This window comes from Micromonospora sp. I033, assembly GCF_053890995.1.
The window spans coordinates 1-49132 of record NZ_JBSSLX010000019.1 but is presented as its reverse complement, the minus strand read 5'-3'; the positions used below and the strand labels follow the sequence as shown (position 1 = coordinate 49132).

The window sequence follows — 49132 nt, the reverse complement described above, 5'->3', positions numbered from 1 at the left end:
CCGCCCCAGCCGGCTCACCTGTGGAAAACCCGCCGGCCTGTGGACAAGCATGATGAGCGCCGAATCAACCCGGAAATGCGAAAAGTGGCCATCCGCGCGGGATGACCACTTTCCGGGAGCCTGTCAGGAGGAGCTGCTGGCGGCCGGCGCCTTGCTGGCCGACGAACCGGCGGACGAGCCGGACGACGCGGCGGACGAGCCGTTGCTCGAACCGGTCGAGGAGCCGCCGGACGAGCTGGTGGTCGACGACTCGGACTTCGCCGGCTTGCTCGTCGTGCTCGTGGTGCTGTCGGAACCGGACGAACGGGAGTCCGTGCGGTAGAAGCCGGAGCCCTTGAACACGATGCCGACCGAGTTGAAGACCTTGCGCAGCCGCCCCTCACACGCCGGGCACTCGGTCAGCGGGGCGTCAGAGAAGGACTGCACCGCCTCGAGCTGGTGGCCGCACGCGGTGCAGGCGTACTGGTACGTGGGCACGTTCTCCTCCGGATCTTGCACGGCCGGTTGGCACTCGACGGATTCGAGTGCCAATGGTGCGTCATGGAACCCGGGTTCGTCCAGCGGAAGCGCCCCGGGCCACATCCGGCACCGCCACCAGCCCGCCACCCGGCGTGACCACGAAGCGTACCGGCCGGTCGTGGGGCTGGGCCGGAACCGCCTCGACCAGCTCCCCGTCGTGCAGCAGCGCCACCGTGGGCACCACGGCGGGCACCCGGGCCAGCGCCCGGTCGTACGAGCCGCCGCCCCGGCCCAGCCGGTAGCCCCGGCGGTCCACCGCCAGCGCCGGCACCACCACCAGCTCGGCCCCGGCCACCGCCGCGCTCCCCAGCGGCGGGCCGGTCGGCTCGCGCAGGCCCCGGCCGGCGGCCCGCAGCGACTCCGGGCCGGTGTAGGCGGCCCAGTCCAGGTCGAGGTCGTCCAGGAGCACCGGCAGCAGCAGCTCGGCCTCCGGCGGCAGCGCCGCCCGCAGCACCGCCGGCAGGTCGCCGCCACCCGGCTCCGAGCCGACTGGCACGTACGCGGTCATCCGGGCCGGCTGCAGCCGGCGTACCAGAGCGACCAGCTCGGCCTGGACGGACGCCGCCGCCTCGGCCCGGCGCGGCGCCGGCAGCGACCGGCGATGGGCGAGCAGGGCGACCCGGAGGTCCCGCTTGGTCACATCCGCTCCATCAGAAAATTCCGGCACGCAACACTCCTGACGCAACGCTTGCCTCCCGGTCGCTCTGTGTCAGCATCGCAGGGAGGGGCGCAGAACTTCCGGGGGGAAGCTTGACGCTACGCGGGCGGTTGACGGCGGCGTTCCTCACGGTGGTGCTCGGCCCCGTCCTGCTCGGCGCGGTCTTCGTCGGCTCCACCCTGAGCGCCGTCGACCGCGGTCGAGCCGCCGAGCGGCTCGGCGTGGCCGCGGCCGGGGTGCGCACCTCCGTCGACGCCCTCTGTCAACAGCTCCGTGCGGCGGCCGACGCGGTCGCGCTGGTCGCCGACCCGGCCGCCCGGCCCCGCGCGGCCGACCAGGTGGTCGGCCGGGGCGTGGCCGCCGGCGTGCGGATCGCCGACGCCGCCGGCCGCACCAGCTACGCCACCCTCGGGGTCCCGGCCGGCCCCTGGCAGGACTGCGCCGCCGACGCGACGACCGGCCCGGTCCGCGCGCTCGCCGCCCGGGTCCGGCTCCGCGACCCGGCCGGCGCCGATCTCGGCACGGTCGCCGCCGCGCAGCCCGTCGACCCGGCCTTCGTGGCACGGCTCGCCGCGGTGACCGGGGTCGGGGTCACCCTCCTCGACGACCCGGGCCGGATCACCCACACGACCGAGGACCGGGAGGTACGCGCGGCGGTGCTGGCCGCCGCCCGCGAGGCGGATGGGGAGCGGGTGACCGGGACCGCCGACGGCCGGTACGTGCGCCGGGTCGGTCCGTCCCCCGGGCAGCCGCTGCCGCTGGTGCTCTCGGCGCCGGGGGAGCGTCCGCCCGGCCTCTACGCCGCCCTGGTCGGCGCCGTGGTGCTGGCCGCCCTGCTGGCCGTGCTGGCCGCCTGGCGGCTGGCCCGGGTCACCACCCGGCCCCTGGTCCAGCTGGCCGGCGCGGTGGACCGGGTGGCGCGCGGTGACCTGACCGCCCGCGTGCCGGTCGGCAGCAGGGACGAGATCGGGCGGCTGGCCAGCGCGTTCAACCGGATGACCCGGGAGACCGGCAGCTACGTGGCCGCGCTGACCAGCAGCCGGGACCAGCTCCGGGGCCACCTGGCCGTGCTCGGCGACACCCTGGCCAGCACCCACGACCTGCAACGCATCCTGCGGGTGATCCTGCACAGCGCGATCGCCGCCACCGGCGCGCGGGCCGGCGCCGTTCTGCTGGTGGACGGCGACGGCGTGCTGGTCGGCCAGTGCGTCGAGGGGCTGGACGGGCGGTGGCCGACCGAGGAGCGGGCCGACCCGGCGACGCTGCGGGTGCCGGTCGGCGCCGGGGTGGTCGGCACGGTGGCCGCCACCGGGGAGCCGCTGCGCGGCCGGTGGGAGCCGGCGGACGCGCCGACCGGGGAGCCGTCCTGCGAGACGTACGTGGCGGTGCCCTTCGCGGCCCCCCGCGGCGCGGAACCGCGCGGCGACCCGGACCGGCCCGGCCACCCGCCGGCCGACGGCGACAGCGCCGGCTCCGACGGCTCGGGCTCGGCCCGTCCGGCGCCGCGCCGCGACCCGGAGCCGTCGTCCGGGGCGCTCGGCGTACTGGCCCTCTACGACCGGCTCGGCGCCGACGAGTTCGACGACGACGACCTGGTCACCCTGCGGACGTTCGCCGGGCACGCGGCGGTGGCGGTGGAGAACGTCCGGGTGCACGAGGAGGCGCAGCGGCTCTCCCTGACCGACCCGCTGACCGGGTTGTGGAACTACCGCTACCTGCGCGAAGCGATCCGGCGCGAGGTGGAGCGGGCCAACCGCTTCGGCCGGATGCTCAGCGTGCTCGCCCTCGACCTGGACCGGTTCAAGGACGTCAACGACACCTGGGGACACGCCGCCGGGGACGCGGTGCTGGTCGAGTTCGCCCGCCGGGTCCGCGGCGAGATCCGCGAGGTCGACCTGGCGTTCCGGCAGGGCGGCGAGGAGTTCGTGGTGCTGCTGCCGGAGACCGACGCGCGGGGCGCCACCATCGTCGCCGAACGGCTCGGCGCGGTGGTCCGGGAGAACCCGGTGCCGGTGGAGGGGCACGCCGGGGAGCCGATCCGGGTGCGGGTGACCGTCTCCATCGGCATCGCCGTCTACCCGGACCACGCGGCCGGCGGCCAGCAGGTGCTCGACGCCGCCGACGACGCGCTCTACGCGGCCAAGGCGGCCGGCCGGGACGGCTACCGGCTGGCCCGGGCCCCCGACCCCGTCCCGACCCAGGAGATCCCCGTGGTGGTCGCCACGGTCAGCCCGCCCGACGGACTGCCCCGGGCCGGCGCCGGGGACACCGCGCCGGTGGCACAGGGCGGCGCGTCTTCCGGTCCTCACCCGCCGCGGCAGAGCCGTGGCCGATAGTCTCGCGACATGTCGGAGCACTCAGCGAACCCCTCAGCGACCGCCGCGACCGGTCGCTCCCGCGCCGTCAAGGCCGTCATCCCGGCCGCCGGCCTGGCCACCCGGTTCCTGCCGGCCACGAAGGCGGTCCCCAAGGAGCTGCTGCCGGTCGTCGACCGGCCGGTCCTCCAGTACATCGTCGAGGAGGCCGCCCAGGCCGGCCTGACCGACGTGCTGCTGATCACCGGGCGCGGCAAGACGTCGATGGTGGACCACTTCGACCGCCGGCCCGACCTGGAGGCACGGCTGGAGAGCAAGCCCGACGTGCTGGAGGCCGTACGCCGCCCCGAGGAGCTGGCCGAGATCTACACCTGCCGCCAGCCCGAGCAGCTCGGCCTCGGTCACGCCGTCGGCTACGCCGAGTCCCACGTGGGCGACGCGCCCTTCGCGGTGCTGCTCGGCGACGAGTTCGTCAAGATGGACGAGCCGCTGCTGCCGGCCATGCTGGACCTCCAGGCCCGCACCGGCGGCATCGTGCTGGCCTTCTTCGAGGTCGACCCGGCGGAGACCTCGCGCTACGGCATCGCCTCCGTCGAGCCGGCCGGTGACGAGTTCAGCGACCTCGCCGAGGTCGTCAAGGTCACCGGCATGGTCGAGAAGCCGAAGCCGGAGGACGCGCCGAGCAACCTCGCCGTCCTGGGCCGCTACGTGCTCCCCGGGAAGATCTTCGACGCGATCCGGCGGACCGAGCCGGGCAGCGGCGGGGAGATCCAGCTGACCGACGCCATGGAGCTGCTGCGTACCGAGGGGGTGCCGGTGCACGCCATCGTCTACCGGGGCACCCGCTACGACACCGGCCAGCCGCTCGGTTACCTCCAGACCGTGGTGCAGATCGCGGTCGAGCGGGACGACCTGGGCGCCGAGTTCCGCAAGTGGCTGACCGAGTTCGTCAACAACGGCGACGAGACCGTCAGCGCGGCGATCCTGAACGGGATGCGCGACGCGTCCGGCGGTGCCGGTACATGACCGCGACGGCCGACGCCGAGGCGGCCGCGAACGAGTTGACGCCGCTCGCCGACTACCTGGGCAGCGTGCTGCGCAGGTTACGCGCGCTGCCTCCGCTCGACCTCGACCTCACCCAGGCGTACGGCAACGTCCTCGCCGAGGACGTGGTCGCGCCGCACTCCTTCCCCGCCTTCGACCAGGCGGCGGTGGACGGGTACGCCGCGCGCTGGGAGGACATCTCCGGAGGGAGCCGGGGGCCGGGCTACGTCCCGGCCCCCTCCGGTATTCCCGGTGGCCGCAGCATCCGGCTGAACGTGGTCGGCGACCTGGGCGCGGCGAGCTGGCGGCCGGTCCGGCTCACCCCCGGCTCCTGCTTCTCGGTGGCCGCGGGCGCGCCGCTGCCCATCGGCGCCGACGTGGTGGTCCCGGTGGAGTGGACCGACCAGGGCATGGCCGCCGTGGAGATCTACCGCGCCCCCAAGCGGGGGTACGGCGTCCGCCGCGCCGGTGAGGAGCTGCCCGCCGGCACGCTGCTCGCCCGCGCCGGCACGTACGTCTCGCCCGCCCTGGTCGCGGTCTTCGCCGCCACCGGCATCGGGCACGTGGTGGTCCGGCCCAGCCCGCGGGTGGTCATCGTGGCCACCGGTGACGAACTGGTCGACGTCGGCCGGGGCAGCCAGCCCGGCCAGGTGGTGGACACCAACTCGCACGCGCTGACCGCCGCCGCGGCCGAGGCGGGCGCGCTGGCGTACCGGGTGGGGATCTGCGACGACGACCCGGAGGCGCTGCGCGGGCTGCTGGAGGATCAGACCCTGCGGGCCGACCTGATCATCACCACCGGCGGCACCGGCACCGGCCCCGGCGACATGGTCCGCCGGATCCTGTCCCGCCGGGAGGGCGGCCGGGCCGGGCCCGTCGCCTTCACCGAGGTCGCCCTCTATCCCGGAACGGCCCTCGGATTCGGTACGGTCGGCGCCGAGGAGGTGCCGGTGGTGTGTCTACCCGGTGAGCCCGGCGCGGCGCTGATCGGCTTCGAGGTGCTGGCGCGCCCGGCCATCCAGCTGCTGGCCGGCGCCGAACCGGTGTTCCGGCCGAGCGTCCGGGCGCACCTGCTGGAGACGGTCTCGTCCCCGGTCGGGCTGCGCGAGTTCCGCCCGGCGCACGTCGCCGAGCGGCGCGGCGGCGGCTACACCGTGCAGCCGCTCGCCGGCGGGCCGTTCACCCTCTCCGGCCTGGCCGAGGCGAACGGGCTGCTCGTTCTCGGCGAGCGGGTCACCACCGCGGCGGCGGGGTCAACTGTGGACGTTCTCCTGCTGGACCGGCGCCGGTGAGCTGGTTCCGACGGCCGCCAGGTTGGCCGGCGGTGCTGGTGGACGGTCCGGTGGTGCTGCGGCCCTACCGGCGCTCCGACGCGACGGCCTGGTCGGAGATCCGGCGGGCCAACCGGGCCTGGCTGGCCCCCTGGGAGTCCCACCTGCCGGGCGGCTGGGACGAGCTGAACTCGCCCGCCGCCTTCCGCTTCGTCCACGCCGACCAGCGGAAGTCCGCCCGGACCGGCGACGGTATGCCGTTCGCGGTCTGCCTGCGCGAGAACGGCGCGGAGCGGCTGGTCGGCCACCTCAACGTGGGCAGCATCGTGCGGCGGGCGTTCTGCTCCGGCTACGTGGGCTACTGGGTGGACTCCCGAGTGGCCGGTCGCGGCGTCATCCCCACCGCGGTGGCCCTGGCCGTGGACCACGCCTTCGGCCCCGGCGGCCTGCACCGGATCGAGGTCAACATCCGGCCGGAGAACCAGCCGTCCCGCCGGGTGGTGGAGAAGCTCGGCTTCCGCGAGGAGGCCTACCACGTGCGCTACATGCACATCGACGGCGCCTGGCGGGACCACATCGGATACGCGATGACCAGTGAGGAAGTGGCCGCCGAGGGTGGACTGCTGGCCCGCTGGCACCGCGTACGTGACAACCGCGGGTGAAGCGTCCCACCCGCCACGCCCGGCGCGGCGCACGGTGAAGTAGGTCGGCGGCCCGTAACCTCAAGTAACTGCAAGCTGTGGCAAGCGCTGCCTGCCCGCACGATCTGCGCCGTAAACGACGGGCGACGGAAGAAGTTGCGGTCTTGTGGCGCTCGCCCCGAACTTTGGTGACGGGAGGGGTGAGGGTGCCGACCTCGGTGCTCCTCGCCGTCCTCGCCGCCGCCGGTCTGCTCGCCCTCGCGCCGGCGCTGGTCCGCCGGTACGACGCCACCGAGCGGCTGGTGGCGGAGCGGGCGCAGTCGACGGCCCGGGTGCTCCAGCGCCGCCGTCGGCGGCGCACCGTGCCCGGACGGCGCCCGGTGCACCCGCCGCGCTCCCTTGTAGTCACTCTCAGTGAAGACGCCGACACGGGTAGTCTCGCCCGGCCGGTGTCGGCACCACCCGTCCGGCGCCGCTCGGGCCGGCTCCGGTCGGTGCCGCCCGCCCCGGCCAAGTCCCGCCGACGGCACCCGCCGCAGCGGCGGCGGCACACCCCGGCGATCTACCGCCGGCGCCGCGTGCTCGCCGCGCTGCTACTGCTCAACTTCGTCGAACTGATCGGCGTGGTGCTGGTCAGCCCCGGGTTCTGGATCAGCGTCTCGGTCACCGGCGCCCTGCTCGTGTCGTACGTCGTACACCTGCGGCAGCGGGCCCTGGCCGAGCGCCGGCGGCGGCGCGCGGAGGCCCGGGAGGCGGCGTGGCTGGCCGCCCGCCAGGCCGAGGTGCGCCGCGAGCAGGCGAGGCGTGCCGCCGCCCGGCGGGAGGCGCAGCGCCGGCTGGCGGCCCAGCGGGAGGCGGTCCGGCGTACCGCGATGGGGCTGGACCGGCCCGCGGACCTGCCGCCCGCGGCGAGCGGCGGCTCGGTCTCCTACCGGCGGGCGGGCGGCCTGCGGGGGCGGCCGTATCAGAGCGGGCGCGGCGCCTGAAATTTTCTGGCCGGTGGTGTCGAATTCGGCGGAGGTCGTCCGACGGGTTGGTGAAGGCCGGTGCGGAGCCGGCCGCGGACAGGGGAGCTTGTGATGGCCAAGATCGTGTCGAACTTCTTCATCTCGCTGGACGGTGTCGTGGAGCGGCCCGACCAGTGGCACTTCCCCTACTTCGACGACGAGATGGGCGCCGCCGTCGGCCGCGGGGTGGCGGCGACCACGGCGTTCCTGATGGGGCGCACGCAGTACCAGGAGTGGTCGGAGTACTGGCCGAACCAGACCGGCGACGACATCGAGTTCGCGTCGTTCATCAACTCGGTGCCGAAGTACGTGCTCTCCACCACCCTCACCGAGACGACCTGGCAGAACTCGCACCTGATCTCGGGAGACTCCGACCAGGTCGCGGCGCGGCTGCGGGAGATCAAGGCGCAGACCGACGGGGAGATCGCCATGTCGGGTGGCGCCACCACGGTCCGGTGGCTGCTTGCCAACGGGCTGCTGGACGAGCTGCGGCTGCTGGTCCACCCGATCGCCGTGGGGCGCGGTCAGCGGCTCTTCGAGGACACGGCGACGTACCCCCTGCGCCTGCTGAACAGCTCGACCTTCAAGAGCGGCGTCCTGGACCTGACGTACGCCCCCGCCTGAGGTCCGCTCGGCGATCTTGGAGGGTTTGGGCCCCCCTGGGGGCCTTTTCCCTCCAAGATCTGCTCGGGCGGCGGGGTGGTTCGCGCCGGAGGTGCGGAACCTGTTAGCCTTGTCGCCGGCCCGCCCGGTGAAAGCCGGGTGGGACCGACGCTGGTACGCCAGCGGAGGGGCTGTGGCGCAGACCGGTAGCGCACCTCGTTCGCATCGAGGGGGTCAGGGGTTCAAATCCCCTCAGCTCCACCCCGTTCAAAGGCCGTTTCCGCTAGTCGGAGACGGCCTTTTTCGATCTTGTACTCCTTGCGGGCCGCTGCGGCGCCTCGCCGGCCGTCCGGCCCGGCGCACCGGGACTTGACGCGCCGAATGTTATCGCTCACAGTCGATGGCTAAGGGGCGGCGGCACCTGTGGCTCACCGGGCGAGCCTGCGTGCGTGGACCTTGGATCAGGCGTGCGCCAAAGGGCATGCGGACGCTTTGTTAACGCTCATATCTCGACGCGTGCGCGCAGCCATGCGTCGCGGTGCGCCCGTCATCGGGCGGATCGTTCGGTCCCTTGGGCATTGGAGGAAGATCATGTCTGCCTTTGGTGGGTCTCCACCGGTCGTGCCGCGGTCGCGGCGGCGCCGGTGGTTGCTGAAGGTCATCTCAGCTGGCGTGACGGCGGTGGTCGGTGCCGCCGCCGTCGCAGTGGTGTCGACGCCCGCCGCCGCGGCGACGGTCGACACGAGCGCGTGGTACGTGTTGATCAACCGAAACAGTGGCAAGGCCCTGGACGTGTACAACCTGGCCACGAATGACGGTGCCCGCATCGTGCAGTGGGCGCGGAACAACGGCAACCAGCAGCAGTGGCAGTTCGTGGACTCGGGCGGTGGCTACTACCGGCTGCGGTCGCGGCTCTCCGGCAAGGTTCTGGACGTCTACAACTGGTCGACCGCCAACGGTGCCAGCATCGTGCAGTGGACCGACGGCAACGGGGCCAACCAGCAGTTCCGGTTGGCCGACTCCGATGGTGGCTACGTCAGGTTGGTCAACCGGAACAGCAACAAGGTGGTGGAGGTGCAGGGCGCCTCGACCGCGGACGGCGGGAACATCGTGCAGTACGACGACTGGAACGGCAGCAACCAGCAGTGGCAACTCGTCCGCGTCGACGGCGGGGGCAGCCCCACCACGCCGCCGCCCGGCACGTGCGCTCTTCCCTCGACCTACCGCTGGACATCGACGGGGCCGCTGGCGACCCCGAGGTCGGGATGGGTCTCGCTCAAGGACTTCACCCACGCCCCCTACAACGGCAGGCATCTCGTCTACGCGACGACGCACGACACGGGAACCACGTGGGGCTCGATGAACTTCGGCGTCTTCACGAACTGGTCCGACATGGCCTCCGCCAGCCAGAACGCGATGCCCTTCGCCGCTGTCGCGCCCTCGCTCTTCTACTTCGCCCCGCGGAACCTCTGGGTGCTCGCCTACCAGTGGGGTGGACCCGCCTTCTCCTACCGGACGTCGACCGACCCCACCAACGTGAACAGCTGGTCGGCGCCCCAGACGCTCTTCTCCGGCAGCATCTCCAACTCCTCCACCGGGCCCATCGACCAGGCGCTCATCGGTGACAGCACGAACATGTATCTGTTCTTCGCCGGGGACAACGGAAGGATCTACCGGGCCAGCATGCCGATCGGAAACTTCCCGGGCAGCTTCGGCTCGACCTCGACGGTGATCATGAGCGACACGACGAACAACCTGTTCGAAGCGGTTCAGGTCTACAAGCTCCAGGGCCAGAACCGGTACCTCATGCTCGTCGAGGCGATCGGCTCGCAGGGTCGCTACTTCCGCTCGTTCACGGCCACCAGTCTGGGCGGTTCCTGGACGCCCCAGGCCGCGAGCGAGAGCAATCCCTTCGCCGGCAAGGCCAACAGCGGCGCCACCTGGACCAACGACATCAGTCACGGGGAGCTGATCCGCAGCAACGCCGATCAGACCATGACCGTCGACCCCTGCAATCTGCAGTTGCTCTACCAGGGGCGTTCCCCCAACTCCGGCGGCGACTACGGCCTCCTGCCCTACCGGCCGGGGGTGCTGACACTGCAGCGCTGACGGCGTGACGCGGAACGGGTGGAACTGGAGTGGCGGGCTCGGCCCACGGCCGAGCCCGCCCGGTTCGCGCTCGGAGCCGCCCGGGACGGATCGACGACCCCGCTGAAGAGGCATTCCTCGGGTGACGCCCCAACCAGTTCAATGCGCACCCACTCGTGCTCGACCTCGTATGCCCCCCACGAGCTTGCAGCCGTGCCTCGGCCGTCTGCCGCGAGGGGCGCCCGGCGCCGACCGGGTCCGCTATCGTGCTTCCGTCCCGCTACCAGTCGGCGGCTCACGGGGGAACCACCATGAAACAGAGCACCGCCCTGCTCGCGCTGGGCCTGGCCGGCGGTCTGCTCCTGGCTGCCGGATGCACCCGGACGACGGAGCCCACGCGTGCCGAGAAACCGGTCCAGGCCGTGACCGCCGTGCCGTCTCCGACGCCCGACGTCCGCGCCGACTTGAACGCGGCGTTGCAGCGGTCGCAGGGGGTCGCCCACCGGTACGCGGTGCGCGGCAGCCTGCCCGAAGGACAGAAGGTCACCGGCACGGGCGCCTTCGATCCGAGGAAGCGCCGCTTCCAGGCCACGATCTCGGTCACCGGCGGAAAGTACCCGTCGGCGGGGAGCCGGATCGTGATCGGCACCGACAGTTACGTCCGACCGTCCGACGAGAAGGGCTGGGTGCACGTCGATCTGAAGCGGGTGAAGCGCGACGATCCCTTCCTGCGCTTCGACTGGGTCGACCCGACCGGCCTGAAGGCGTTCACCTCGTCGATCGTCTCGGTGGACCGCGCCGGGCACACCTACACCGGCCGTTTCGACCCCGACGGCAAGGACGCCACGTCGTTCCTCCCCGTGGGCGCACCGAGCATCGTCTCGATCGGCACGCCCCTGTCGCCGTTCACAATCACCACCGACGACCAGGGCTGGGTCACCTCGATCAGGGTGGAGCTGAGCCCCAGCGACGGCCCGAAACTGACGATGACCACCACCATGAGGGATCACGCGAAGCCCTTGACGATCTCCGCGCCGGCCCATGCTGGTGAGGCCGCCGACTTCTACTACCGCAAGTGAGTTGACCTACCTACCGTGCTGTCGGCCCACCATCTCGGTGATCCAGATCGGCGCGAACGGAGAGGTGCAGCCCGGGGAGGTCGGGTAGTCCTTGAGCACCTCCAGGCGCTCGCCGATGCCGATCGCGCGGGCACGGTGCTCGGGGTGCTCGATCCCGATCTGAGCCAGGCAGTGGTTCATCGCCCACTGCAGGCGGTCCGGGGCGTCCTTCATCTCCGTCTCGATGACGTCGAGCAGGCCCGCGAGGTCGAGGCCCTCGGGCTTCTTCGCCACGCGTTCGGTGGTCAGCGCCCAGCCGGCGCTCGCCACCACCGGATCCGGATCGGCGAACCAGGCCAGCCGCAGCTCTTCGGCGTGCGGGTTCTTCTTCACCACGTAGTTGACGAGCCAGTCGTGCACCTTGGGGGTGCGCGCCGCACGCAGCATGCGGTCCAACTCGTCGCGCTCGAACGCCTTCGGGCGGCAGATCAGGATCGCCAGCAGTCTCGCCGCGGTGTCACCGGTCTCCCAGAGTTGGCACGCGAGTTCCTGCTGCGTCTTCAGCCGCTTCGCGAGCGCGCGCAGCTTGCCGAGGTTCACCCCGTGGTCGTCACCGTGTCGCTCGTTCACCTCGCGCGTCCGCGGGTCCTCGAGCGCGGCCAGCTCGGCCATCACCTCGGCCACCGTCGTCCCGGCCACCTCAGCCTCCTGTCCACCGCGTGCGAGATGCAGCCTACGAGGAATGCCGGCCGCCGCCCGACCGTGCCACCTCGGTGACCATGGCCGGGTAGGGGCCGGCGGGCGTCTCGGCCGTGGCCTGGTCGGCGGGGATCACGTTGTCCATCCGCATGCGCAGGTGCCCGGCATCGGCGGTGTCGAACACGATCCGCCACGCCCAGCCGCCGCCGTACTCGCCCGTCAGCTCGAACGTCCCGTCCGGTGCCGGGCCGCCGGTCAACGACATCGGCGTCGGCTGCTGGTGCCACGAGTCGCCCCACACGGCGACCAGCGTGCCCTCCTGGTGGCCGGCTCCGACGACGAGCAGGCCGTCCTGCGGTCCGTCGTCCGGATGCGTCCAGGAGTAGGCGACCGAGGTCAGGTGACCGCCGGCAGCCGGCGTGACGGTGATCGCGGCCGGCGACTCCGCGAGCGGGTCGGCGGGCATCAACCGGAACCCGTTGGTGCCGGACCAGGAGCCGGCGAAATCGGCGAGGATCATCCGCCCACCATAGGCGCGCCGGCGACCATCCCGACCGACCGCCGGTTCGTACCCCGGCAGGTCGAGATCGGAGCGCCTGGGCCGGCCAATCTCGCACGCGCTGGGCCGGGCCGTCTTCGCCAACCCGGCCGGCAGCAGCGCCTCCGTGACGGTGCGACTGACCGACGGATCGGGCCGGACGACGTCGGTGAGCCTCCACCTCGGGGCGGGCCCTGCCTGGCGCGTCTGCGACGACCTCTTCGGCTGACCGCCGGGGGTTTCGCCTATCCGCGTCCGTGGCACGAGCGCCGTGGTACGACTGCCTAAACCGGTGCGAAGCGGACAGGAACGCGGGCGATAGATGACGATCGGCGGCTGGCGCGGACTGTTGCAGGGCCGGGAGGGGGAACTCCTCCTCGACCTGGTCTACGTCTTCGTGCTGACCCGGTTCTCGCAGCGCCTGATCGAGGACTTCACCACGGACCGCCGGGTGGTCCTGCCCGAGGTCGGCCAGACGGTGCTCCTGCTGCTGGCGCTCTGGATGGTCTGGGTCCACGCGGCCTGGGTCACCAGCAGGGTCGAGCCCCGACAACCGGTGACCCAGCTGTTGATCGTCTGGACGATGTTCGGCAGCATGATCATCGCGGTCACGTTGCCGCACGCGTTCGGCGCACGCGGGCTGCTCTTCGCGATCACGTACGTCGCCATCCAGACCGGCAAGCCCGTCATCCTCCTGATCTCGCCGGGGTACCGCGAGCGGCGCAACGCCGCGCGACACCTGTGCTGGGCCGCCATGTCCGCGGTGCCGTGGATCGCCGGAGCGGCGCTGGTCCCGCAGAGCCCGGCGCGCGGGGCGCTCTGGACGCTGGCGATCGCCCTGGACTACGCGGCGCTCGTGTTCGGCTGGCCCGTGCCAGGGCTCGGTCGGACCGGGCCGGAGGACTGGCGACGGGCGGGCGAGCACCTCGCGGAGCGCTACCAGCAGCTCATCGTCATCACCATCGGCGAGACGATCCTGCTCACCGGAGCGACGTTCGCGGACGAGTTCACCCCCGACCGGGTGGCGCCGGCCGTGCTGTCCTTCACCACCGCGGTGCTGATGTGGCGGATCTACTTCCACCGGGCAGGGGCGGTGTTCGCCGCCGCCGTCGAGATCGCGCCCCGTCCGGAGCGGCTCGGAAAGTCCGGGTACTACACCCAGTTGGCCATCGTGACGGGCATTCTGGCCGCCGGCGTCGGCTACGCGCTGGTCATCCGGGAGCCGCGCGGGCACCAGGACCCGCTCTGGCTCGCGGTCATCCTCGGCGGGCCGGCGCTGTTCCTCGCCGGGCGGACCCGCCTGGAGTACGAGGTGTTCGCCCGGGTCTCCCCGTCCCGGGTGATCGGACTGGTCGCGCTCGCCGCCGTGACGCCGGCGCTTCTGCACCGCGCGCCGTTGCTCGCCGCCGCGGCCGCCACCGTGATCCTGGGCGGGGTGGCGCTGTGGGACGGGATACGCGAGCACCGGCACCCCGGCGAGGCGCCCTCGCCGCCGCCCTAGGCCCGACCCAACTTGTCATTGACAAGATAGGGGTCCGAGGCTACGTTCGACGTGAACTTGACGGCGACTAGATAGGTGTGTGGCCATGCCCCTCCTCGTCCTCCTCATCGCGCTCGTCGGACTGCGCGGGCTCGGCGCCCTCGGCGTACGCCGGTTCGCCCGCCGGCCGGCCGCCGCGGCCCACGCTCTCGCGCTCATGCTGGTCATGACCGCGAGCGCGCACTTCGTCCCGGCCGGCGTCACGGTGATGCCGACCCACGACGACCTGGCCCGGATGGTGCCGCCCGCGGTGCCGTTCCCGTCCGCCATGGTGTACCTCACCGGCGTGCTGGAGCTCCTCGGTGCCGTGGGCCTGGTCCTGCCGGCCACCCGCCGCGCGGCCGGCTACTGCCTGGCGCTGCTCTTCGTCGTGCTGCTGCCGGCGAACATCTACGCCGCCACGGCGGCGGTTCCGTTGGCGGGCGAGCCGGCGTCCCCGCTGTGGCAGCGCGTCCCCGAGCAGATCCTCTACATCGGAGTCGCGCTCTGGGCCACCCGTGGCGCCGAGGCTCTCCCGCTCCCACCGGCCGCTCGGAGCCGTGCGGTCACCGAGGCGCGTGGCTGAAACGACATCGCGGGTCCGGCGTCATCCGTGCCGCCGGGCGATCGCGTGCAGGTCCCGGGCCGGCCCGGTGAGCTGCCGTCCCGCCGGCCACACCGCCCGTAGCCGGCGGTGCAGGCCGAGCCCGTTGACGGGCACCGCGACCAGCGCGCCGGCGGCCAGTTCGGTGCTGACCGCGAGGGAACTGAGCACGGCGGGGCCGCTTCCCGCCGCGACCGCGTGCTTGATCGCCGTCGTCGAGGAGAGTTCGAGTATCGGCGCGGCGAACTCGCCGACGCCCTGCTCGCGCAGCGCGCTCTCCAACGCCCGGCGGGTGCCCGAGCCGGCCTCCCGAGCGACAAGCGGCGCGGTGGCGAGTTCGGTCGGGGTGATGCCGCGTCGCCGGCGCGCCCACCGGTGCGCAGGGGCGACGACCACCGTGAGCCGGTCCGTGGCGACGGTCTCCGCGTGAAGGCCGGCGGGTAGGTCGGGGCCCTCGACGAAGCCGAGGTCGGCCCGTTCGCCGAGGAGGCGGGCCGCCACGTCCGCCGAGTTGACCGCCTGGAGGGTCACGGCGAGGTCCGGATGGCGTACGCGCAGTGCCACGAGCCACGCCGGGAGAAGGTATTCGGCGACGGTCTGGCTGGCCGCGACGACGAGCCGGCTCTCCTTCGTGACGCGGAGCGCCTGCACGGCGGCGGCGAGGGAGTCGGCCGCCTCCACCACGGTGCGGGCCCAGTCGGCGATCAGCGCGCCGGTCGGGGTGAGCGCGGACCCGCGCGGAGTGCGGTGGAGCAGGGTGAGGCCGAGCCGGCGTTCCAGGTGACGCAGGCGGGCGCTGGCCGCCGGTTGGGAGATGCGGTGTTCCGCCGCGGCCTGGCCGATGCTGCCGAGCCGGGCGACGGAGAGCAGCAGGTCGAGGCTGCTCAGGTCGGTCACCTGCGGCGGCAGAGGCATAAGGAAAGGTTATGGCTCGGTCGGGGATCACCGCCTACCGGGTCGGCGCCGGCCGCCCCAGGGTTGACGCATGACCAGCCTGCACCACCCGCCCACCCGGACGCGTCGCCCCGGCACCGTCACCTACCTCGGACCGAACTGGTTCGCCTCGGTGATGGGCACCGGGATCGTGGCCACCGCCGCTGCCGGCCTGCCGGTGCACCTGCCGGGGCTGCGGTTCCTCGCGACTGCCGGCTGGCTCGCGGCGGCGGCACTCCTGGTGGCGCTGGTCGCCGCCTGGGCGGTGCACCTGCGCCGCGACCGGGAGACCGCGCTCGGGTACGCCGCCGACCCGGTCATGGCGCAGTTCTGGGGGGCGCCGCCGATGGCGCTCATGACCGTCGGCGGGGGTGCGCTGCTGCTCGGCCCCGCCCTGATCGGTGAGCGCGCCGCCGTGGCGGTCGACCTCCTGCTGTGGGGCGCCGGGACCGGGCTGGGCCTGCTGACAACGGTGGCGATCCCGTACCTGATGATGACCCGGCACCGGATCGGGCCGGACGCCGCGTTCGGTGGCTGGCTGATGCCGGTGGTGCCGCCGATGGTCTCGGCCGCGAACGGCGCGCTGCTCGTGCCGCACCTGCCGGCCGGGCAGGCCCGGCTCGACCTGGTGATCGCCTGCTACGCGATGTTCGGCGTCAGCCTGGTCGCCACCCTGGTCATCCTGCCGCAGCTCTGGAACCGGCTGGTCGTCCACCGGGTCGGCCCCGCCCGGATGGTCCCCACCCTGTGGATCGTGCTGGGGCCGCTGGGCCAGTCGATCACCGCGGCCCATTTGCTCGGCCGGGCCTCCGACGGGGTGCTGCCCGAACCGTACGCGGCCGGCGCGCAGATGTTCGCCGTCCTCTACGGCGTACCCGTGCTGGGGTTCGCCCTGGTCTGGCTGGCCCTGGCGGCCGCCATCACGCTGCGCACCGCGCGCGCCGGGCTGCCCTTCTCGCTCACCTGGTGGAGCTTCACCTTCCCGGTCGGCACGCTGGTCACCGGCGTCACCGGTCTGGCCGCCCGTGCCGGCTCGGCCATGCTGACGGCGCTCGCCGTGCTGCTGTTCGGGCTGCTGGTGGCCGCCTGGACGACGGTGGCCGGCCGCACCGCCCGGGGCGCCTGGCACGGCCACCTGTTCCTGCCGCCGACGAGGTGAGGGCCGCCGCCGGCCGGGACCGGGACGCCTCAGGCGGTGAAATCGTCCCGTGCGTCCCGGGCGTCCTGCTGGACGTGCTCACCGGGCCGCTTGCCCCGGATCTCGTCCTGGCGCCGCACCTCGTCCGCCTCGGACCGTTCGTCCCGGTTCATGTCGCCCAACCGTGCCCGGGCCGGGCCGGCCAGATCCTCCAGGTCGTCCTTCGCCCGTTCGACGCTCATGCCGCCTCCCCTGTCGTCGTGGCGCCGTCGCGCCCCTGCGCCAGCGGCGTCCCCGGCCCCCGAGGACTGAAACCCGAGGTGCCGCCCGGTGTGTGGTTGGTCGACGGCCGCGGCCAGGTCCGCCGCGTGCCGCAGCGTGGCCGCCGACCCCTCCCGACCTTCCTCGCCCAGCGGCACCGAGCCCGCCCGCGCCAGCAACTCCCGGGCGACCGCCGGCTCGTCCAGCACCACGGCCAGCTCGGCCCGGTAGACCAGCGCCTCGACGTGGACGACCGGGTCGCCGGCGGCGTCCGCCCGGGACAGCGCCGAGTCGAGGATCCGGGCGGCCTGCCGGTGGTCCCCACGCGAGTCGGCCTGCACCACGGCGTTCTCCAGCGCCCGGGCCAGCCGCCCGGTGGCGTGGTCGCCGGCGGTCGAGGGCGCCGCGCGGGCCACGAACCGGATCCAGTTGCCGCCGGGGTCGACGATGCTGAAGCCGGTGTGCCCGTCGTAGTTCTTCCGGACCCGGGGCCGGGTCATCCGCGGCATCCCGGAGACGAGCACCCTGCCGTAGGCCGCCCGCATGCCCGCGGCGAACTCCCGGTGGATCCCGACCAGATCGTCCACCACGACCAGGCAGGAGCCGTACGAGGTTGCCGGATCGAACTCGGCCATCCCGAAAAAGTGCAGGTGAAGGTCCTCGCGGTGCAGTGCGAGATACGGGTTGGGTCGCGTCTGCCGGTAGCTGACCTGGAAGCCGAGGGCCTGGTAGAAGGGCGTCACGTCGTCCAGGGACCGGCACGGCAGCAGCGGGATGGTCGTCTCGTGGGCCATCCGTCCTTCCTATCGGCGCGCCGACGGTGTGCGCACACGGAAATGTCCGAACGGCCGAGCGGGCCGACCGCCCGGACAACGCGAAGGGGGCCGGTCCACTCGGGACCGACCCCCCTGCTGGTGCGCGTGAGCCCTTACGGCTTCCAGGAGCCCGCGGTGCGCAGGTGGTGCTGGTACTCCAGCGTGCCGCTCTTGGTCTTCACGTCGAAGATGAGCTGGCCGGTGCGCTTGCTGCCGGTGGGCAGGTTGTTGCCCGAGCCCATGAGCTTCCCGCAGCCGGAGAAGGCGCCACCCACGCCGCTCTCCTCGGCGCCGTCGGAGCCCACCCACTTGAAGAAGAACGGGTTGATCGAGCCGGTGCCCTTGGTGACCTCGGCGGTCACGTCGGCGATCAGGTACATGCCGTTCTTCGGATCCGGCATGAACTCCCGGCAGGCCTTGTCCTTGGTCCGGAAGTTGCTGACCGTGATCTCGACGGTGCCGTCGTCGTCGTTGACGATCAGCGTGTCGCCGGAGGGCATGTTGAAGGTCTCGCCGTCGGTGCGGCCCGGCTCCGGCGTCGCCGAGGTGCCGCCGGTCGCGGTGTCGTCGACCGGGTTGCTGTAGGTGACCCCCGGGGTGGGCAGGCTGTCGATCGCGTCCTTGGTCTTCTGCGCCCCGCTGTAGATGGCGAAGATGCCGCCGCCGCAGCAGAGCAGCAGCATGACCGCCACGACGATGCCGACGGTGATCCAGACGTTCTTGTTGGACTTCCTCGCCGGCGGCCCGAACTGGCCGGGCGCGGGCGGGTACGGACCGGGCTGCGGGTACGCCGGCGGCGGGTACTGCCCGGCCGGCGGGGGGAACGCCGCCCCCGCAACCGGCGGGTACGGCGGCTGCGCCCCGCCCGGCGGCGGGTACGGCGGCTGCGCCCCGCCCGGCGGCGGGTACGGGGCGCCCGAGGTCGGCGGCTGCGGTACGCCCGAGACCGGCGGCTGTGGCGCGTACGGGCTGCCGGACACCGGCGGCATCGGCGCGGTGGGAAACGCCTGGGTCGGCGGTTCCGGAGGCTGCTGGTTCGGGTCCTGCGGTCCGAACGGAGGCTGAGGGTGGCTCACCGTACTCCTTGGGCACCTTCGAGATCGTCAGTCGGGACGACGGTACAAGCCGGCGGCAACGCGACCGTCAGGCCCTCACCGCAGTACCAGAACGGCGGCGGTGCGCACCAGATCGGCGTCCACCGTGAACCGACCGGATATCGACGACGGGGGATCGGTCACCGGAGCGGCGGCGATCCGGGCCGGCGCGATCCGGGCCGTGAACCTGCCGGCGTCGGGGTCGAGCGTGACCCGGGCGTCGGCGAAGTCGAGCCAGGTCCCGACGAGCGGATGCCAGACCTTGTAGACGGTCTCCTTGACGCTGAACAGCACGGTCGCCCAGGCGACGCCGCCGGGGAACCGGGCCAGGTCCGCCTCCTCCTCGGGCAGGCAGACCTTCCGGCGTACGCCCGTGCTCAGCTCCCGGTGGCGCTCGGCGTCGATGCCCACGGCGCGGACCTCGGTGGCGCGGGCGGCGGCGACCGCGCAGTAGTCCCGGGTGTGGGTGATGGCGCCGACCACGCCGGTCGGCCACACCGGGGCCCGGTCGGGGCCCGTGGGCACCGGTGTGGCCGGCAGCCCGAGCCCGGCCAGCACCCGGCGGGCGCACACCCGGCCGGCGGTGAAGTCCCGCCGGCGGCTGGCCACCGCGCGTTCGCCCAGGCAGGCCCGCTCGGCCGGGAGCAGCGCGCCGGTCCAGTCCGCGGCGCCGGCCACCGCCACGGCGACCTCGGGCGGCAGTAGGTCCCGCATGGCGCGCAACCTACCGCAACCGTGTAACGCCGGAGCGTTCCGGGACGCTGTTCGATCGTTCCGGGGAGGCACCGTCCACAAGAACCCGTCCACTGACGAGAGGATCGGCCGATGACGCCTGGCGCGAAGGCGTCGGAACCACGACCGGGCGAGCATGCCCCCGTGACCCCCGACTGGACCTGCGGATCCTGTGGCGACGACTGGCCCTGCGCCACGAAACGCCGACAACTGTTGGACGAGTACCAGGTGGACCGTGCCTCGTTGAGCGTCTATCTCGGCTCCTGCCTGGCCGCCGCCACGCAGGACCTGCGTGCCGCGCCGGTCTCCTCGCTCCAGGACCGGTTCATCGGCTGGGTGCCGCGCGGCCCGCGGACCTTCTGACCCGCGCTTCCGGTGACCGCCGCGTCGGGTTCGCGGCGGCCACCGGTCGCGGGCTCAGGGGCGGCGGGGCCGACGGGTGAGCGCGAAGCCCACCACGCCCGCCACGGCGGCGAGCACGCCACCCACGCCGGTCCACACCCAGCGCGAGCCGGCTTCCGGGAGCCAGCCGGCGAGGCTGCTCTCCTCCTCGGCGACCGGCTCGGGCGCCGGCTCGGCGGTGAGCACCGTGCCGGCCGTGGTGTTCGGCACCAGCGGCGCCTCCAGTTCCCCGTCGTCGCCGGACCCGCCGCCGGCGGCGTCCGCGCCGACCAGCAGGTCCACCTCGACCGGCAGGCCCAGGTCGGGCTCGGGGAGGTCGGTCACCGAGAGCCGGAGGTAGTAGGTGCCGGGCAGCGGGTCGCCGGACCACGGCTCCGCCCAGGGCCGGACCCGGCGCAGCGTGCAGCCGAGGGCGACGCTGGTCGCGGCCGCGTCCGCGGTCGGGGTCTGCGCGCCGGCCGTGCACGCCTGGCGGCGGCGCAGCCCGTCGAAGACGTCGACGGTCCAGGTGGACGCGCCGGTGCGCGGCTTGGCGAAGGAGACCGTGGCGGTGACCTCGTGGACCTGGCCGGCCTCGGCCCGGAACGACCAGTAGAGGTGGTCACCGGTCGAGGCGCCCACCCGGACCGGCTGGCCGGGGATGACGGGCGTGGCGGTCAGGAACGAGGTGCCGGCCTTGGTGACGGTGGTCGCCCCGGGGGACGGGGTCGGCGCCGCGGCGGCGGTCGCCGGGGTGAGGGTCAGCCCGACGGCGGCCAGCGCCGCCGCGGAGCGGATCGGCGTACGCATCCTCAGTTCTCCCTCCAGGTGGCCACCCACCAGCGGGTGAGCAGCCCGGCGACCAGACCGGTGACCAGTCCGGCCAGGGTGAGCAGGAGCAGCAGCGCCCAGCCGCGGCCGAGGTCCGGCCCGTCCGGGGCGGGGGACGCGGCGACCACGTCCACGGTCAGCTCCACCGGCATGCCGGGGGCGACCTGGGTGCCGGGGCGCGGTGCGAACGAGTTGCTGACCACCAGGCAGACGGTCCGCGCCGGCTGCGCGCCGCCGGGGGTCGGGGCGGGGCCCGCCTCCTCGGCGGCCGACCAGCGCAGCCCGGCCGAGACCACGTCGGTTCGCCCGCTGCCGGCGTCGACACCCCGGACGAGTTCCCGCCCGTCCGGCGCGGTGGCCCGCAGCAGCACGCCGTAGTCCGGGTTCACCGGCCGGTCCAGCGCGACGCTCACCGAGGCGCGCAGCTCCTGCCCGGGGCGGACCGGCACCCGGTACCAGCGGTGCTCGGCGAACGCCTCCCGGTCGCTGTAGACGCCGGGGGCGAGCAGCGGCGCGCCGTCGCACCCGGCCGACCCGCCGACCACGGTCGGGGTGGCCGTGTACGTGTCCCGGGCGCGGTCCACCAGCTGCGTGATCCGCCCGCTCAGCTCGTCGGCGCTCCGCGCCGCGGTGTAGGTGCCGCCGGTCGCCCCGGCGATGCAGAGCAGCTGCCGGCGGACCTTCTCGTCCGGTGCCAGGCCGAGCGTGTCGACGACCAGCCTGGTGCCCTGTGCGGCCAGCTCGCGGGCGACCTCGCACGGGTCCGGCGGGGCGCAGGTGTCCTCGCCGTCGGTGATCAGCACGATCCGGCGGACGGTGCTGCCGGTGCCCAGGTCCTGCGCGGCCGAGCGGAGCGCCAGCCCCACCGGGGTGAAACCGGTCGGGCGCAGCGTGGCGACGGCGGCCTTGGCCTGCGCGCGGTCCACCGGACCGACCGGCACGATCTGCTGGGTGTCCAGGCAGCCCTGTTTCTTGTCCTTGCCCCGGTAGGTGGCGCCGAGCACCCGGATGCCGAGCTGGGTCTCGTCCGGCAGCGCGTCGACCACCTCGTTGAACGCCTGCTGGGCGACGGAGATCCGGCTGCGCCCGTCGATGTCCCGGGCGCGCATCGAGCCGCTGACGTCCAGGACCAGTTCGACCTTGGGTGGCTCGGTGGGTGGTTCGGCGGTCTCGTCGTCGGCCGCGGCGGGCGGCGGACCGATCAGCGCGGTGGCCGCCAGCAGTCCGAGAAGGACGGCCGTCGACCGTCTCTTGTTGATCACCGGACGGAGTGTAGTGAGATCCACTGTGGAAGATCATCCGGGGCAGTCGATCAACGATGATCGATGCAGTGAGCGGCATGATCAGGAGTTGTGCGGCGACCGGCGGGCGGGTCGGCGAATGGTAAGGAATTCGTGATGTTTCCGCTGCGTGACCCACCGTAAGGTGCCCGATGTAAACCTTTTGTGGGGTGGCGCATTCGTCGGAAATCTGACCCGGGTTGACCCGTTGTGCCACTGCCGCACTGTGGTTAAGCTCTGTCTTGCGCGCCCCAATCGCCCGCTTCCCCCGTGGCAGGCGATCGGGGCGCGCTTTTTCGTGCCACGGGCCGCCTAGGCAGGAGCCGGCCCGAGATCGCCACCGGTTTTTCCGCCCCCGCCGGCCGCCGCGCCGGTCAGATCCAGCGACCGTCCAGCCACATCCGGGCGGACCAGTCCGCGTAGGCCAGCAGCCGGCCCACGAAGATCGGGTAGAAGTAGCCGAAGCAGAGGGCGACCAGCAGCACGTACGCGCCCGCGATGATCCCGCCGACCAGGCGGCGGTCGGCGGTGTCCTCGACGCTCGGCGGCGTCGCCGTGCCGGCGGCCGGGGCGGGCGAGACGATCGCGCCCAGCACGTAGACCACCGCCAGCACCAGGAACGGCACCGCCGGCGCGGCGTAGAAGGAGAACATCGTGCGGCCGTCCAGGGCGAACCAGAACCAGGGCAGCAGGCCGGCGGCCACGCTGAGCAGGATCGCCCCGGCGCGCCAGTCCCGCCGGGCCAGCCCGAGCCAGACCGTCGCCGCCAGCGCCGGCAGGAACGACCACCAGAGCAGCGGGGTGCCCAGCAGCAGGATCTCCGAGGCGCAGCTCGGCGCGCCGCAGTTGCCGTCGCCGGACCAGTAGAAGGCGACCGGCCGGCCCAGCAGCAGCCACTGCCACGGCCAGGACTGGTATTTGTGCGGGTCGTCGAGCTGGGTGTGGAAGCCGTACGCGGCCTTGTGGTATTCCCACAGGTTGATCAGCGGCCCGATGACCGGGGTGTCGCTGAGCCCCGGGGTGTTCGGGTAGCGGCTCGCCAGGCGGTAGTAGCCGTCGTCGCCGAGCAGCCAGCCGGACCAGGTGAGCACGTAGGTGAGGACCATCAGCGCGCCGGCCGCCAGCAGCCAGGGCAGCTCGTCCAGCAGCGCGTCCCGCCACGGGCGGCGGACCCCGGCCGAGCGCCGGACCCCGACCTCCCAGAGGAGCACCAGCAGCGCGAAGGCCGGCACGAAGTAGAGCGCGCTCCACTTCACCGCGCAGGCGCAGCCGAGCAGCACGCCGGCGGCCAGCCGCCACCACGGCCAGTCGCGCCAGGTCGACGGCGGCCGGCCGGCCCGTCCCGGCCGCGACGGGTCGAGCCCCGCCGCCAGCGCCCGGGACCAGCGCCGCCGCCGGGCGTCCCGGTCGAGCACCAGCGCGCCGAACGCGGCCAGCACGAACAGCAGCAGGAAGATGTCGAGCAGGGCGGTGCGGGAGAGCACGAAGTGGAAGCCGTCCAGGGCGAGCAGCAGCCCGGCCGCACAGCCCAGCGTGGTGGAGCGGAACATCCGCCGGCCGATCCGCACCAGCAGCAGCACCGAGAGGGTGCCGGCGACCGCCGCCGCGAACCGCCAGCCGAACTCGGGGGCGGTGGTCATCAGGTGCCCCGGCACCGAGATCTTGGTCTCGGCGTCCTGATAGCCGAAGGCCCACTCGCCGAGGCCGATGAGCCACTTGCCCAGCGGCGGGTGCACCACGTACGACGGGCCGTTGTCCTTGTAGTTCCACTCGACGCCGCGGTCGATCAGCCCGTACGCGTCACGCGCGTAGTAGATCTCGTCGAAGATCTTCCCGTTGGGGCCGCTCAGCCCGACGAAGCGCAGGATCGCCGCGATCGCCACCACGACCCCGGTGGCCAGCCAGGCGCGTCCCCGGTCCAGGCGGGCGTCGACGGTGTCGAGTCGTCGCCGGACGATCGCCGGGATCCGCCCGCCGCCGCTGGTCGGCGCGGCGTCGGCGCCCCGGTCGGCGTTGGTCAACTCGTCGGCGGACCCGCCCGCGTTCGCGCTCTGTGCTGTCGACGCACTCGTCACCCGGCGATCGTAGGCTGCGAAGGTGCCCGGTGGCGCCCGTCGTCTCCGAGATTGGTACGGCCGTCGATGAAGGAGCGCACGTCGTGGGTGAAATGTCCGAGGTTGGCCGCCTGGTGCTGCTCGGCGCGCCGCTGGGCAACCCGGCCGACGCGTCCGCCCGGTTCCGCGAGGTGCTCGCCACCGCCGACGTGGTCGCCGCCGAGGACACCCGCCGGCTCACCCGGCTGGCCCGCGACCTGGCGGTCACCGTGCCCGGCCGGATCGTCTCCTACTTCGAGGGCAACGAGGAGCGGCGGACCCCGGAACTGGTCGACGTGCTCGCCGCCGGCTACACCGTCGCAGTGGTCACCGACGGCGGCATGCCCAGCGTCTCCGATCCCGGCTACCGGCTGGTCCGGGCCGCCCTCGACGCCGGTGTGCCGGTCACCGCGGCCCCCGGTCCGAGCGCGGTGACCACCGCCCTGGCGCTGTCCGGGCTGCCCTGCGACCGGTTCTGCTTCGAGGGCTTCCTGCCCCGCACGCCCGGCGCCCGGCGGTCCCGGCTGCGCGCCCTGGCCGCCGAGGAACGCACCCTGGTGCTCTTCGAGGCGCCGCACCGGATCACCGGGGCACTGGCCGACCTGGCCGAGGCGTTCGGCCCGGACCGGCCCGCCGCACTCTGCCGCGAGCTGACCAAGACGTACGAGGAGGTGGTCCGCCGGCCGCTCGGCGAGCTGGCCGAGTGGGCCGCGGCGGGTGAGCCGCGCGGCGAGATCACCCTGGTCGTGGCCGGGGCGCCGCCGGCCGAGGCCGTCCGGCCCGACGACGACACGCTGCGCGCCGCGGTGGCCGCGCGGGAGGCGGCCGGGCTGTCCCGGCGCGACGCCATCACCGAGGTCGCCACCGAGTACGGGCTGCGCCGCCGCGAGGTCTACACGGTCGTGCACGCCTGACCGCGGCTACCAGGCCGAGGCCAGGAACCCGACGGTGATCAGCAGCGGGCCGGCCAGCGCCACGCCCACCGCCCAGCGGCGGTGCCGCGGGTCGGGCAACCGGGTCGCGCCGGTCCAGCGGGCGATCCCGGCGGCGCAGCCGGCCACCACCAGCAGCCCCAGCAGCCAGCGCAGGTGCCGGCCGGCGCCGGCGTCCGCGTAGGCGGTGCCCCCGGCCGGCCCGGTCATCCGGGCGGGCAGCACCGAGCCGGTGGCGCTGCGGTCGGCCGGCACCCCGCTGACCCGGACCCCGTGGGCCCGGAAGCGCTCGCCGTCGGCCAGGAAGATCCCCCGGCAGCGCTGGGTCAGCCCACCGCCGGTGCAGTCGGTGATCACCGCCGTGCCGCTCGTCGCGTGGCCCACGGCCAGCCAGAACGGCCCGGCGCTCACCCAGGCGAAGAACGCGGCCAGCAGGCTCAACGACAGCAGCACGGACAGCCCGGTGACCGGGTCCGGGGGACGGGCCGGTCGGGCCCGGTCGGGCCGGGACGCCGACCGGCGGCCCGGCCACCGGGCGGCCCGGCGGTGCGGCTCCTCCCGCAGCGGGGTCCCGTCCCAGTGCACCTCCTCGATCGGCGCCCAGCCGGTGCCGCCGTCCGCCGGAGCGGAACGCCGGTGCCAGCGTGGCTGCCGGACCGGCACCCGACGCGGCACGGCGTCCACCGGCGCCCCGGTGGTCGGTTCCACCTCCACCGGCGGGTCCGCCGGGTCCAGCCGGGGCTGGGGAGCGACGGACGCCGGGCGCGCCGGGGTCCGCCGGGTGGCCTCCCCGGCCGCCGGTGCGGAGGAGGGCCCGCCCGGCCCGGGCGCCGCTGGTCTGCTGGTCACGCCGTTCATTTCACACCGGTGGGCCGGGGTCGCCGGGCAGCTCAGGCCGCGTGTCGGCGACAAATCGGGCGTACGGGCGGGGTCGGCTGGTGGGACGCGCCCTATTGGTTCGCGGGTGGCCGACGGCAATCACTAGGCTTGACGCTCATGAGTCACGTTCTCGCCGCGGTCGCCTGGCCCTACGCCAACGGCCCGCGCCACATCGGCCACGTATCCGGATTCGGCGTTCCCTCCGACGTCTTCGCCCGGTACATGCGGATGGCCGGTCACGACGTGCTCATGGTCTCCGGCACCGACGAGCACGGCACCCCGATCCAGGTGCAGGCCGACGCCGAGGGGGTCACCCCGCGCGAGCTGGCCGACCGGTACAACCGGGTGATCGCCGAGGACCTGCGGGCGCTGGGCCTGTCGTACGACCTGTTCACCCGGACGACCACCCGCAACCACTACGCCGTCGTGCAGGAGCTGTTCGAGGGGCTGTACCGCAACGGCTACATCGTCCCCAAGGTCACCACCGGGGCGATCTCCCCGTCCACCGGCCGCACCCTGCCCGACCGCTACATCGAGGGCACCTGCCCGATCTGCGGCTACGACAGCGCCCGCGGCGACCAGTGCGACAACTGCGGCAACCAGCTCGACCCGATCGACCTGATCAACCCCAAGTCGAAGATCAACGGCGAGACGCCGGAGTTCGTCGAGACCGAGCACTTCTTCCTCGACCTGCCGGCCCTGGCCGACGCGCTGCGGCAGTGGCTGGACAGCCGGGAGGGTTGGCGCCCCAACGTGCTCCGGTTCTCCCGCAACCTGCTCGACGACCTCCAGCCCCGGGCCATCACCCGGGACCTGGAGTGGGGCGTGCCGATCCCGCTCGACGGCTGGCGCGACCGGCCCGACAAGCGGATCTACGTCTGGTTCGACGCCGTCATCGGCTACCTGTCCGCCTCGATCGAGTGGGCCCGCCGCACCGGCGACCCGGAGGCCTGGCGGAAGTGGTGGTCCGCCGACGGGGAGGGGAAGGACGCCCGCGCCTACTACTTCATGGGCAAGGACAACATCGTCTTCCACTCGGTGATCTGGCCCGCGCTGCTCGGCGGCTACTCCGGCGAGGGCTCCCGGGACGGCGAGCCGGGCCGGCTGGGCCGGCTCAACCTGCCCACCGAGGTGGTCTCCAGCGAATACCTGACCATGGAGGGGCGCAAGTTCTCCTCCTCCCGCAAGGTGGTCATCTACGTCCGGGACTTCCTGGAGCGGTACGACGCCGACGCGCTGCGCTACTTCATCGCGGTGGCCGGCCCGGAGAGCAACGACACCGACTTCACCTGGGCCGAGTTCCTCCGCCGCAACAACGACGAGCTGGTCGCCGGCTGGGGCAACCTGGTCAACCGGTCCATCTCGATGGCGGCGAAGAACTTCGGGGCGGTCCCGCCGGTCGACCCGGCGGGGCTCACCGAGGCCGACCGGGCCCTGCTGGACACCGCGAAGGCGGGCTTCGCCACCGTCGGGGACCTGATCGCCCGGCACCGGCAGAAGCAGGCCATCGGCGAGGCCATGAAGGTCGTCGCCGAGGCCAACAAGTACCTGTCCGAGCAGGCGCCCTGGAAGCTCAAGGGCGAGGACGACAAGCCCCGGATGGGGACCATCCTGCACGTCGCCCTCCAGGTGGTCAGCGACGCCAACACGCTGCTCACCCCGTTCCTGCCGCACTCCGCGCAGCAGATCCACGAGCTGCTCGGCGGCACCGGGGTGCACGCGCCGATGCCGGTGATCGAGGAGGTCGAGGACCTGGACGGCGGGCCGGCGTACCCGGTGCTGACCGGTGACTACACGGTCGGGGCGCGCTGGGAGTCCGTACCCCTGGAGGTGGGCCGGCCGCTCGCGGCGCCGAAGCCGGTGTTCCGCAAGCTCGACCCGTCGATCGTCGACGAGGAGCTGGCCCGGCTGGCCGGCTGAGCCGACCGACGCGCGACGCGGCCCCGGGGTGTCCCCGGGGCCGCGGTCGTCGGTGGGTCAGGCGCGGGCCATCCGCGGCGCGCCGATGAACTCCATGATCGCCTGGTTGACCTCGGTGGGGTGCGTCCACGGCGTGCCGTGCGGCGCCCCCTTCAGGGTGATCATCCGGCAGTCGGACAGCATGTTCTGCAACCGCTGGCCGGTCACCGGGAACGGCAGCACGTTGTCCTTGTCGCCCTGGATGATCAGCACCGGGATGTTGATGTTCGGCAGGTCGCCCCGGAAGTCCGTCAGCCAGGCGTCGACGGAGTCGTGGGTCGCCTTCGCCGACGCCTGCGCGCCGATCTGCCAGTGCGCCCGGTACGCCTCCTCGCTCACCCACCTGCCCTTGTTCTCGCTGTAGTTGAAGAACGCGTCGCAGAACTGGGTCAGGTAGGCGAACCGGTCCTGGATGATCGCCGCCTGGAACCCGTCGAACAGGCTCTTGTCGACACCTTCCGGATTGTCGGCGGTCTTCAGCAGGAACGGCGCCAACGGGGCCATCAGCACCGCCCGGTCCACCCGGTCCGACCCGTACGCGCCGAGGTAGCGGGTCACCTCGCCGGTGCCCATCGAGTGCCCGATGAGGATCGCGTTGCGCAGGTCCAGCTCGGTCATCAGCACGTCGAGGTCCGCCGCGAAGGTGTTGTAGTCGTAGCCGAACGCCGGTTGGGCGGAGTTGCCGAACCCGCGCCGGTCGTACGTGATCACCCGGTAGCCGGCCGCCAGCAACGGATTGGCCATCTTCTCCCAGGTCGCCCCGTTGAACGGGAAGCCGTGGATCAGGACGATCGGCTGGCCGGAGCCGTGATCCTCGTAGTAGAGGTCGATGGGTGCGGAATTCTCCGTACCGACGGTGACGAAAGGCATGTCGGGCTCTCTCCTCGCGTGCGTGTGGGTCGCCCGCGCTTTCCCGACCCGGCCCCGGTTATGCCGTCCGGTACGGCAGGTCCACCACCCGGTCGTCGGTCAGCTCCCCGCCCGGCGCCCACGTCTCGTAGACGCCCCGCTCGTGGCACTGCGCCCCGGTCGTGGCCACCGCGTCCGGGTCCGGCCGGCACAGCCGCAGCCGCAGCCAGCCCGCCTCCTCCCGGAGCACCAGGCAGGGCACCCCGCGCCAGGCGGCGTAGCGCAGCCGGCGGGCCGCCGACTCGACCGGGTAGCGGGCCGCCCGGGTACCCGCCGACGAGCTGGGTGGAGCGGGGCACGTCGCCGGTCGGCACGTACTCCTGGTCGGGGGAGAGGCCGGGCACCGCGGCGAGCAGGTGGCGCCACTGCGGGCCGACCATGCGCAGCCAGCCCCGCTGCTCCGCCTGGTAGCTGTAGAGCACCACCTCCACCCCCTCCGCCGGGTAGGCGAGCAGGGTGGCGTTCGCCGGCATCGGCAGGTCGGCGAAGTCACGGGTGACGAACTCGGGGATGAGCTGGGCGTTGCTGGGCACGAACCCGGTGCCCAGCACCGGCGGCCCGAGCCGGTCCCGCGGCGGCAGGGCGGTCAGCCCCTGGTGCGCCGGGCCGACCGGCACGTCGTAGTCGACCGGGTCGGTGGCGCGCCAGCGCAGCGCGTACGCCACGTCGCCGCCCTCGGAGTCGCCGCGCAGCACCGCCAACCCCGCCGGGGTGCGCAGGTGCGCCACGTCGTGCTCCCGGTGGCAGAAACCGTGCGGCAGCAGGCCCCGGACGTAGCCGGCGAGCTGGCGGGCGGAGAGCACCTTCACCATCCGGGTGCCCGGCCGGATCAGCGCCGAACCGCGCACCGCCGCGAGGGTCGGGTCGCCGGCCGCGCCCGGCTGCTGGCTGAGCTGGTGCAGGTACGCCCAGCCGTGCTCCCGGTGCAGCGGCATCAGCAGGGGCGGGTCGAGGTCCTCGGTCGGCTCGGCCGCCCCGTGCACCGCGCTCACCTCGGTGACGTGCACGAACCTCCGCCACGGGTAGGCCACCCCGGGCCGGGGAGCCCACTCGAAGCCCGGCGCCTCCTCGGCGCTGAACAGCTCGTACGCCGCGCCCCGGGCGATCTCCTCCGCCGGGTGGACGCGGCCGTCGTACGTCACGCGCAGCCCGGTCCGCTCGGGGGCGGCTCCGCTGGCCTGGGGAGTGACGGTCACGCCCCGGACCGTAGGCGCGGCAGATGTTGCGCGGGTGAACAGTCGGTGGCGGTCCGGAAACGCCGGCCCGTGGCGGTGTGTGATGCTGGCCGCGATGAGCGAGCAGACCGAAACCCGCAAGCAGCGCGCCGCCCGCCGGGCCGGTGAGTTCCCGCCCGCCCCGGAGGCGCTGGCGGTGCCCGTGCTGGACAGCCACACCCACCTGGACATCACCGTCAGCGAGGCCGGTGTGCCCGGCGGGCCGGCCGACGACCCGGTGGCGGCGGCGATCGCGGTGGCCGCCGGCGTCGGCGTGGACCGGCTGGTGCAGGTCGGCGTGGACGTCGAGTCGTCCCGGTGGAGCGCCGACGTCGCCGAGCGCTACGGCGCGGTGCTGGCCACCGTGGCGCTGCACCCGAACGAGGCCCCCCGCCTGGCCGACCTGGACGAGGCGCTGCGCGAGATCGAGGCGCTCGCCGGCCGGGCCCGGGTCCGCGGCATCGGCGAGACCGGCATGGACTTCTTCCGCACCGGCGACGAGGGGCGGGCCGCGCAGGAGGAGAGCTTCCGCGCGCACATCGCCATCGCCAAGCGGTACGGCAAGGCGCTTGTCATCCACGACCGGGACGCGCACGCCGACGTGCTGCGCGTCCTCGACGACGAGGGCGCCCCCGACACCGTGGTGCTGCACTGCTTCTCCGGCGACGCCGACTTCGCCCGCGAGTGCGTCCGCCGCGGCTACCTGCTCAGCTTCGCCGGCACGGTCACCTTCGGCAGCGCCACGCCCCTGCGCGAGGCCGCCGCCGTCACCCCGCCCGAGCAGATGCTTGTGGAGACCGACGCGCCCTACCTGACCCCGATGCCGCACCGGGGGCGGCCGAACGCCTCGTACCTGATCCCGCTGACCGTGCGGTTCCTGGCCGAGACCACCGGGACCGACCTCGACCAGCTCTGCGCGGCCATCTCCGCGACCGGCGAGCGCGCCTTCGGGCCGTGGTGAAAGGATGCCCGGCGTGACCGGTCTCCTCGGCCCGGCGGAGATCCGGGAACTCGCCGCGCGGCTCGGCGTGACGCCGACCAAGAAGCTCGGCCAGAACTTCGTGCACGACCCGAACACCGTGCGCCGGATCGTCACCACCGCCGGGCTCGCCCCGGACGACGTGGCGCTGGAGGTCGGCCCCGGGCTCGGCTCGCTCACCCTGGCCCTGCTCCCGGTGGCCGCGCACGTGCACGCCGTGGAACTCGACCCGGCCCTGGCCGCCGCGCTGCCGGAGACCGCCGCGCGGTTCGCCGGCCCGGACGCCGCCCGGCTCACCGTGCACCCCGGCGACGCGCTGCGGGTCACCGCCGCCGAGCTGGCCGACCCGGCGCCGACCGCGCTGGTGGCGAACCTGCCGTACAACGTGGCCGTGCCGGTGGTGCTGCACCTGCTCGCCGAGCTGCCCACCCTGCGCCACGGCCTGGTGATGGTGCAGAAGGAGGTCGCCGACCGGCTCGTCGCCGGTCCCGGCTCCAAGGTGTACGGCATCCCGTCGGTCAAACTCGCCTGGTACGCCCGGTCCCGGGCCGCCGGCAAGGTCCCGCCGAACGTGTTCTGGCCGGTGCCGAACGTCGACTCCGGGCTGGTCGCCTTCACCCGGCGCGAGCCGCCCCGCGCCGACGTACCCCGGGAGGCCGTCTTCGCGGTCGTCGACGCGGCGTTCGCGCAGCGCCGCAAGACCCTGCGCGCCGCCCTCGCGGGCTGGGCCGGCGGCGCGGACCGGGCCGCGGCGGCGCTCACCGCCGCCGGCGTCGACCCCGGCGCACGCGGCGAGTCACTCACCGTGGAGCAGTTCGCCGCCATCGCCGCGTCGGCCCCGGCCGCCTCCGCCGTCGCCCAGTAGGCTGGCGCCGTTGCCGACCCCGCCGAGGAGCTGACCGTGCAGAAGCCGTTCGACATCCGCCTGCGCCCGCGGGACATCGCCCCGTGACCGAGGCCTGGCGACCGGACGACGAGGACGGGCAGCGGCGCGGGGCCAGCGGCCCGGTGAAGGTGCGGGTGCCGGCCAAGGTCAACCTGCACCTCGGGGTGGGGCCGCTGCGCCGGGACGGCTACCACGAGCTGAACACCGTCTATCACGCGATCTCCATCTACGACGAGCTGACCGCCCGCCGGGGCGACACCCTGACCCTCACCATGGAGGGCGAGGGCGCCGGCGAGCTGGCCCTGGACGACTCCAACCTGGTGATCCGGGCCGCCCACGCCCTCGCCGGCTACGCGGGTGTCCTGCCGCACGCCCGGCTGCACCTGCGCAAGCAGATCCCGCTCGCCGGCGGGCTGGCCGGCGGCAGCGCCGACGCGGCCGCCGCGCTGGTCGCCTGCGACGCGCTCTGGGGCACCGGGCTGTCCCGCGACGAGCTGGCCGGGATCGCCGCCGACCTCGGCTCCGACGTGCCGTTCCTGATCCACGGCGGCACCGCGCTGGGCACCGGGCGGGGCGAGGCGGTCAGCCCGGTGCTGGCCCGCCCCACCTCCTGGCACTGGGTGGTGGCCGTCGCCGACGGCGGCCTCTCCACCCCGGCCGCCTACCGGGAGCTGGACCGGCTCCGCGACGCCGGCGCCGCGGGGGAGCCGCTGGGCAGCACCGACGCGCTGCTGGGCGCGCTGCGCCAGCGCGACCCCCGGGTGCTCGCCGCCGCCCTCGGCAACGACCTCCAGGACGCCGCGCTGACCATGCGCCCGTCGCTGGCCGGGACGCTCAAGGCGGGGGAGGCGGCCGGGGCGCTCGCCGGCCTGGTCTCCGGCTCCGGCCCGACCTGCGTCTTCCTCGCCACCGACGAGGCGCACGCCGGGCGGATCGCCGCCGACCTCGAGGCCGCCGGCGTCTGCCGGGAGGCCCGGGTCGCGCACGGTCCGGTCGCCGGCGCCCGCATCGTCTGAGCTCCGCCCGGCGCGGTCCGCGTACCCTTGACGGCGGGCGTCCCGGGCACCGGGGCGCCTTGATCATGAAAGGTGGGTACGTGGCCAACATCGTCAACCTGGACCGGGTGTCCAAGGGGTACGGCGCCGCCGGGCCGCTGCTCACCGACGTCTCGCTCGGCCTCGACGACGCCGACCGGATCGGTGTGGTCGGCCTCAACGGCGCCGGCAAGTCCACCCTGCTGCGCCTGCTGACCAAGCAGGAGGAGCCCGACGACGGCCGGGTCACCCACCGCCGCGACCTGCGCGTCTCCTGGCTGCCGCAGACCCTGGACCTCGCCCCCGAGGCCACCGTCCGGGACGTGGTGCTCGGCACCGCCTGGCTCGGCGAGAGCATGGGCGCCGAGCACGAGTGGGCCGGCGACGCCGGCGTCCGGGCCATCCTCGACGGCCTCGGCATGCCCCACCTCGGCCTCGACGCGCCGGTCGGGACGATGTCCGGCGGCGAACGCCGCCGTGTCGCCCTCGCCGCGCTGCTGGTCCGCGACGCCGACCTGCTCATCCTCGACGAGCCCACCAACCACCTCGACGTCGGCGGCGTCGACTGGCTGGCCCGGCACCTCGTCACCCGCAAGGGCGCGCTCGTCGTGGTCACCCACGACCGCTGGTTCCTCGACGCCGTCTGCACCACCACCTGGGAGGTGGCCGACCAGACCGTCCGGGCCTACGAGGGCGGCTTCGCGGCCTGGATCCTGGCCCGCGCCGAGCGGCAGCGGGTCGCCGCCGCCACCGAGGCCCGCCGGCAGAACCTGCTCCGCAAGGAGATCGCCTGGCTGCGCCGCGGCGCGCCGGCCCGCACCTCCAAGCCGAAGTTCCGGATCGACGCCGCCAACGCGCTGATCGCCGACGTGCCCGAGCCGCGCGACACCATGTCGCTGCAACGGCTCGCCACCGCCCGGCTCGGCAAGCAGGTGTACGACCTCGACCAGGTCACCCTGCACGCCGGCCCGAAGGAGATCCTGCACGACGTCACCTGGCAGGTCGGCCCCGGCGACCGGGTCGCCGTCCTGGGCCGCAACGGCGCCGGCAAGACCACCCTGCTGCGGATGCTCGCCGGGGTGACCCGCCCCGACGGCGGGTCGTTCGCCGCCGGGCAGACCGTCCGCGCCGCGTTCCTCTCCCAGGAACTCGCCGAGCTCCCCGGCCACCTGCGCGTCCTCGAAGCCGTCGAGGAGGTGGCCCGGCGGGTGCAGCTCGGCGACCGGGAGATCAGCGCCGCCCAGCTCGCCGAGGTCTTCGGCTTCGACGACCGGCGGCTCTGGACCCCGGTCAGCGATCTCTCCGGCGGCGAGCGCCGCCGGCTCCAGATGCTGCGGTTGCTCGCCGGCGAGCCCAACGTGCTCCTCCTCGACGAGCCCACCAACGACCTGGACACCGACACCCTCGCCGCGCTGGAGGACCTGCTCGACTCCTGGCCAGGCACGATCGTGGTGGCCAGCCACGACCGCTACCTGATCGAGCGGGTCACCGACGTCGCGTACGGGATGTTCGGCGACGGCCGGCTCGTGCACCTGCCCGGCGGGGTCGACGAGTACCTGGCCCGGGCCGCGGCCGGCGGCGGCCCGGCGCCCGCCGACCTCACCCCGGCCGCGGCCGCCCCGGCCCGCGAGGGCCTCTCCGCCGCCGAGGTACGCACCGCGAAGAAGGAACTCGGCCGGCTGGAGCGGCAGATCGGCAAGCTCGAACAGAAGGAGGCGACGCTGCACGAGCAGCTCGCCGCGAACGCCACCGACTACGCCAAGGTCGCCGAGCTGGACGCCCAGCTCAAGGAGGTCCGGGCCGAGCGGGACCGCACCGAGGAGGCCTGGCTGGCCCTCGCCGAGGAGCTGCCGGCCGGCTGAGCCGACCCGGGGTGGGGGGTGTGCGGCGTCACCGACGGGCGTGCGGGACAATCGCAGGCGACCCCTCTTCCGTTCGGTCTTGGAGACGCACTGATGGCCCACACCCCCGTCAACCACCCCGCGCGGCCTGTCTACCGGGCGATCGGCGGGCTCGTTGGTCTGTACTTCGTCGTCTTCGGCGTGCTCGGCCTCATCGCCAGCGCCGGCAACGACGTCCTCGCCCAGGACGACACCAAGGTCCTCGGCCAGGGCACCAACCTCGGCTTCTCGATGTTCGCGATCCTGCTCGGCGCCGTGATCCTGGTCGGCACCGTGATCGGCCGCAACCTCGACGTGGCGATCAACCAGTGGCTGGCCTACGCGCTGATGGCCCTCGGCCTGGCGGAGCTGGCGTTCCTCCAGACCGACGCCAACATCTTCAACTTCTCGATCATGACCGACATCGTGGTGCTCACCCTGTCGCTGGTGCTCCTGATGGCCGGCATGTACGGCAAGGTCGGCAGCGACGACGAGCACGAGGCCTGGCAGAAGGCCCGGCTGGTGCTCTGAGCCCACCGCCATCCCCGAAGGCCCGGCGCCCGCCGGGCCTTCGGCGTTTTCCGGGGACGGGAGCGGGCGGCGCGGGGGACAATTGGGCCAAACCAGTCATTGACCGGAGGTTCCCATGGCGCACTTCCCGGTGAACCACCCCGCACGGCCGCTCTACCGGGTGCTGTCCGGGCTCATCGGCCTCTACATCCTGGTCTTCGGCGTCTGGGGGGTCTTCGAGACCTGGGGCGACAGCCTGTTCAGCCGGGAAAGCACCACCGCACTCGGCCTCCGCACCAACCTGGCGTTCGCCCTGGTCTCCGTGGTGTTCGGCGCCTTCCTGCTGATCGGCGCGTCCCGCCGCGGCAACCTCGGCCACTACATGAACCTGACCGCCGGAGCCGTCTTCCTGGTCACCGGCATCCTCATGATGGCCGTGCTCCAGACCTCGGCGAACTTCCTCAACTTCTCGATGTCCACCGTCCTCGTCTCGCTGGTGTTCGGACTGATCCTGCTGGCCACCGGCCTCTACGACAAGGTCGGCACCGACGAGCACGCCGCGGAGGAGCGCCGCCGCCGCGAGCACCCCATCGCCGAGGCCCACCGCTGAGCCCGGCTCAACCCCGCTTGCGGACGGTGATCAGGCCCGGCTTCGCCTCCAGGTGCGACAGGCCGTTCCAGGCCAGGTTCACCAGGTGCGCCGCCACGGTCTCCTTCCGCGGCTTGCGCACCTCCAACCACCAGCGCCCGATCAACGCCACCATGCCCACCAGCGCCTGCGAGTACAGCTCCGCCAGCTTCGGGTCGTAACCCCGGCTGGAGAACTCCGCGCCCAGGATGTGCTCCACCTGGTGCGCCACGTCGTTCATCACGCTGCTGAAGTTGCCCGTCGCCGACATCAGCGGCGACTCCCGGACCAGCACCCGGAACCCGCTGGTCTCCTCCTCGATGTACGTCAGCAGGGTCAACGCCGCCTGCTCCAGCAACTCCCGCGGATGCCCCGCCGTCAACGCCGTGGTGATCCGGTCCAGCAGCGAGCGGACCTCCCGGTCCACCACCACCGCGTAGAGCCCCTCCTTGCCGCCGAAGTGCTCGTAGACCACCGGCTTGGAGACCTTCGCCCGGGCCGCCACCTCCTCGATCGAGGTGGCGTCGAACCCTCGCTCGGCGAAGATCTGCCGGGCGATCGAGATCAACTGCTCGCGCCGCTGGGTCGCGGACATCCGTACCCGGGAAGGCTTCGCCGCCGCCGGGACGGCCCGCCGGCGGGCGGTGCTGGCGTCGCTGCCGGGAACGTCGGTCACCCGGCCCATCCTGCCAAACCCGCCCCGCGCCCATCGACCGGTTACCGCGCCGGCCGGCCGCGCACCCGCCCCGGCTCCACCAGCTTCGCCGTGATCCGCTCCGGTTTCGGCCACCGCACCGACCAGGCCGCCCCGGCCTTCTCCAACAGCCAGATCACCCGCGCCGACGGGTCGACCTGCCCCCGCAGCACCCCGTGCCGCGCGCTGGTCGGCTCGGCGTGGTGCAGGTTGTGCCAGCTCTCCCCGAACGACAGCAACGCCAACGGCCAGAAGTTCGACGCCCGGTCGCCCTGCCGCACCGCGAACGGGCGCTCCCCGTAGACGTGACAGACCGAGTTGATCGACCAGGTGACGTGGTGCAGCAGCGCGATCCGGACCAGCCCACCCCAGAAGAACGCGGTCAGCGCGCCCCGCCACGACCCGGTGAGCAGCCCGCCCATCGCCGCCGGCCCGAGCACCGAGACCACCACCAGCAGCGGGAAGAGCCGGTCGACGCGGCGGGTGATCGGATCGGCCAGCAGGTCCGGGGCGAACCGCTCCCGGTTCGACAGCTCCCGGTTGAACAGCCAGCCGACGTGCGCGTGGAACAGCCCCTTGGTCAGCCCACCGATGCTCTCCCCGAACCGCCACGGCGAGTGGGGGTCGCCCTCCTGGTCCGAGAAGGCGTGGTGCCGCCGGTGATCGGCCACCCACTGGATGATCTCGCCCTGCACGGCGAACGAACCGGCCACCGCCAGGGCGGCCCGCAGCCAGGGCTTCGCCTTGAACGAGCCGTGGGTGAAGTAGCGGTGGTAGCCGACGGTGATGCCGAGGCCGGACAGCACGTACCAGAACCCGGCCACCAGCACGTCGGTCCAGCCCAGCCAGCCGCCCCAGGCCACCGGCACGGCGGCCAGCAGGGCCAGGAACGGGACGACCACGAAGGCCCAGAGAGCGATCAGGATGCCCGGGGACTGGTGGCCCTGGGTCAGTGGCTTCGGCCCGCTGTCCGGGCCGGTCAGGGTGGTTGACATGGCACCTCCCAGTGGTACGGGCTACGCCTACGTCACCGTAACCAGGAGCGTGCTAGATCGCAGCGGACACGTCGCTCCGTCGATGGACGGAGCTGTCGTACGCCCGTCCTAACCTGCGTACGTGACCGACCGTGAGACTCCCGCCACCGCCCCTCGCCCCTACCGGGGACGCAAGCCGGAGCTGTACGCGAAGGCCCTCCTGCTGCGGCGTGAGGGCTGCCCGGTCGGCGAGATCGCGGAGCGGTTGCGGGTGTCGAAGTCGACCGCCTACCTCTGGACCCGGCACCTGCCGCTCGATCCGGAGCTGGTGCTGCGGCGACGCCGAGCGGGTCAGCGGGCCCGCGCCGACGCCCAGTGGAGCGCGCACCGGGCGGCCCGCGACGCGGCCCGGGCCGACACTGTCGCGGCGGCCGCCGGCTGGGTGCGTCAGCTGCGCTACCGGGAGCTGGTGCTGATCGGCGCGGCGATCTACTGGTGCGAGGGTGGCAAGGCCAAGCCCTGGCGTCCGCACGACTGCCGAATCAAGTTCGTCAACAGCGATCCGATGCTGGTGACGCTCTTCCTGCGCTTCCTCGACGCGCTCGGCGTGCCGCCGGCCGACCGGCGCTACCGGGTGAGCATCCACGAGACCGCCGACGCGCCGGCGGCGGTGCGCTGGTGGGCAAAGCTGGTCGGCGTGCCACCCGAGCGGTTCCAGCGCACCACGCTGAAGCGGCACCAGCCGCTCACCACCCGCAAGAACGTCGGCACCGACTACCGCGGTTGCCTGACGGTCCACGTCGTCGGGGCGAGCCGGGTCTACTGGAAGATCGAGGGGATCATGAAGGGAATGACCGATGAGGATCCACCTCGCGACCGGTAAGGTGTAGGCAGCCGCCGAGCGGGCTCCCTTTTGCCCGTTTTCGCCCGTCCCGGGTCGTCTAATGGCAGGACGTCAGGTTTTGGTCCTGATTATAGGGGTTCGAATCCTCTCCCGGGAGCTTCTGCTGTTTGCGTCCGGTCGCGTGGTTAGCATGGCCGCGAGACTGTCGCCGTCCCGACGGGAGCCACGTCGTGCCCCAGCCCCGCCTCCGCACCGTTGTCGTGCTCGCCGCCGGTGAGGGCAAGCGGATGAAGTCGGCCCTGCCCAAGGTGCTGCACCCGCTGCTCGGTCGTACTTTGCTCGGTCACGTGCTGGCCGCGGCCGCGCCGCTGGGCGCGGACCGCACGGTGGTCGTGGTCGGCCACGGCGCCGACCAGGTGCGCGCGCACCTGGCCGAGACCGCCCCGGCGGCCACCCCGGTGCTCCAGGAGCGGCAGCTCGGCACCGGGCACGCGGTCCGGATCGCGCTGGACGCGGTCCCGGAGGCTGCGGGCACCGTCGTGGTGATCAACGGAGACGTGCCGCTGCTGCGGCCGGAGACGGTGGCGGCCCTGGTCGAGGCGCACGAGGGCGCCGGCGCGGCGGCGACCGTGCTGGCCGCCGAGGTGCCCGACCCGACCGGGCTGGGCCGGATCGTGCGGGACGCCGAGGGGCAGCTCGCGCAGATCGTCGAGGAGCGCGACGCCACCGCCGAGCAGCGCGCGCTGCGGGAGATCAACGCGGGCATCTACGCGTTCGACGTGGCCCGGCTACGGGACGCGCTGGGCAAGCTCTCCACCGACAACGACCAGGGCGAGGAGTACCTGACCGACGTCTTCGGCCTGCTCCGGGATGCGGGGGAGCCGGTGGCGGTGCACTGCGCGGCCGACCACGTGGAGACGCTGGGCTGCAACGACCGGGTCGAGCTGGCCGCGCTGCGCCGGCTGCTGCGGGACCGGGTGAACGAGGGCTGGATGCGCACCGGGGTGAGCATCCTGGACCCGCACACCACCTGGATCGATGTGACGGTGACCGTCGAGCGGGACGCGGTGATCGACCAGAACACCCAGCTGCAGGGCGCGACGGTGGTCGGCGCGGGCGCGCTGGTCGGCCCGGACACCACGCTGGTGGACACCACGGTCGGCGCGGGCGCCAGCGTGGTCCGCAGCCACGCGGTGGGCGCTGAGGTGGGCCCGGAGGCCAGCGTGGGGCCGTACGCGTACCTGCGGCCGGAGTCGCGGCTGGGCCGCAAGGCGAAGGTCGGCACGTTCGTGGAGACGAAGAAGGCCGCGATCGGCGAGGGCTCGAAGGTGCCGCACCTGTCGTACGTGGGGGACGCGACGATCGGCGAGCACAGCAACATCGGCGCGGCGACGGTGTTCGTCAACTACGACGGGGTGAAGAAGCACCACACCACCATCGGCAGTCACGCGCGTACCGGGGCGGACAACATGTTCGTGGCGCCGGTGCGGGTGGGCGACGGGGCGTACACGGCGGCCGGCTCGGTGATCATCTCGGATGTGCCGGCGGGCGCCATGGCGGTGGCCCGGGGTCAGCAGCGCAACGTCGAGGGCTGGGTGCTGCGCAAGCGGTCCGGCACGGCGGCCGCGGAGGCGGCGCAGCGGGCCCGCGAGGGTGCGTCGGAGTCTGCCGGAGCCGCAAGCGAAGGTGACTGAATCCACGGGGGGCCGGAGACCGTGGGAGGACCGGTGAACCCGGGGGATACTGCAACCGAATAGTCCCCGGCTCCACGCGGCCGGGAACCACCGACATACGGGAGCAGACGGGCCCATGGGCAGCATCGTCGCCGAAAACCGCAAGAGCCTGATGCTCTTCTCCGGACGGGGTTTTCCGGAGCTGGCCAAGGAGATCGGTGAGGTGCTCGGCGTCGCGCCGACGCCCTCCGACTCCTACGATTTCGCCAACGGCGAGATCTTCGTGCGCTTCAAGGACTCGGTACGCGGTTCGGACGCCTTCGTGGTGCAGTCCGTGACGCACGGGGTCAACACCTGGGTCATGGAGACCCTGATCATGGTCGACGCGCTGAAGCGCGGTTCGGCCAAGCGGATCACGGTGGTCCTGCCGTTCTACCCCTACTCGCGGCAGGACAAGAAGCACCGCGGCCGGGAGCCGATCTCGGCCCGGCTGGTTGCCGACCTGCTGAAGACCGCGGGCGCGAACCGGATCCTGACCGTGGACCTGCACACGGCGCAGATCCAGGGCTTCTTCGACGGCCCGGTGGACCACCTGTTTGCCATGGACGTGCTGGCCGAGTACGTGGAGCACAAGTACGCGGGCCGGCCGATGACGGTGGTGGCGCCGGACTCGGGCCGGGTGCGGGTGGCGGAGCGGTGGACGGACCGGCTGGGTGGCTGCCCGCTGGCCTTCATCCACAAGACCCGGGATCCGCTGAAGCCGAACCAGGTGGTGGCGAACCGGGTGGTCGGTGAGGTCGAGGGCCGGGTCTGCCTGATCGTCGACGACATGATCGACACCGGTGGCACGATCACCAAGGCCGCCGACATCCTGAAGGAGTCGGGCGCGGCGGAGATCGTGGTGGCCTCCACCCACGCGCTGCTGTCCGATCCGGCGACCGAGCGGCTGAAGAACAGCCCGATCAGCGAGGTCGTGGTGACCAACACGCTGCCGCTGCCGCCGGAGAAGCAGCTCGACAAGCTCACCGTGCTCTCGATCGCCCCGCTGCTGGCCCGGGCGATCCGGGAGGTCTTCGACGACGGCTCGGTGACCACCCTGTTCGGTGGCCTGAGCTGAGTTCCGGCTCCTGCCGGCGGCGGCCGTCCGGGACGGTCGCCGCCGGTCGGAAAACCGGCCTGCGAGGTGTGGTCGGCGGTGATATGGGGACTGCCGGATGGCGCGGAAATCGCTCGGGTAGACTGGTGCGGTTGCCACGGCGAGGGTGCCCGGCGGGCCGCTGAAAAGCACCGCACGGAGGCGCCGTCATCGACGCGGTGCTCCGGGCGGTCGTTCATGACCTTGAGCCCCAGCGAGCCCCTCGCCCAGCACCGCAAGACGACAAGCCGCCGCAGCGAAAGCATCAGGAGTTTCCCCGTGTCCGAGGTAAAGATCAGCGCCGAGCCCCGTACCGAGTTCGGCAAGGGTGGTGCCCGTCGTACCCGCCGGGCCGGCAAGGTGCCCGCCGTGCTGTACGGCCACGGCGAGAAGCCCAAGCACATCGCGCTCCCGGCGCGTGAGTTCGCCGCGGCGATCCGCAAGGGCGGTGCGAACCAGCTCTTCGCGATCGAGGTCAGCGACGGCACCCAGGTGCTGGCGCTGCCGAAGGCGATCCAGCGTGACCCGATCAAGGACACCTTCGAGCACGTGGACCTGCTGCTGGTCCGCCGGGGCGAGAAGGTCACCGTCGAGGTCCCGGTCGAGCTGACCGGTGAGGCCGCGAAGGACACCCTGATCGTGCACGACCACGACACCCTCTCGGTGACCGCCGACGCCACCAAGGTGCCGGACCACCTGGAGGCGTCGATCGAGGGCGCCGAGCCCGGCACCCAGATCACCGCCGCCGACGTGGCGCTGCCGGCCGGCGTCGAGCTGGCCGCGGACGCGGAGATGCCGGTCGCCACGGTGACCGCCGCCCCGACCGCCGAGCAGCTCGAGGCCACCCTCCCCGAGGTCGAGGTCGCCGAGGAGGAGGCCGAGGCCGAGGTCGGCGAGGAGACCGCCGAGGCTCCGGAGGGTGCTCCGGCCGAGGGCGAGCCGGCTGCCGAGGAGCCGAAGACCGAGGCCTGATCGGCCCGCAGGCTGTGCGACAGGCGTCCCCGGTTTCCCGGGGGCGCCTGTCGGCGTATGGGGGACGGGTCGTGGGGCGGAGCGGAAGGGACGTGGCGTGACGGACGAGGCGGGGCCGTGGCTGGTGGTCGGCCTGGGCAACCCCGGTCGGGAGTACGCGGGCAACCGGCACAACGTCGGCTTCATGGTGGCGGAGCTGCTGGCCGGCCGGGTGGGCGGTAGGTTCGGCCGGCACAAGCGGGCGGTGGCCGAGGTCGCCGAGGGGCGGCTGGGTTTCGGCGGCCCGAAGCTGGTGCTGGTGAAGCCGCTGACCTACATGAACCTCTCCGGCGGGCCGGTGGTCGGGCTGGCCCAGTTCCACAAGATCCCGCCGGAGCGGGTGATCGCGGTGCACGACGAGCTGGACATCCCGTACGGCCAGTTGCGGGTGAAGTGCGGCGGCGGCGAGGGCGGCCACAACGGGCTGCGGTCGATGTCGAAGTCGCTGGGCACCAAGGACTACGTGCGGGTGCGGTTCGGGATCGGCCGGCCGCCGGGCCGGCAGGACCCGGCGGACTACGTGCTGTCGGACTTCTCCGCCGCCGAGCGCAAGGAACTGGAGTTCCTGGTGGACCGGGCGGCGGACGTGGTGGAGTCGGTGGTCACCAAGGGTGTGGAGCCGACGCAGAACCTGTACCACGGCGCCTGAGGCGCCAGGCGGGGTCCGGGCCGGTAGTCTGCGCCTCTCTGACGTGCGCAGGCGGGCGACGGGAGCGGGAACACCATGGGCAGTCCTCCGATGATCGACGGCGCGTTCGCCCGGTGGCTGGCGGCGCGGGCCGGGCAGGCGCTGATGGGCCTGCGCGCGGAGCTGGGCTTCGCCGACGCGGGGGCGCTGAAGTCGGCCGGGGACAAGGTCTCGCACGACCTGATCCGCACCGAGCTGGCGAAGTGGCGGCCGGCGGATGCGGTGCTGTCGGAGGAGGACGAGGGTTCCCGGCTGGCCTGGACGGCCGAGGTGAGCAGCGACGCGGTGTCCCGGCTGAACGCGGACCGGGTGTGGATCATCGATCCGCTGGACGGCACCCGTGAGTTCGCCGAGGAGGGCCGCTCGGACTGGGCGGTGCACGTGGCGCTCTGGGCGCGCAGCGCGCCGACGCCGCACGGTCTGGTCGCGGGCGCGGTGGGGCTGCCGGCGCAGCACCGGGTGCTGGGCACGGACTACCCGCCGGCGTACCCGCCGATGACCCTGGAGGCCGCCACGGCGGGCGGCGCCAGGACCATCCGGTTGGCGGCCAGTCGTAGCCGTCCGCCGGTTTTCCTGTCCGATCTGGCAGAGGACATCGGCGCGCATCTCGTTCCGATGGGCTCGGCGGGCGCGAAGATCGCCGCTGTGGTCACCGGCGAGGTCGACGCGTACATCCACGCGGGCGGTCAGTACGAGTGGGACTCGGCCGCTCCGGTCGCTGTGGCGACGGCCACCGGACTGCACGCTTCCCGGATCGACGGATCTGCGCTGAAATACAACGAGGCCGACCCACGCCTGCCCGACCTGCTGGTCTGCCGCAAGGATCTCGCCAGCCGGTTGCTTGCAGCGCTGCAGCGGCATTCCGGGTAGCCTGAGCGTTCTTCTTCACGAGTCCGACCGGAAAGGTCTGGAATCCCGATGTGCGGATCCGAGCGAATCGAGTTCGTGTCATGACGGCCCCCGCGGCGTACCAGGTGTCCCACCTGGACGCGCTCGAGGCGGAGAGCATCTTCGTGATGCGCGAGGTCGTCGCCGAGATGGAGCGCCCCGTGCTGCTCTTCTCCGGCGGCAAGGACTCGATCGTGATGCTCCGGTTGGCCCAGAAGGCGTTCGCCCCGGCCAACATCCCCTTCCCGGTGATGCACGTCGACACCGGGCACAACTTCCCCGAGGTTCTCGAATACCGGGACCAGCGCGTCGCCGAGCTGGGTCTGCAGCTCATCGTGGCCAGCGTGCCGGAGGCCCTGGCCAAGGGGCTGGTGCGCGAGTCGGCCGACGGCATGCGCAACCGGATCCAGACCCCGGTGCTGCTCGACGCGGTGGAGAAGCACCGCTTCGACGCGCTGTTCGGCGGCGCCCGCCGGGACGAGGAGAAGGCCCGGGCCAAGGAGCGGGTGTTCAGCTTCCGCGACGAGTTCGGCCAGTGGGACCCGAAGAACCAGCGCCCCGAGCTGTGGGCGCTCTACAACGGCCGGCACCACCCGGGCGAGTCGATCCGGGTGTTCCCGCTCTCCAACTGGACCGAGCTGGACGTCTGGCACTACATCGCGCGGGAGCGGATCCCGCTGCCGTCGATCTACTACGCGCACGAGCGCGAGGTGATCGAGCGCGACGGCATGCTCTACGCGGTCAACGAGTTCTTCCGGGGCCGCGCCGGTGAGCAGCCGTTCAAGGCCCAGGTGCGGTACCGGACCGTGGGCGACGCCTCCTGCACCGCGGCGGTCCGCTCGGACGCCGACACGGTGGAGAAGGTGATCGAGGAGGTGGCCGCCACGCGGATCACCGAGCGCGGCGCGACCCGCGGCGACGACCGGGTCAGCGAGGCCGCCATGGAGGACCGCAAGCGGGAGGGCTACTTCTGATGAGCGTCGAGACTGTTGCGCCGGCCGAGGCCGACGCGTCGGCCCGGCCGATGGACCTGCTGCGGTTCGCCACCGCGGGCAGCGTCGACGACGGCAAGTCGACCCTGATCGGTCGGCTGCTGTACGACACCAAGTCGCTCTTCACCGACCAGCTCGCCGCCGTGGAGGCGGTCAGCGCGGCCCGGGGCGACGAGTACACCAACCTGGCGCTGCTCACCGACGGCCTGCGCGCCGAGCGGGAGCAGGGCATCACCATCGACGTGGCGTACCGCTACTTCGCCACGCCGCGGCGGAAGTTCATCATCGCCGACACCCCGGGGCACATCCAGTACACCCGGAACATGGTCACCGGCGCCTCCACCGCCGACCTGGCGCTGATCCTGGTGGACGCGCGCAAGGGCCTGGTGGAGCAGTCCCGGCGGCACGCTTTCCTCTGCTCGCTGCTGCGGGTGCCGCACCTGGTCCTCTGCGTGAACAAGATGGACCTGGTCGACTGGTCGCAGGAGGTGTTCGAGCAGATCGCCGACGAGTTCACCGCGTTCGCCGCGAAGCTCGACGTGCCGGACCTGACCGTGGTGCCGATCTCGGCGCTGCAGGGCGACAACATCGTCACCCGCTCGGACAACATGCCGTGGTACGAGGGCCCGTCGCTGCTGCACCACCTGGAGCGGGTGCACATCGCCTCGGACCGCAACCTGGTCGACGTCCGCTTCCCGGTGCAGTACGTGATCCGGCCGCAGTCCACCACCGTCACCGACTACCGGGGCTACGCGGGCCAGGTGGCCTCGGGCGTGCTCAAGGCCGGCGACGAGGTGATGGTGCTGCCGTCGGGCTTCACCAGCCGGATCGCCGCGGTGGAGACCGCCGACGGCCCGGTGGACGAGGCGTTCCCGCCGATGTCGGTGACCGTCCGGCTGGCCGACGAGATCGACATCTCGCGCGGCGACATGATCTGCCGGCCGAACAACGCCCCGACCGTCGCGCAGGACATCGAGGCGATGATCTGCTGGATGGACGAGACCCGCCCCCTCCAGGTCGGCGGCAAGTACGCCATCAAGCACACCACCCGCTCGGCCCGGGCGATCGTGCGCGGCCTGCACTACCGGCTGGACATCAACTCGCTGCACCGCGACGAGACGGCCGGCGAGCTGAAGCTCAACGAGATCGGCCGGGTGCGGCTGCGCACCACGGTGCCGCTGCTGGCGGACGAGTACCGCCGCAACCGCACCACCGGCGGCTTCGTCATCATCGACGAGAGCACCAACCGCACCGTCGGCGCCGGCATGATCGTCGAGGCCGGCTGACCCAACCCGCACGTCGCGAAGGGCCCCTCGTCAGCAGGACGAGGGGCCCTTCGTCGCACTCAGTCGAGGCGGGCCACGCCGCCGGCGGGAAGGACGGTGCGGGTGCCCGGCGCGGCGAAGCCGCGGTCGGCGTACGCGGCTGCCACGGCGGCCGCCACGGCGTCGGCGGCGTCCGCGTCGACCAGCGCGAGCACACAGCCGCCGAACCCGCCGCCGGTCATCCGTGCCCCGTACGCCCCGGCGGCCAGCGCCGCCTCGACCGCGGTGTCGATCTCCGGCACGGTGATCTCGAAGTCGTCCCGCATCGAGGCGTGCGAGGCGGTCAGCAGCGGGCCGATGTCGCGGGCCCGGCCGGCGCGCAGCAGCTCGACCGTGTCGAGCACCCGCTGGTCCTCGGTGACCACGTGCCGGACCCGGCGGCGGGTCTCGGCGTCGTCGAGGCGGGCCAGCGCGGCGTCCAGGTCGGCGGTGGCGACGTCGCGCAGCGCGGCCACCCCGAGCGCCTTGGCGGCCCGCTCACAGGACTTGCGGCGGGCGGCGTACTCGCCGTCGGCGTGCCGGTGCGGGGCGCGGCTGTCGACCACCAGCACGGCCAGCCCGGCGGCGTCGAGGTCGAACGGGATCTGCTCGACCGCCTCGGTGCGGCAGTCCAGGAAGAGCGCGTGACCGGACCGGCCGCGGATCACCGCGGACTGGTCCATGATCCCGGTTGGCGCGCCGACGTAGTCGTTCTCGGCGCGCTGGGCGAGCCGTGGCCAGCGGTCGGCGGGCAGGTCCAGCCCGCCCAGCTCGACCAGGGCGGCGAGCACCGCCGCCTCGATGGCCGCCGACGACGAGAGCCCGGAACCGACCGGCACGTCGGAGGCGATGGCCAGCCGGGCGCCGGGGACGGCGTGACCGGCGGCGCGCAGCGCCCAGACCACCCCGGCCACGTAGGCGGCCCAGCCGTCGACCCGGCCGGGCTCGTCGGCCTCGGCCGGCCCGAACTCCACCGGCTCGTCGTCCAGCTCGGACCAGACGGTCCAGCGCCCGTCGTCCCGGACCGCCGCGGCGACGACGGTACGCAGCGGCAGCGCGAAGGGCAGCACGAAGCCGTCGTTGTAGTCGGTGTGCTCGCCGATCAGGTTGACCCGGCCGGGCGCCGCCCAGCGGCCCGCGGGCTCCGCGCCGTACCGCTGCCGGAAGCCGGCGGTGGCGCGGGCCGCGACGTCGCCGGCGCCGCTCACCGGTTTCCCAGGATGTGCATGCGGTAGAACTCCCAGGCGTCGCCGACCATGTCCTCGAGGGTGGGCTTCTCCGGCACCCAGCCCAGCTCGGCGCGGGCCAGCGCCGAGGAGGCGACCAGCTCGGCCGGGTCGCCCTCGCGACGCGGCGCCACCTCGACCGGCACCGGGTGCCCGGTGACCTCGCGGACCACCTCGATCACCTGCCGGTTGGTGAAGCCGTTGCCGTTGCCCAGGTTGTAGATCCGGTGCCGGCCCGCCGTGGCGGCGTCGAGAGCCAGCAGGTGCGCGCGGGCCAGGTCCTGGACGTGGATGTAGTCGCGGACGCAGGTGCCGTCCACGGTGGGGTAGTCGTCGCCGAAGAGTTGGAGCTTGTCGCGCCGGCCGGCGGCCACGTCGAGGGCGAGCGGGATGAGGTGGGTCTCGGGGTCGTGCCGCTCGCCGATGGCCCGACCGTCGTGCCGGTAGGCCCCGGCCACGTTGAAGTAGCGCAGCGAGACGGCGGCCAGGTCGTGCGCGACCGCCTCGGAGGTCAGCGCCATGTCGACGGCCAGCTTGGTCGCCCCGTAGGTGTTGGTGGGGGCCTTGACGGCGGTTTCCGGGATGGGCAGCACGGTGGGGTTGCCGTAGACGGCGGCGGTGGAGGAGAAGACCAGCCGGGGCACTCGCGCGGCGCGGACCGCGTCGATCAGGGCGAGCGAGCCGACGGTGTTGGTCTGCCAGTAGAGTTCCGGCTTGACCATCGACTCGCCGGCGGCGATCAGGGCGGCGAAGTGCAGCACGCCGTCGAAGCCGGCCTCCGGGGTGAGCACCCGGGCGGCCTCGTGGATCGGCAGGTCGACGTGGGTCGCCTCGGGGGCGAGGGCCTCCCGGTGGCCGGTGCGCAGGTCGTCCAGGACGGTCACCTGGTGACCGTGGTCCAGCAGCATCCGGGTCACCACGCTGCCGATGTAGCCGGCGCCGCCGGTGACGAGCAGTTTCACGTCGGTCCTCCTGCCTGGCCGCGTGCCCCGGCGGCCGTCCGTGATCACCCTAAGGCCGCGGGCTGTGCCGTGGCTGCGAGTGAGGCCGTCCGCTATTCCATCACAATCCTTCATGATTGAACAGATCCGAACATCGCCCGAGCCGCCCGGCGTGCGCTGTCTACCATCCTTGTCATGCGGGAGGGAGCTGGTCCCGGGCCCCGGCGACGCTCGTCGGGGCGGCCCAGACGTGAACCAGGACCCGTGGCCCGGAGCGTGGCCCGGCTCGTCGTGCGGGCCGCCGACGGCGCCACCCGCCTGGTCACCGACCTGCTCGGGGCCAGTCCGACGGCCGGCCGGGAACGGATCAGCGAGGCCGAGCTGCGCGACCTGGTGGCGGCCAACACGCTGCTCGACGCGGACGAGCGGCGGATCATCGACGAGGTGCTGGTGGCCGGCGCGCGCCTGGTCCGCGAGGTGATGGTGCCCCGCACCGAGGTGGTCTTCCTCGCCACCGGGCTCACCCTGGCCGAGGCCGAGCGGCTGGTCCGGGCCGAGCCGCACACCCGCTACCCGGTGGTCGACGGCACCCACGACGACGTGGCCGGCTTCGTCCACCTGCGGGACGTGCTGCTGCGCCCGGATCGGGACCCGCGCGCCACGGTCGGCGAGCTGACCCGCGAGGTGAAGCGTCTCCCCGGCAGCAAACGGGTGCTGGCCGCGCTCACCGAGATGCGCCGGGAAGGCCACCACCTGGCCGTGGTGGTCGACGAGTACGGCGGCACCGCCGGCATCGTCACCTGCGAGGACCTGGTCGAGGAGCTGGTCGG

Annotated in this window: 45 protein-coding genes, 2 tRNA genes and 3 pseudogenes; 32 read left to right on the top strand and 18 right to left on the bottom strand. The window is 73.2% G+C overall.

Annotated elements, in window-relative coordinates; translation table 11 throughout:
• Positions 1–322: hypothetical protein (locus ACW0Q9_RS05840; protein ID WP_456178901.1), on the top strand; the 322-nt coding region annotated here is incomplete at its 5' end.
• A gap of 62 nt (positions 323–384) precedes the next feature.
• Here ACW0Q9_RS05840 and ACW0Q9_RS05835 read toward each other — a convergent pair.
• Positions 385–582 (bottom strand): annotated as a pseudogene (locus ACW0Q9_RS05835) (FmdB family zinc ribbon protein); the annotation flags it as partial.
• Entirely contained in the window at positions 539–1186 is a 648-nt protein-coding gene (locus tag ACW0Q9_RS05830) for a 5-formyltetrahydrofolate cyclo-ligase (RefSeq protein ID WP_456178895.1), read from the bottom strand. The pseudogene ACW0Q9_RS05835 and the gene ACW0Q9_RS05830, both read right to left, overlap by 44 nt.
• 83 nt (positions 1187–1269) lie before the next feature.
• On the opposite strand from ACW0Q9_RS05830, the gene ACW0Q9_RS05825 reads away from it, so the two are divergent.
• From ACW0Q9_RS05825 to ACW0Q9_RS05785, 9 genes are all read left to right on the top strand, one after another.
• Positions 1270–3513 carry a diguanylate cyclase gene (locus tag ACW0Q9_RS05825; protein ID WP_456178894.1) on the top strand — a complete coding sequence of 748 codons (2244 nt, stop codon included), beginning with the start codon at positions 1270–1272 and terminating at the stop codon, positions 3511–3513.
• A 9-nt stretch (positions 3514–3522) separates the two neighbouring features.
• Entirely contained in the window at positions 3523–4518 is a 996-nt protein-coding gene (locus ACW0Q9_RS05820) for a UTP--glucose-1-phosphate uridylyltransferase (RefSeq protein ID WP_456178893.1), read from the top strand.
• Positions 4515–5828: a molybdopterin molybdotransferase MoeA gene (locus ACW0Q9_RS05815; RefSeq protein ID WP_456178892.1), complete on the top strand. Its 1314-nt coding sequence runs from the start codon at positions 4515–4517 to the stop codon at positions 5826–5828. The genes ACW0Q9_RS05820 and ACW0Q9_RS05815 overlap by 4 nt, the downstream gene beginning before the upstream one ends.
• A gap of 32 nt (positions 5829–5860) precedes the next feature.
• Positions 5861–6469, top strand: coding sequence for a GNAT family N-acetyltransferase (locus ACW0Q9_RS05810; RefSeq protein ID WP_456178900.1), 609 nt, complete (start codon positions 5861–5863; stop codon positions 6467–6469).
• Between the two features lie 179 nt (positions 6470–6648).
• Complete coding sequence (sepX, locus tag ACW0Q9_RS05805; protein WP_456178891.1) at positions 6649–7434, top strand: divisome protein SepX/GlpR; 786 nt, start codon at positions 6649–6651, stop codon at positions 7432–7434.
• Positions 7435–7527: 93 nt separating this feature from the next.
• A complete protein-coding gene (locus ACW0Q9_RS05800) occupies positions 7528–8079 on the top strand; it encodes a dihydrofolate reductase family protein (protein WP_456178890.1) in 552 nt (183 codons plus the stop codon).
• Between the two features lie 166 nt (positions 8080–8245).
• Positions 8246–8319: transfer RNA gene (locus tag ACW0Q9_RS05795), tRNA-Ala, on the top strand.
• Positions 8320–8649: 330 nt separating this feature from the next.
• A complete protein-coding gene (locus tag ACW0Q9_RS05790; protein WP_456178899.1) occupies positions 8650–10167 on the top strand; it encodes a non-reducing end alpha-L-arabinofuranosidase family hydrolase in 1518 nt (505 codons plus the stop codon).
• 290 nt (positions 10168–10457) lie between these two features.
• Positions 10458–11225, top strand: a complete 768-nt coding sequence (locus ACW0Q9_RS05785) for a hypothetical protein (protein WP_456178898.1) — start codon at positions 10458–10460, stop codon at positions 11223–11225.
• Positions 11226–11231: 6 nt separating this feature from the next.
• Here the strand turns inward: ACW0Q9_RS05785 and ACW0Q9_RS05780 are convergent, their stop codons facing one another.
• Together ACW0Q9_RS05780 and ACW0Q9_RS05775 are read right to left on the bottom strand one after the other, a co-directional pair.
• Positions 11232–11876: a DNA alkylation repair protein gene (locus ACW0Q9_RS05780; RefSeq protein WP_456178897.1), complete on the bottom strand. Its 645-nt coding sequence runs from the start codon at positions 11874–11876 to the stop codon at positions 11232–11234.
• Positions 11877–11937: 61 nt separating this feature from the next.
• Complete coding sequence (locus ACW0Q9_RS05775) at positions 11938–12423, bottom strand: hypothetical protein (protein WP_456178889.1); 486 nt, start codon at positions 12421–12423, stop codon at positions 11938–11940.
• Between the two features lie 340 nt (positions 12424–12763).
• Between ACW0Q9_RS05775 and ACW0Q9_RS05770 the strand changes: the two genes are divergently transcribed.
• Both ACW0Q9_RS05770 and ACW0Q9_RS05765 read left to right on the top strand, forming a co-directional pair.
• Complete coding sequence (locus tag ACW0Q9_RS05770) at positions 12764–13942, top strand: low temperature requirement protein A (RefSeq protein ID WP_456178888.1); 1179 nt, start codon at positions 12764–12766, stop codon at positions 13940–13942.
• Positions 13943–14027: 85 nt separating this feature from the next.
• Positions 14028–14546 carry a DoxX family protein gene (locus ACW0Q9_RS05765; protein WP_456178887.1) on the top strand — a complete coding sequence of 173 codons (519 nt, stop codon included), beginning with the start codon at positions 14028–14030 and terminating at the stop codon, positions 14544–14546.
• Between the two features lie 21 nt (positions 14547–14567).
• Here the strand turns inward: ACW0Q9_RS05765 and ACW0Q9_RS05760 are convergent, their stop codons facing one another.
• The gene (locus tag ACW0Q9_RS05760; RefSeq protein WP_456178886.1) at positions 14568–15479 is read right to left on the bottom strand and encodes a LysR family transcriptional regulator; all 912 of its coding nucleotides are present in this window, start codon (positions 15477–15479) and stop codon (positions 14568–14570) included.
• Positions 15480–15549: 70 nt separating this feature from the next.
• Here ACW0Q9_RS05760 and ACW0Q9_RS05755 point away from each other — a divergent pair, with 70 nt between their 5' ends.
• The gene (locus ACW0Q9_RS05755) at positions 15550–16656 is read left to right on the top strand and encodes a TDT family transporter (protein WP_456178885.1); all 1107 of its coding nucleotides are present in this window, start codon (positions 15550–15552) and stop codon (positions 16654–16656) included.
• Between the two features lie 29 nt (positions 16657–16685).
• Here ACW0Q9_RS05755 and ACW0Q9_RS05750 read toward each other — a convergent pair whose 3' ends face one another.
• The 3 genes from ACW0Q9_RS05750 to ACW0Q9_RS05740 form a co-directional block, all read right to left on the bottom strand.
• Positions 16686–17690: a VOC family protein gene (locus ACW0Q9_RS05750; RefSeq protein ID WP_456178884.1), complete on the bottom strand. Its 1005-nt coding sequence runs from the start codon at positions 17688–17690 to the stop codon at positions 16686–16688.
• 134 nt (positions 17691–17824) lie between these two features.
• Positions 17825–18787 (bottom strand): DUF4352 domain-containing protein, encoded by a 963-nt coding sequence (locus ACW0Q9_RS05745; protein WP_456178883.1) that lies wholly within the window; start codon positions 18785–18787, stop codon positions 17825–17827.
• A 75-nt stretch (positions 18788–18862) separates the two neighbouring features.
• Positions 18863–19519: a 4'-phosphopantetheinyl transferase family protein gene (locus ACW0Q9_RS05740; RefSeq protein ID WP_456178882.1), complete on the bottom strand. Its 657-nt coding sequence runs from the start codon at positions 19517–19519 to the stop codon at positions 18863–18865.
• 162 nt (positions 19520–19681) lie between these two features.
• Between ACW0Q9_RS05740 and ACW0Q9_RS05735 the strand changes: the two genes are divergently transcribed.
• Complete coding sequence (locus tag ACW0Q9_RS05735) at positions 19682–19900, top strand: hypothetical protein (RefSeq protein WP_357197035.1); 219 nt, start codon at positions 19682–19684, stop codon at positions 19898–19900.
• Positions 19901–19954: 54 nt separating this feature from the next.
• On the opposite strand, the gene ACW0Q9_RS05730 is transcribed toward ACW0Q9_RS05735, so the two are convergent.
• The 3 genes from ACW0Q9_RS05730 to ACW0Q9_RS05720 all read right to left on the bottom strand — a co-directional run bounded on the left by ACW0Q9_RS05730 (position 19955) and on the right by ACW0Q9_RS05720 (position 24104).
• Positions 19955–20728 (bottom strand): peptidase, encoded by a 774-nt coding sequence (locus ACW0Q9_RS05730; protein ID WP_456178881.1) that lies wholly within the window; start codon positions 20726–20728, stop codon positions 19955–19957.
• A 2-nt stretch (positions 20729–20730) separates the two neighbouring features.
• Entirely contained in the window at positions 20731–22011 is a 1281-nt protein-coding gene (locus tag ACW0Q9_RS05725; RefSeq protein WP_456178880.1) for a VWA domain-containing protein, read from the bottom strand.
• A gap of 392 nt (positions 22012–22403) precedes the next feature.
• Positions 22404–24104: a dolichyl-phosphate-mannose--protein mannosyltransferase gene (locus ACW0Q9_RS05720; protein ID WP_456178879.1), complete on the bottom strand. Its 1701-nt coding sequence runs from the start codon at positions 24102–24104 to the stop codon at positions 22404–22406.
• A gap of 92 nt (positions 24105–24196) precedes the next feature.
• Between ACW0Q9_RS05720 and rsmI the strand changes: the two genes are divergently transcribed.
• Complete coding sequence (rsmI, locus tag ACW0Q9_RS05715; RefSeq protein ID WP_456178896.1) at positions 24197–25036, top strand: 16S rRNA (cytidine(1402)-2'-O)-methyltransferase; 840 nt, start codon at positions 24197–24199, stop codon at positions 25034–25036.
• Positions 25037–25042: 6 nt separating this feature from the next.
• On the opposite strand, the gene ACW0Q9_RS05710 is transcribed toward rsmI, so the two are convergent.
• Positions 25043–25912 carry a hypothetical protein gene (locus tag ACW0Q9_RS05710; RefSeq protein ID WP_456178878.1) on the bottom strand — a complete coding sequence of 290 codons (870 nt, stop codon included), beginning with the start codon at positions 25910–25912 and terminating at the stop codon, positions 25043–25045.
• A 138-nt stretch (positions 25913–26050) separates the two neighbouring features.
• Here ACW0Q9_RS05710 and metG point away from each other — a divergent pair, with 138 nt between their 5' ends.
• Entirely contained in the window at positions 26051–27853 is a 1803-nt protein-coding gene (metG, locus tag ACW0Q9_RS05705) for a methionine--tRNA ligase (protein WP_456178877.1), read from the top strand.
• Between the two features lie 57 nt (positions 27854–27910).
• On the opposite strand, the gene ACW0Q9_RS05700 is transcribed toward metG, so the two are convergent.
• On the bottom strand, positions 27911–28762 hold the full coding sequence (locus ACW0Q9_RS05700) for an alpha/beta fold hydrolase (protein ID WP_456178876.1): 852 nt from the start codon (positions 28760–28762) through the stop codon (positions 27911–27913).
• Between the two features lie 58 nt (positions 28763–28820).
• Positions 28821–29997: pseudogene (locus ACW0Q9_RS05695) on the bottom strand (hypothetical protein).
• Positions 29998–30079: 82 nt separating this feature from the next.
• On the opposite strand from ACW0Q9_RS05695, the gene ACW0Q9_RS05690 reads away from it, so the two are divergent.
• The 6 genes from ACW0Q9_RS05690 (at position 30080) to ACW0Q9_RS05665 (ending at position 35914) form a co-directional block, all read left to right on the top strand.
• Positions 30080–30976, top strand: a complete 897-nt coding sequence (locus tag ACW0Q9_RS05690) for a TatD family hydrolase (protein ID WP_456178875.1) — start codon at positions 30080–30082, stop codon at positions 30974–30976.
• Positions 30977–30989: 13 nt separating this feature from the next.
• The gene (rsmA, locus tag ACW0Q9_RS05685; protein WP_456178874.1) at positions 30990–31859 is read left to right on the top strand and encodes a 16S rRNA (adenine(1518)-N(6)/adenine(1519)-N(6))-dimethyltransferase RsmA; all 870 of its coding nucleotides are present in this window, start codon (positions 30990–30992) and stop codon (positions 31857–31859) included.
• A gap of 83 nt (positions 31860–31942) precedes the next feature.
• The gene (locus ACW0Q9_RS05680) at positions 31943–32896 is read left to right on the top strand and encodes a 4-(cytidine 5'-diphospho)-2-C-methyl-D-erythritol kinase (protein WP_456178873.1); all 954 of its coding nucleotides are present in this window, start codon (positions 31943–31945) and stop codon (positions 32894–32896) included.
• An 80-nt stretch (positions 32897–32976) separates the two neighbouring features.
• Positions 32977–34776: an ABC-F family ATP-binding cassette domain-containing protein gene (locus ACW0Q9_RS05675; protein ID WP_456178872.1), complete on the top strand. Its 1800-nt coding sequence runs from the start codon at positions 32977–32979 to the stop codon at positions 34774–34776.
• A 93-nt stretch (positions 34777–34869) separates the two neighbouring features.
• Positions 34870–35325 (top strand): DUF4383 domain-containing protein, encoded by a 456-nt coding sequence (locus ACW0Q9_RS05670; protein WP_456178871.1) that lies wholly within the window; start codon positions 34870–34872, stop codon positions 35323–35325.
• A gap of 115 nt (positions 35326–35440) precedes the next feature.
• Positions 35441–35914, top strand: coding sequence for a DUF4383 domain-containing protein (locus ACW0Q9_RS05665; RefSeq protein ID WP_456178870.1), 474 nt, complete (start codon positions 35441–35443; stop codon positions 35912–35914).
• Positions 35915–35921: 7 nt separating this feature from the next.
• Here ACW0Q9_RS05665 and ACW0Q9_RS05660 read toward each other — a convergent pair whose 3' ends face one another.
• Entirely contained in the window at positions 35922–36608 is a 687-nt protein-coding gene (locus ACW0Q9_RS05660; protein ID WP_456178869.1) for a TetR family transcriptional regulator, read from the bottom strand.
• Between the two features lie 41 nt (positions 36609–36649).
• Entirely contained in the window at positions 36650–37621 is a 972-nt protein-coding gene (locus ACW0Q9_RS05655; protein ID WP_456178868.1) for an acyl-CoA desaturase, read from the bottom strand.
• Between the two features lie 121 nt (positions 37622–37742).
• Between ACW0Q9_RS05655 and ACW0Q9_RS05650 the strand changes: the two genes are divergently transcribed.
• The 9 genes and pseudogenes from ACW0Q9_RS05650 to ACW0Q9_RS05610 all read left to right on the top strand — a co-directional run bounded on the left by ACW0Q9_RS05650 (position 37743) and on the right by ACW0Q9_RS05610 (position 46117).
• A complete protein-coding gene (locus tag ACW0Q9_RS05650) occupies positions 37743–38483 on the top strand; it encodes a resolvase (RefSeq protein ID WP_456178867.1) in 741 nt (246 codons plus the stop codon).
• Positions 38484–38530: 47 nt separating this feature from the next.
• Positions 38531–38601 (top strand) — tRNA-Gln (locus ACW0Q9_RS05645).
• Positions 38602–38674: 73 nt separating this feature from the next.
• Positions 38675–40201 (top strand): annotated as a pseudogene (glmU, locus tag ACW0Q9_RS05640) (bifunctional UDP-N-acetylglucosamine diphosphorylase/glucosamine-1-phosphate N-acetyltransferase GlmU).
• 52 nt (positions 40202–40253) lie between these two features.
• A complete protein-coding gene (locus ACW0Q9_RS05635) occupies positions 40254–41234 on the top strand; it encodes a ribose-phosphate diphosphokinase (RefSeq protein ID WP_091260632.1) in 981 nt (326 codons plus the stop codon).
• Positions 41235–41531: 297 nt separating this feature from the next.
• Complete coding sequence (locus tag ACW0Q9_RS05630; protein WP_456178866.1) at positions 41532–42224, top strand: 50S ribosomal protein L25/general stress protein Ctc; 693 nt, start codon at positions 41532–41534, stop codon at positions 42222–42224.
• A gap of 97 nt (positions 42225–42321) precedes the next feature.
• On the top strand, positions 42322–42912 hold the full coding sequence (gene pth / locus ACW0Q9_RS05625; RefSeq protein ID WP_456178865.1) for an aminoacyl-tRNA hydrolase: 591 nt from the start codon (positions 42322–42324) through the stop codon (positions 42910–42912).
• A 75-nt stretch (positions 42913–42987) separates the two neighbouring features.
• Positions 42988–43821: an inositol monophosphatase family protein gene (locus ACW0Q9_RS05620; RefSeq protein WP_357903452.1), complete on the top strand. Its 834-nt coding sequence runs from the start codon at positions 42988–42990 to the stop codon at positions 43819–43821.
• A gap of 80 nt (positions 43822–43901) precedes the next feature.
• Positions 43902–44813 (top strand): sulfate adenylyltransferase subunit CysD, encoded by a 912-nt coding sequence (gene cysD / locus ACW0Q9_RS05615; RefSeq protein ID WP_355663682.1) that lies wholly within the window; start codon positions 43902–43904, stop codon positions 44811–44813.
• Complete coding sequence (locus ACW0Q9_RS05610; protein WP_456178864.1) at positions 44813–46117, top strand: sulfate adenylyltransferase subunit 1; 1305 nt, start codon at positions 44813–44815, stop codon at positions 46115–46117. The genes cysD and ACW0Q9_RS05610 overlap by 1 nt, the downstream gene beginning before the upstream one ends.
• Before the next feature lie 59 nt (positions 46118–46176).
• Here the strand turns inward: ACW0Q9_RS05610 and galK are convergent, their stop codons facing one another.
• Both galK and galE read right to left on the bottom strand, forming a co-directional pair.
• A complete protein-coding gene (galK, locus tag ACW0Q9_RS05605) occupies positions 46177–47343 on the bottom strand; it encodes a galactokinase (protein ID WP_456178863.1) in 1167 nt (388 codons plus the stop codon).
• The gene (gene galE / locus ACW0Q9_RS05600; RefSeq protein WP_456178862.1) at positions 47340–48323 is read right to left on the bottom strand and encodes a UDP-glucose 4-epimerase GalE; all 984 of its coding nucleotides are present in this window, start codon (positions 48321–48323) and stop codon (positions 47340–47342) included. The genes galK and galE overlap by 4 nt, the downstream gene beginning before the upstream one ends.
• A 174-nt stretch (positions 48324–48497) precedes the next feature.
• Here galE and ACW0Q9_RS05595 point away from each other — a divergent pair.
• The coding region (locus tag ACW0Q9_RS05595) for a CBS domain-containing protein (RefSeq protein ID WP_456178861.1) at positions 48498–49132 on the top strand (635 nt) is incomplete at its 3' end.

Bases quoted from the DNA above. Each gene is read 5' to 3' on its own strand.
- ACW0Q9_RS05710 (WP_456178878.1), bottom strand. From the start codon at position 25,912: ATGAACGGCGTGACCAGCAGACCAGCGGCGCCCGGGCCGGGCGGGCCC.
- ACW0Q9_RS05765 (WP_456178887.1), top strand. From the start codon at position 14,028: ATGCCCCTCCTCGTCCTCCTCATCGCGCTCGTCGGACTGCGCGGGCTC.
- ACW0Q9_RS05780 (WP_456178897.1), bottom strand. From the start codon at position 11,876: ATGGCCGAGCTGGCCGCGCTCGAGGACCCGCGGACGCGCGAGGTGAAC.
- ACW0Q9_RS05670 (WP_456178871.1), top strand. From the start codon at position 34,870: ATGGCCCACACCCCCGTCAACCACCCCGCGCGGCCTGTCTACCGGGCG.
- rsmI (WP_456178896.1), top strand. From the start codon at position 24,197: ATGTCCGAGGTTGGCCGCCTGGTGCTGCTCGGCGCGCCGCTGGGCAAC.
- ACW0Q9_RS05655 (WP_456178868.1), bottom strand. From the start codon at position 37,621: ATGTCAACCACCCTGACCGGCCCGGACAGCGGGCCGAAGCCACTGACC.
- ACW0Q9_RS05730 (WP_456178881.1), bottom strand. From the start codon at position 20,728: ATGCGTACGCCGATCCGCTCCGCGGCGGCGCTGGCCGCCGTCGGGCTG.
- ACW0Q9_RS05800 (WP_456178890.1), top strand. From the start codon at position 7,528: ATGGCCAAGATCGTGTCGAACTTCTTCATCTCGCTGGACGGTGTCGTG.
- ACW0Q9_RS05785 (WP_456178898.1), top strand. From the start codon at position 10,458: ATGAAACAGAGCACCGCCCTGCTCGCGCTGGGCCTGGCCGGCGGTCTG.
- metG (WP_456178877.1), top strand. From the start codon at position 26,051: ATGAGTCACGTTCTCGCCGCGGTCGCCTGGCCCTACGCCAACGGCCCG.
- ACW0Q9_RS05700 (WP_456178876.1), bottom strand. From the start codon at position 28,762: ATGCCTTTCGTCACCGTCGGTACGGAGAATTCCGCACCCATCGACCTC.
- ACW0Q9_RS05760 (WP_456178886.1), bottom strand. From the start codon at position 15,479: ATGCCTCTGCCGCCGCAGGTGACCGACCTGAGCAGCCTCGACCTGCTG.
- ACW0Q9_RS05690 (WP_456178875.1), top strand. From the start codon at position 30,080: ATGCTGGCCGCGATGAGCGAGCAGACCGAAACCCGCAAGCAGCGCGCC.
- ACW0Q9_RS05790 (WP_456178899.1), top strand. From the start codon at position 8,650: ATGTCTGCCTTTGGTGGGTCTCCACCGGTCGTGCCGCGGTCGCGGCGG.
- ACW0Q9_RS05740 (WP_456178882.1), bottom strand. From the start codon at position 19,519: ATGCGGGACCTACTGCCGCCCGAGGTCGCCGTGGCGGTGGCCGGCGCC.
- ACW0Q9_RS05635 (WP_091260632.1), top strand. From the start codon at position 40,254: ATGGGCAGCATCGTCGCCGAAAACCGCAAGAGCCTGATGCTCTTCTCC.
- ACW0Q9_RS05770 (WP_456178888.1), top strand. From the start codon at position 12,764: ATGACGATCGGCGGCTGGCGCGGACTGTTGCAGGGCCGGGAGGGGGAA.
- ACW0Q9_RS05815 (WP_456178892.1), top strand. From the start codon at position 4,515: ATGACCGCGACGGCCGACGCCGAGGCGGCCGCGAACGAGTTGACGCCG.
- ACW0Q9_RS05820 (WP_456178893.1), top strand. From the start codon at position 3,523: ATGTCGGAGCACTCAGCGAACCCCTCAGCGACCGCCGCGACCGGTCGC.
- ACW0Q9_RS05665 (WP_456178870.1), top strand. From the start codon at position 35,441: ATGGCGCACTTCCCGGTGAACCACCCCGCACGGCCGCTCTACCGGGTG.
- ACW0Q9_RS05755 (WP_456178885.1), top strand. From the start codon at position 15,550: ATGACCAGCCTGCACCACCCGCCCACCCGGACGCGTCGCCCCGGCACC.
- ACW0Q9_RS05750 (WP_456178884.1), bottom strand. From the start codon at position 17,690: ATGGCCCACGAGACGACCATCCCGCTGCTGCCGTGCCGGTCCCTGGAC.
- ACW0Q9_RS05610 (WP_456178864.1), top strand. From the start codon at position 44,813: ATGAGCGTCGAGACTGTTGCGCCGGCCGAGGCCGACGCGTCGGCCCGG.
- ACW0Q9_RS05775 (WP_456178889.1), bottom strand. From the start codon at position 12,423: ATGATCCTCGCCGATTTCGCCGGCTCCTGGTCCGGCACCAACGGGTTC.
- cysD (WP_355663682.1), top strand. From the start codon at position 43,902: ATGACGGCCCCCGCGGCGTACCAGGTGTCCCACCTGGACGCGCTCGAG.
- ACW0Q9_RS05620 (WP_357903452.1), top strand. From the start codon at position 42,988: ATGGGCAGTCCTCCGATGATCGACGGCGCGTTCGCCCGGTGGCTGGCG.